The organism is Methylocaldum sp. MU1018, from assembly GCF_053646775.1.
Genome location: NZ_CM132195.1, coordinates 1 through 57671, shown reverse-complemented (window position 1 = coordinate 57671; position 57671 = coordinate 1). Strand labels below are relative to the sequence as shown.

At 61.7% G+C, this 57671-nt stretch carries 50 protein-coding genes and 1 riboswitch; of the genes, 30 read left to right on the top strand and 20 right to left on the bottom strand.

Annotated elements, in window-relative coordinates; genetic code table 11:
• Positions 1-99 precede the first annotated feature (99 nt).
• Both ACWJKU_RS00250 and ACWJKU_RS00245 read right to left on the bottom strand, forming a co-directional pair.
• On the bottom strand, positions 100-1059 hold the full coding sequence (locus ACWJKU_RS00250; protein ID WP_454144911.1) for a radical SAM protein: 960 nt from the start codon (positions 1057-1059) through the stop codon (positions 100-102).
• 281 nt (positions 1060-1340) lie between these two features.
• Positions 1341-1883: a hypothetical protein gene (locus ACWJKU_RS00245; protein WP_454144909.1), complete on the bottom strand. Its 543-nt coding sequence runs from the start codon at positions 1881-1883 to the stop codon at positions 1341-1343.
• A gap of 247 nt (positions 1884-2130) precedes the next feature.
• Here ACWJKU_RS00245 and ACWJKU_RS00240 point away from each other — a divergent pair, with 247 nt between their 5' ends.
• The 3 genes from ACWJKU_RS00240 to ACWJKU_RS00230 all read left to right on the top strand — a co-directional run bounded on the left by ACWJKU_RS00240 (position 2131) and on the right by ACWJKU_RS00230 (position 5740).
• Positions 2131-3153: a DUF3298 domain-containing protein gene (locus tag ACWJKU_RS00240; protein ID WP_454144907.1), complete on the top strand. Its 1023-nt coding sequence runs from the start codon at positions 2131-2133 to the stop codon at positions 3151-3153.
• Positions 3154-3379: 226 nt separating this feature from the next.
• On the top strand, positions 3380-4501 hold the full coding sequence (locus tag ACWJKU_RS00235) for a tellurite resistance/C4-dicarboxylate transporter family protein (RefSeq protein WP_454144905.1): 1122 nt from the start codon (positions 3380-3382) through the stop codon (positions 4499-4501).
• Positions 4502-4726: 225 nt separating this feature from the next.
• On the top strand, positions 4727-5740 hold the full coding sequence (locus tag ACWJKU_RS00230; protein ID WP_454144903.1) for an aldo/keto reductase: 1014 nt from the start codon (positions 4727-4729) through the stop codon (positions 5738-5740).
• A gap of 160 nt (positions 5741-5900) precedes the next feature.
• Here ACWJKU_RS00230 and ACWJKU_RS00225 read toward each other — a convergent pair whose 3' ends face one another.
• Together ACWJKU_RS00225 and ACWJKU_RS00220 are read right to left on the bottom strand one after the other, a co-directional pair.
• Entirely contained in the window at positions 5901-6740 is an 840-nt protein-coding gene (locus tag ACWJKU_RS00225) for an SWIM zinc finger family protein (RefSeq protein WP_454144901.1), read from the bottom strand.
• Positions 6741-6743: 3 nt separating this feature from the next.
• Positions 6744-9827, bottom strand: a complete 3084-nt coding sequence (locus ACWJKU_RS00220) for a DEAD/DEAH box helicase (protein ID WP_454144899.1) — start codon at positions 9825-9827, stop codon at positions 6744-6746.
• Positions 9828-10082: 255 nt separating this feature from the next.
• Here ACWJKU_RS00220 and hypF point away from each other — a divergent pair, with 255 nt between their 5' ends.
• The 4 genes from hypF (at position 10083) to hypE (ending at position 14837) form a co-directional block, all read left to right on the top strand.
• The gene (gene hypF, locus ACWJKU_RS00215; protein ID WP_454144897.1) at positions 10083-12371 is read left to right on the top strand and encodes a carbamoyltransferase HypF; all 2289 of its coding nucleotides are present in this window, start codon (positions 10083-10085) and stop codon (positions 12369-12371) included.
• A 61-nt stretch (positions 12372-12432) separates the two neighbouring features.
• Positions 12433-12672, top strand: a complete 240-nt coding sequence (locus tag ACWJKU_RS00210) for a HypC/HybG/HupF family hydrogenase formation chaperone (protein WP_454144895.1) — start codon at positions 12433-12435, stop codon at positions 12670-12672.
• Positions 12673-12682: 10 nt separating this feature from the next.
• The gene (gene hypD / locus ACWJKU_RS00205; protein WP_454144893.1) at positions 12683-13792 is read left to right on the top strand and encodes a hydrogenase formation protein HypD; all 1110 of its coding nucleotides are present in this window, start codon (positions 12683-12685) and stop codon (positions 13790-13792) included.
• Positions 13782-14837 (top strand): hydrogenase expression/formation protein HypE, encoded by a 1056-nt coding sequence (gene hypE / locus ACWJKU_RS00200; protein ID WP_454144891.1) that lies wholly within the window; start codon positions 13782-13784, stop codon positions 14835-14837. The genes hypD and hypE overlap by 11 nt, the downstream gene beginning before the upstream one ends.
• 61 nt (positions 14838-14898) lie before the next feature.
• On the opposite strand, the gene ACWJKU_RS00195 is transcribed toward hypE, so the two are convergent.
• Complete coding sequence (locus ACWJKU_RS00195; RefSeq protein WP_454144889.1) at positions 14899-15615, bottom strand: tetratricopeptide repeat protein; 717 nt, start codon at positions 15613-15615, stop codon at positions 14899-14901.
• A 117-nt stretch (positions 15616-15732) separates the two neighbouring features.
• Between ACWJKU_RS00195 and ACWJKU_RS00190 the strand changes: the two genes are divergently transcribed.
• The 9 genes from ACWJKU_RS00190 (at position 15733) to ACWJKU_RS00150 (ending at position 28289) form a co-directional block, all read left to right on the top strand.
• Positions 15733-16269, top strand: a complete 537-nt coding sequence (locus ACWJKU_RS00190; RefSeq protein ID WP_454144887.1) for a gluconokinase — start codon at positions 15733-15735, stop codon at positions 16267-16269.
• 184 nt (positions 16270-16453) lie between these two features.
• Entirely contained in the window at positions 16454-16789 is a 336-nt protein-coding gene (locus ACWJKU_RS00185; RefSeq protein ID WP_454144885.1) for a hypothetical protein, read from the top strand.
• A 93-nt stretch (positions 16790-16882) separates the two neighbouring features.
• Entirely contained in the window at positions 16883-18031 is a 1149-nt protein-coding gene (hemW, locus tag ACWJKU_RS00180) for a radical SAM family heme chaperone HemW (protein ID WP_454148192.1), read from the top strand.
• A 13-nt stretch (positions 18032-18044) separates the two neighbouring features.
• Complete coding sequence (locus ACWJKU_RS00175; RefSeq protein ID WP_454144883.1) at positions 18045-18989, top strand: DUF58 domain-containing protein; 945 nt, start codon at positions 18045-18047, stop codon at positions 18987-18989.
• Positions 18990-18991: 2 nt separating this feature from the next.
• The gene (locus ACWJKU_RS00170) at positions 18992-19501 is read left to right on the top strand and encodes a DUF4381 domain-containing protein (protein ID WP_454144881.1); all 510 of its coding nucleotides are present in this window, start codon (positions 18992-18994) and stop codon (positions 19499-19501) included.
• Positions 19498-20478, top strand: a complete 981-nt coding sequence (locus tag ACWJKU_RS00165) for a vWA domain-containing protein (protein WP_454144879.1) — start codon at positions 19498-19500, stop codon at positions 20476-20478. The genes ACWJKU_RS00170 and ACWJKU_RS00165 overlap by 4 nt, the downstream gene beginning before the upstream one ends.
• Positions 20479-20527: 49 nt before the next feature.
• Positions 20528-22393 carry a VWA domain-containing protein gene (locus tag ACWJKU_RS00160; protein WP_454144877.1) on the top strand — a complete coding sequence of 622 codons (1866 nt, stop codon included), beginning with the start codon at positions 20528-20530 and terminating at the stop codon, positions 22391-22393.
• Positions 22390-24150: a BatD family protein gene (locus tag ACWJKU_RS00155; RefSeq protein WP_454144875.1), complete on the top strand. Its 1761-nt coding sequence runs from the start codon at positions 22390-22392 to the stop codon at positions 24148-24150. Before ACWJKU_RS00160 ends, ACWJKU_RS00155 begins: the two co-directional genes overlap by 4 nt.
• Positions 24151-24197: 47 nt before the next feature.
• A complete protein-coding gene (locus ACWJKU_RS00150) occupies positions 24198-28289 on the top strand; it encodes a chemotaxis protein CheB (protein ID WP_454144873.1) in 4092 nt (1363 codons plus the stop codon).
• A 17-nt stretch (positions 28290-28306) separates the two neighbouring features.
• Here ACWJKU_RS00150 and ACWJKU_RS00145 read toward each other — a convergent pair whose 3' ends face one another.
• Positions 28307-28759, bottom strand: coding sequence for a hypothetical protein (locus tag ACWJKU_RS00145; protein WP_454144871.1), 453 nt, complete (start codon positions 28757-28759; stop codon positions 28307-28309).
• A gap of 222 nt (positions 28760-28981) precedes the next feature.
• Here ACWJKU_RS00145 and ACWJKU_RS00140 point away from each other — a divergent pair, with 222 nt between their 5' ends.
• From ACWJKU_RS00140 to hypB, 3 genes are read left to right on the top strand one after another with little or no spacing between them, the layout of a single operon-like run.
• Positions 28982-30208 (top strand): PilT/PilU family type 4a pilus ATPase, encoded by a 1227-nt coding sequence (locus ACWJKU_RS00140; protein WP_454144869.1) that lies wholly within the window; start codon positions 28982-28984, stop codon positions 30206-30208.
• A 32-nt stretch (positions 30209-30240) separates the two neighbouring features.
• The gene (gene hypA, locus ACWJKU_RS00135; protein WP_454144867.1) at positions 30241-30582 is read left to right on the top strand and encodes a hydrogenase maturation nickel metallochaperone HypA; all 342 of its coding nucleotides are present in this window, start codon (positions 30241-30243) and stop codon (positions 30580-30582) included.
• A 30-nt stretch (positions 30583-30612) separates the two neighbouring features.
• Positions 30613-31377, top strand: coding sequence for a hydrogenase nickel incorporation protein HypB (gene hypB, locus ACWJKU_RS00130; protein ID WP_454144865.1), 765 nt, complete (start codon positions 30613-30615; stop codon positions 31375-31377).
• Between the two features lie 22 nt (positions 31378-31399).
• Here hypB and ACWJKU_RS00125 read toward each other — a convergent pair whose 3' ends face one another.
• Together ACWJKU_RS00125 and ppa are read right to left on the bottom strand one after the other, a co-directional pair.
• Positions 31400-32242, bottom strand: a complete 843-nt coding sequence (locus tag ACWJKU_RS00125) for a 23S rRNA (adenine(2030)-N(6))-methyltransferase RlmJ (RefSeq protein ID WP_454144863.1) — start codon at positions 32240-32242, stop codon at positions 31400-31402.
• A 41-nt stretch (positions 32243-32283) separates the two neighbouring features.
• Positions 32284-32832 carry an inorganic diphosphatase gene (gene ppa, locus ACWJKU_RS00120; RefSeq protein ID WP_454144861.1) on the bottom strand — a complete coding sequence of 183 codons (549 nt, stop codon included), beginning with the start codon at positions 32830-32832 and terminating at the stop codon, positions 32284-32286.
• Between the two features lie 165 nt (positions 32833-32997).
• Between ppa and ACWJKU_RS00115 the strand changes: the two genes are divergently transcribed.
• The 4 genes from ACWJKU_RS00115 (at position 32998) to metF (ending at position 37523) form a co-directional block, all read left to right on the top strand.
• Positions 32998-33483 carry a hypothetical protein gene (locus tag ACWJKU_RS00115; protein WP_454144859.1) on the top strand — a complete coding sequence of 162 codons (486 nt, stop codon included), beginning with the start codon at positions 32998-33000 and terminating at the stop codon, positions 33481-33483.
• A 119-nt stretch (positions 33484-33602) separates the two neighbouring features.
• Positions 33603-34772: a methionine adenosyltransferase gene (metK, locus tag ACWJKU_RS00110; protein WP_454144857.1), complete on the top strand. Its 1170-nt coding sequence runs from the start codon at positions 33603-33605 to the stop codon at positions 34770-34772.
• A gap of 36 nt (positions 34773-34808) precedes the next feature.
• A riboswitch (S-adenosyl-L-homocysteine riboswitch) is annotated at positions 34809-34898 on the top strand.
• Between the two features lie 235 nt (positions 34899-35133).
• On the top strand, positions 35134-36552 hold the full coding sequence (gene ahcY / locus ACWJKU_RS00105; RefSeq protein ID WP_454144855.1) for an adenosylhomocysteinase: 1419 nt from the start codon (positions 35134-35136) through the stop codon (positions 36550-36552).
• 113 nt (positions 36553-36665) lie between these two features.
• The gene (gene metF / locus ACWJKU_RS00100; RefSeq protein WP_454144853.1) at positions 36666-37523 is read left to right on the top strand and encodes a methylenetetrahydrofolate reductase [NAD(P)H]; all 858 of its coding nucleotides are present in this window, start codon (positions 36666-36668) and stop codon (positions 37521-37523) included.
• A 3-nt stretch (positions 37524-37526) separates the two neighbouring features.
• On the opposite strand, the gene ACWJKU_RS00095 is transcribed toward metF, so the two are convergent.
• On the bottom strand, positions 37527-38075 hold the full coding sequence (locus ACWJKU_RS00095) for a Uma2 family endonuclease (protein WP_454148190.1): 549 nt from the start codon (positions 38073-38075) through the stop codon (positions 37527-37529).
• 75 nt (positions 38076-38150) lie between these two features.
• Between ACWJKU_RS00095 and ACWJKU_RS00090 the strand changes: the two genes are divergently transcribed.
• Positions 38151-39497, top strand: a complete 1347-nt coding sequence (locus ACWJKU_RS00090; RefSeq protein ID WP_454144851.1) for an adenosylmethionine--8-amino-7-oxononanoate transaminase — start codon at positions 38151-38153, stop codon at positions 39495-39497.
• A 2-nt stretch (positions 39498-39499) separates the two neighbouring features.
• The gene (locus ACWJKU_RS00085) at positions 39500-40228 is read left to right on the top strand and encodes a 16S rRNA (uracil(1498)-N(3))-methyltransferase (RefSeq protein WP_454144849.1); all 729 of its coding nucleotides are present in this window, start codon (positions 39500-39502) and stop codon (positions 40226-40228) included.
• Between the two features lie 63 nt (positions 40229-40291).
• On the opposite strand, the gene ACWJKU_RS00080 is transcribed toward ACWJKU_RS00085, so the two are convergent.
• Positions 40292-40774, bottom strand: a complete 483-nt coding sequence (locus ACWJKU_RS00080) for a YajQ family cyclic di-GMP-binding protein (protein ID WP_454144847.1) — start codon at positions 40772-40774, stop codon at positions 40292-40294.
• Positions 40775-40816: 42 nt separating this feature from the next.
• Complete coding sequence (gene djlA / locus ACWJKU_RS00075; RefSeq protein WP_454144845.1) at positions 40817-41641, bottom strand: co-chaperone DjlA; 825 nt, start codon at positions 41639-41641, stop codon at positions 40817-40819.
• 168 nt (positions 41642-41809) lie between these two features.
• Here djlA and ACWJKU_RS00070 point away from each other — a divergent pair, with 168 nt between their 5' ends.
• Together ACWJKU_RS00070 and ACWJKU_RS00065 are read left to right on the top strand one after the other, a co-directional pair.
• Positions 41810-42703, top strand: a complete 894-nt coding sequence (locus tag ACWJKU_RS00070; protein WP_454144844.1) for a phosphoribosylaminoimidazolesuccinocarboxamide synthase — start codon at positions 41810-41812, stop codon at positions 42701-42703.
• 75 nt (positions 42704-42778) lie between these two features.
• On the top strand, positions 42779-43495 hold the full coding sequence (locus ACWJKU_RS00065; protein WP_454144842.1) for a DUF2490 domain-containing protein: 717 nt from the start codon (positions 42779-42781) through the stop codon (positions 43493-43495).
• 30 nt (positions 43496-43525) lie between these two features.
• Here the strand turns inward: ACWJKU_RS00065 and ACWJKU_RS00060 are convergent, their stop codons facing one another.
• Complete coding sequence (locus ACWJKU_RS00060; RefSeq protein ID WP_454144840.1) at positions 43526-44032, bottom strand: flavin reductase family protein; 507 nt, start codon at positions 44030-44032, stop codon at positions 43526-43528.
• Positions 44033-44110: 78 nt separating this feature from the next.
• Between ACWJKU_RS00060 and moaC the strand changes: the two genes are divergently transcribed.
• Positions 44111-44593: a cyclic pyranopterin monophosphate synthase MoaC gene (moaC, locus tag ACWJKU_RS00055; RefSeq protein WP_454144838.1), complete on the top strand. Its 483-nt coding sequence runs from the start codon at positions 44111-44113 to the stop codon at positions 44591-44593.
• A gap of 94 nt (positions 44594-44687) precedes the next feature.
• Here moaC and ACWJKU_RS00050 read toward each other — a convergent pair whose 3' ends face one another.
• Together ACWJKU_RS00050 and ACWJKU_RS00045 are read right to left on the bottom strand one after the other, a co-directional pair.
• Entirely contained in the window at positions 44688-45200 is a 513-nt protein-coding gene (locus ACWJKU_RS00050) for a dihydrofolate reductase (RefSeq protein WP_454144836.1), read from the bottom strand.
• An 8-nt stretch (positions 45201-45208) separates the two neighbouring features.
• Positions 45209-46372 (bottom strand): alkene reductase, encoded by a 1164-nt coding sequence (locus ACWJKU_RS00045; RefSeq protein WP_454144835.1) that lies wholly within the window; start codon positions 46370-46372, stop codon positions 45209-45211.
• Between the two features lie 213 nt (positions 46373-46585).
• Between ACWJKU_RS00045 and ACWJKU_RS00040 the strand changes: the two genes are divergently transcribed.
• Positions 46586-47221 (top strand): MEDS domain-containing protein, encoded by a 636-nt coding sequence (locus tag ACWJKU_RS00040; protein WP_454144833.1) that lies wholly within the window; start codon positions 46586-46588, stop codon positions 47219-47221.
• 82 nt (positions 47222-47303) lie between these two features.
• On the top strand, positions 47304-49451 hold the full coding sequence (locus tag ACWJKU_RS00035; RefSeq protein ID WP_454144832.1) for a PAS domain S-box protein: 2148 nt from the start codon (positions 47304-47306) through the stop codon (positions 49449-49451).
• Positions 49452-49528: 77 nt separating this feature from the next.
• Here the strand turns inward: ACWJKU_RS00035 and thyA are convergent, their stop codons facing one another.
• The 6 genes from thyA to dnaA all read right to left on the bottom strand — a co-directional run bounded on the left by thyA (position 49529) and on the right by dnaA (position 57671).
• A complete protein-coding gene (thyA, locus tag ACWJKU_RS00030) occupies positions 49529-50509 on the bottom strand; it encodes a thymidylate synthase (RefSeq protein ID WP_454144830.1) in 981 nt (326 codons plus the stop codon).
• Positions 50487-51302 (bottom strand): prolipoprotein diacylglyceryl transferase, encoded by an 816-nt coding sequence (gene lgt / locus ACWJKU_RS00025; RefSeq protein ID WP_454144828.1) that lies wholly within the window; start codon positions 51300-51302, stop codon positions 50487-50489. Before lgt ends, thyA begins: the two co-directional genes overlap by 23 nt.
• A gap of 283 nt (positions 51303-51585) precedes the next feature.
• A complete protein-coding gene (gene gyrB / locus ACWJKU_RS00020; protein ID WP_454144826.1) occupies positions 51586-54003 on the bottom strand; it encodes a DNA topoisomerase (ATP-hydrolyzing) subunit B in 2418 nt (805 codons plus the stop codon).
• A gap of 13 nt (positions 54004-54016) precedes the next feature.
• A complete protein-coding gene (gene recF, locus ACWJKU_RS00015) occupies positions 54017-55087 on the bottom strand; it encodes a DNA replication/repair protein RecF (RefSeq protein WP_454144824.1) in 1071 nt (356 codons plus the stop codon).
• A gap of 81 nt (positions 55088-55168) precedes the next feature.
• Positions 55169-56272 (bottom strand): DNA polymerase III subunit beta, encoded by a 1104-nt coding sequence (dnaN, locus tag ACWJKU_RS00010; protein WP_454144822.1) that lies wholly within the window; start codon positions 56270-56272, stop codon positions 55169-55171.
• A gap of 73 nt (positions 56273-56345) precedes the next feature.
• Positions 56346-57671 (bottom strand): chromosomal replication initiator protein DnaA, encoded by a 1326-nt coding sequence (gene dnaA / locus ACWJKU_RS00005; RefSeq protein WP_454144820.1) that lies wholly within the window; start codon positions 57669-57671, stop codon positions 56346-56348.

Genomic DNA, 57671 nt, shown 5'->3' with positions numbered 1-57671 from the left:
GTCCTGATGGAACGCCGAAAAAAATACGGCGACAAATCGAGCGCCGCAGCGCGCTTTCGCCGGGCTCTCCGAAATCGCCGAAGCCGGCGGGCATAGCGCTCAGAGCAGGTCGCGCCTGCGCGAGGATCGGTCCTGCCGGGTCAAACCCAGACGCCGGGCGATGTCCAGCGCTTCTCGATATTCCGCCGCGGTGATGGGACGGGCCAGCTCCGGCCGCTCGCTCGCCCGGTAGCAGGGATAGTACTGCCCCATCAGATTGAGATAAGTCTCCGTCGAAATCTCGCGGGCGATGAATTCCAGAACCTTTGCCGTCCCGGCCAGTCCGGCCGGAAGAACCAGATGGCGAACCAGCAGCCCTCGATAGGCCAAGCCATTTTCATCCAACCGCAGGTCGCCCACCTGTCGGTGCATTTCCTTCACCGCCGCCCGGTTGACCTCCCAATAATTCCGCACATGGGAATAGCGGTGGGCGATAGCGGAATCGCCGTATTTCATGTCCGGCATGTAGATGTCGATGACGCCGTCCAGCAGAGCGAGCGCCTCGGGGCTGTCGTAGCCGCCGGTGTTGTAGACCAGGGGCAGCTTGAGCCCTCGTCGGGCGGCGATCAGCGTCGCTTCGAGGATCTGCGCCACCACATGGCTGGGCGTGACGAAATTGATGTTGTGGCAGCCTCGCGCCTGCAAGTCCAGCATCATCGCCGCCAGTTCGTCCGGCTCGACCTCGCGGCCCTCGCCCTTCTGGCTGATGTCCCAGTTCTGGCAGAACTCGCAGCGCAAGTTGCACCAACTGAAGAAAATCGTTCCCGAGCCGTTCCGTCCGCGCAGCACGTCTTCTTCGCCGTGATGGGGACCGTAGCTGTAGACGACGGCGCGCGCCCCGGTCCGGCACACCGCGCCCTGGATCGTCCGCCGCCGGTCGACCCGGCAATAGCGCGCGCAGAGATCGCAGGATTCAAGGTGCGCGCGGGCGATGCGGGCCCGCTGCTCCAATTCGCCGCTTTCAAGCAGGGCGAGATAAGCGGCTCGAAAGTCTTTCGGGAGGTTTTTCGCTGAATTCATCCTAAAAACCGCCGTTGAATCGACGAAACGGCCGCTAGGCCACGCCGGCCCTCTCCCCAACCCCTCTCCCGGAGGGAGAGGGGTCAAACGCCCTTCGCCCTCCGGGAGAAGGACCGGGGATGAGGGCTTTTCAGGTTGTTTCCAGCGGCCGGATTCAGGTTCATGGCCGTACGGCTCAAAAAAGCGATCGGCGCCTCGCGCTCTCAACTGTTTGAGACAGGCATCCGGCGGCTTCGTGGCGCGAGGCGGTAAAAAAATTTGCCGCCCGCGGCGGGCTTTTCTCAGTTCAACCCCAGGAACGGATAAGTCCGCAGTTGCTCCCGCGTCCACAGCGAAAGTCCGCCGCGCTGACCGACCGTTTCGACGGCCAGTATGGCATCGGGATCCCGGAAATCGATCCAGCCCGACGTTCCGGTCTCATTCAGCTTGCCCAGCAGGAATTCGTCGAGAAAACGCTCCTCGTTCTGGCTGGACAGGCGCCCGGCGAATCCGCGGCGATGCATGCGCGCGTGGAATCGCGCGCCGGACAGTTCCGGCAGCCAGCGGACGGCGGCCTCCCGCGCTTTCGCCTCGAACTCCGCCGGGGTTTGAAAGCCGAACAGGACCGTCAGGGGAATCGCGCGGGAAATGCACTGCGTGAAAATTTCGGGCTCTTTGGCGGACCAGTCCTTCAGTATCCGCAGAAATCCTTCCGCATCGTCGACTTTCATCACCAGCACATTGAAATAATCGGTTTTCCGCACCGAAGCGATCGGCTCGAGCAGATCGCAGGCGCGCCTGAACCCATGCTCGAACACCGAAACGACGACGTTCCAGTCGTGCATACCGCCTCCTTCGACAGTGGCCCGAAATTCGGAATGGCCGGCCGGCGCGATTCGCCGCGCTTATTGTTCATGGCCGATTCAACCCCGAAAAGTTCCCGCGGAAACGGGGCGGTTCGAACATTCCGGCGTCTTCATCTACGCTTTGACGAGACCGGGCGGCATGAGCCGGGAAAGATGGCGGGCTGTTTCGGCGGTGTTCGGCCGCTTGTTACACTTTGAGGAAGGACTCGGTTCATCGGGAACAAGAATGAAAAAAAGAGTGCTGGCTTTAGGATTTATCCTTTCGACTTCGGCGGTTTACGGAGACTCCGCCGTTTATCGGTCGACGATCGACGGACGCATCGGCCTTCTGATCTCGGTGGAAGCGGACCACGATCGGTTTCGCGGCCGGATCCGGTACGACGGCGGCGGCGCGGAAAGCCTGAGATTGGAGGGAACCGCCGGCCAGGAAGGCGGTTTCGAGTGGAACGAAATATTGCAATCCCGCCACGAAACCGAAGATAAACGCACCGGCACGTTCCTCGGACGCTTCACGGAAAACGGCAAAACGGGCGAGGGAATCTGGAACGGCCCCGACGGCCGGAAACAACGGCCGTTCACGCTGGAGAGGATCGCAACGATTCGGGCCCTGCGCGACGAAGACGTCGATGCCGAGACAGAATACCCGGTGTTCGACGAACCCCGGTTCGCCCGATTGAATGAGCGGCTGGAAGCCGAGGCGCGGCAAACCCTTGCCGAAAACGCCCAGTCGGTGCGTAGCTGGCGCGAGGAGATGCAGGATGTTTCGGAACCGGAAAGGCTCGACCACTTAACGGCACAAACGTCCTGCGATATCCAAATCGCCGGCCCCGATCTGGTCAGCATGCTGTGGACTCATTACGAATACTCCGGCGGCGCTCACGGCAATACGAATTTCGACACCGGCAATTACGTCCTCGGCGCGGAGGGATCGGTTCGGAAGATCGGACTGTGGGACTTGCTGGAAAAATCGCCGAAGACGTTGAAGAAGCTCTCGGCGATGCTGACCGCCGATCTCGAGCGGCAGAAAGCGTCGTGGGTGATCCAGGGACAGATCAAGAACTTCGTCCAAGACTTGGGCAAGGCGTCGATTCCCGTAACGGTGATCCCGGCCGGACTCGTTTTTCATTTTTCACCTTATGCGGTCGGTCCTTACGTCGAAGGGAGTTTCCGGGTAGTCATTCCCAAGCGTTCGCTCGCCGAGTTCCGCCGCCGGAATGGGCCGCTCGCCGCCCACGGGCCGGACTTTTAGATTTTCCTCGAAATGAAGCCGCTGCGTTCCGAAATGCCGCACGGCCCGGAACGTTAGCCGGCGCGGCCGAAGCCCGGCGCCAACCGAGTTCTCCAGCAAGACATCTTGCGTGAATGGCGTTATCTTTTCGAATTCCCGTCTTTTTGCACGAGAATGCACATGCACACTTTCGAATCGGATGGACAAGACGACGGCGCGTCGATCCGCCCCCCGGCCCGGACGCGCGATGCGTAACCTCTGGCGCGCGGACGCCGGTCCGCGAACGATGACGATCGCGCGCCGCGCGCCGGCCCGGAATGCGCCGCCGGACAGACGGACACCGTCGGACCTGGCCGATCTGTCGCCCGCCTATTTCGGCATGGTCATGGCGACGGGCATCGTGTCTCTCGCCGCGCATCTGCTGTCCATGCCGGGCGTCGCGCAAATCCTGTTCCGGCTCAACATGGCCGTCTACGGCATACTGTGGCTGTTGACGCTCGCGCGCCTGATCCGCTATCCGCGCCGTTTCTTCGACGACATGGCCGATCATCTCCGCGCGCCCGGATTTTTCACGACGGTGGCGGGTTCCTGCATCCTCGGGAGCCAGTTCGTGATTCTCGCCGACAGCGTTCGGACGGGGATGGCGTTCTGGTTCTTGGCGATCGCACTCTGGGCCGGGCTCACTTACACGATCTTCACCGCCCTTACGGTCAAGGAACACAAGCCTGCGCTGGATCAGGGCATCAGCGGCGGCTGGCTGCTCGCGGTGGTCGCGACCCAGTCGGTCGCCGTGCTCGGCGCCTTGATCGCCGCCCGCCTCGACGCAGCCTACCGGCAGGAACTGAATTTCGTCGCGCTCTCGATGTGGTTATGGGGCGGCATGCTGTACATCTGGATCATGTCGCTGATTTTCTATCGCTGTACTTTCTTCCGTTTTTCCCCCGGCGATCTCTCGCCGCCCTACTGGATCAACATGGGCGCGATGGCCATCTCCACCCTGGCGGGATCGCTGCTGATCCGCAACGCGTCCGATGCGCCCTTCCTGCTTTCGCTGCTTCCGTTTCTCAAGGGCTTTACCGTTTTTTACTGGGCGACGGGCACGTGGTGGATACCCATGTTGCTGATTCTCGGCGTATGGCGCCACATCTACAGGCGCTTCCCTCTACGATACGACCCGCTTTACTGGGGCGCGGTCTTTCCGCTCGGCATGTATACCGTCAGCACGCACGAAATGAGCCGGGCGATGACGCTCGATTTCCTCGGATTCCTGCCGGCGGTTTTTTTGTACGCGGCGCTGATTGCGTGGGGAACCGCATTCGGCGGCCTCGCTTTCAGCCTGTTGCGCCGGCTTGCCGCGTTCCGGACTTAGCGCAGCATCGGCGAATCCGGCGGTGCCGGCCCCCCGCTCGAGGGACCGGCCGGCCAAAACTGGGGTAAGATGGCCCCGTACCACGGGAGCGAAGCCGTTTTCACCCGGCCGCCGCGCACGGCGCTCGCGGGCGAGGCGGGAAGCCATGCCGGGCATCCTTTGAATCGGTCGAGTTTTCCGTTCCATCGAATCATTCTGGCGAAACCCAGGGGAGGAATCCAAACCATGGAATACAGATCCTTCGGCGGCTCCGGACTGAAAGTCCCGGTTCTCAGTTTCGGCACCGCGACCTTCGGCGGCGGAAACGACTATTTCCGCGCCTTCGGAAGCAGCGATGTCCGGGAGGCCACCCGCTTGGTGGATATTTGTCTGGACGCCGGCGTCAATCTTTTCGACACCGCGGACACCTACTCTCACGGCTTGTCGGAAGAAATCCTCGGCCAGGCCATCGAGGGGCGCCGGGATAAGGTTCTGATTTCGACGAAAGCGACCTATCCGATGAGCGACGACCCCAACGACCGCGGCACTTCGCGCCATCACCTGATACGCTCCTGCGAAGCCAGCCTGCGCCGGCTGAATACCGACTACATCGACATCTACACCATGCACGGCTTCGACGAACTGACGCCGGTCGACGAAACCCTGCGGACGCTCGACGATTTGGTGCGGAGCGGCAAGATCCGCTATCTCGCCTGTTCCAATTTTTCCGGCTGGCACCTGATGAAGTCGCTGTCCCTCTCGGAAAGGCACGGCTGGTCCCGCTACGTGGCCCATCAAGCCTATTACTCGCTGATCGGACGCGATTATGAATGGGAGCTGATGCCGCTGGCGCTCGATCAGAAGGTCGGAACCGCCGTCTGGAGTCCGCTCGGCTGGGGAAGGCTCACCGGAAAGATTCGGCGCAACCAGCCTCTCCCGGCGCAAAGCCGGCTCCACAAGACGGCGGAAATAGGACCGCCGGTACCCGACGAACAGGTGTACCGGGTCGTCGACGCTCTGGACGAAATCGCGGCGGAAACGGGCAAGACCATCCCGCAGATCGCGATGAACTGGCTCTTGCAGCGCCCGACGGTGTGTACGGTGATCATCGGCGCCCGCGACGAGGCGCAGCTCAGGGACAACCTCGGCGCCGCGGGATGGAACCTGACCCCGGAACAGATGGCGAAGCTGGATGCCGCGAGCGAAGTGACGCCGGTTTATCCCTATTGGCATCAGCGGCACTTCCTCGTCAATCCCTGACCCGCGTCCGTGTACGGCGGTCGATGCCGCTCCTCGGGGGAGGCATCGACCCGACCCCGGCAACCGCCGACGATCATCCGGGGAGTGCGGCTTTACTTCGAAACGAGCGAAGCCGTCGCCTCGGAAGGCGGCGGGCAAGGCCGGCATTTCCGCATCCCGGTCACATCCAATCCTTCGCTTTTTTTCGGACCTGGTCGTAAAAAGCGTCCATGACATCGACGAAAGAGACGTCCTTGAGCCAGAACGGCGGAAAATCGCCGCCCTTCTTGACCAGAATGCCCGAGACCGGGGCGGATTCCGGCGGTTCCACCCCGGAGGGCAGTTTCTTGGCGCCGCGCCAATAGTCCCTGGGAACGACGGTCTCCGGCACGGCGACCGGCTGCGGGCGGTTGAAATAGGATTCCGCCGAGCACAGATCTCCCCCGTTCTCGGTCAAGGCCAGGGCCAGCGCCGCGCCCAGGGGCGTCTCCTGGAGCCGCCGGGCGAGTTCGGCGCGGGGCAGCCCGCGCAGCTCGAACAGCAGAAAGGGGTCGTGATCCAGCCGCGAGGCGAGCAGGTAATACAGCGCGGCGATATGCTTGCACGGATTTTCCGGATCGGGACAGGAGCACTGCGCCTTGATGACCTTGCGGCTCCGCGGCAGAAGATCGACCCCCAGCTCGTCGAACGGTTTCTCGATCTCGTCGGGCATTTCATTGAGCAGCAGCCGGGCGAGAAACCCCGCCCGGCTGCCGATCAGCCGGACCGCATTGTCCCAGGCGGATTCCGGCAGGGGCTGAAATTCGATGTGGATTTCGTAGACGGGCTCCTCGTAGAACCCGAGGTAAGGGCTCACCCGCCCCCGCACCCGCGCCCGGAGGCTGTTCCGCTCCACCCGCCATCCGAGAATGCGGTGGGTGCTGAGATACTGGCGCCCGCGCGTCAGCCGTTTCGGATCGACGAACGTCTCCATCGCCTCGATGAAACGCTGGCCCCACCAGGTTTTGCCGAAAGTGCTCACGGTCTACTCCTCCATCACCGCCTGGCGGTTCAGGGCGATCAGCTCCTTGAACGCCTCGTTGTCCAACCGGGTCAGCCAGGATTCGTCGTTTCCGACGATCAGCGAAGCCACCTGTTTCTTGTCCTCGATCATGCGGTCGATGCGCTCTTCCAGCGTGCCGATGGTGATGAACTTGTGGACGAAGACATTCTTGCGCTGTCCGATGCGAAAGGCGCGGTCGGTGGCCTGGTCCTCGACCGCCGGGTTCCACCAGCGGTCGAAGTGAAAGACGTGATTGGCCTTGGTGAGCGTGATGCCCACCCCGCCGGCCTTGAGCGACAGGATGAACACGCCGGGCTCGATATCCGGGTCCTGAAATTCGGAAATCATCCGCTCGCGCTTCGCCGGCGGCGTTCCGCCGTGCAGGTAATACACCGGGCAGCCCAGGGCGTCGCGCAGATATTTGTCCAGACTCGCGCCGACTTCGGCGAACTGGGTGAAGACCAGGGCGCTTTCGGCCTCGGCGATCACGTCGGTCAGCATGTCGTGGAGCCGCTCGAGCTTAGGAGAGCGCTCGGGCGTGAATTCGCTGCCGTCGCGCAGAAACTGGGCGGGATGGTTGCACACCTGCTTGAGCCGCATCAGCGCCGACAGCATCAACCCTTGCCGCCCGATGCCCTCGGTCGTCGTCAGGCGCTGCTCGACGTCCCGCACCACCGCCTCGTAGAGCGAGGCCTGCTCCTTGCAGAGATGGCAGAATTGCTTGTTTTCGACCTTTTCCGGCAAGTCCTTGATGATATTGGGATCGGTCTTGACCCGCCGGAGAATGAACGGTTCGATCAGTTGCTTCAGGGTCTCGGTCTGAACCGGATCGTTGTCGCGCTGAATCGGAAGCTCGTAGCGCTGGCGGAACTGCGCCTGCTTGCCGAGATAACCGGGATTCAGGAAATTGAAAATCGACCAGAGGTCGAGCAGGCGGTTTTCCACCGGGGTTCCGGTCAGGGCCAGGCGGTGCTCGGCATTGAGCCGCAGCACCGCCTTGGTCTGCGCGGACAGGGGATTCTTGATGTTCTGGGCTTCGTCGAGCACGATCCGCGCCCACCGGATTTGGGAAAAGAGCTTTTCGTCCCGCCGGACCAGCGCGTAAGAGGTGATGACCGCGTCGTGTTCCAGGCAAATCTGGCGAAACTTCGCAACGTCCCGAAAACGGCCGCCGCCGTGATGGACCACGGCGCGCAGACCCGGCGCGAAACGCTCGAGCTCTTTCTTCCAGTTGCCGATCACCGAGGTGGGCACCACCAGCAGGGTGGGATCTTGCCGCTTCGGTTCGACCCGCTCGTGGACCAGGCGCGCGATCACCTGCACCGTCTTTCCCAAGCCCATGTCGTCCGCCAGGCAGCCGTTCAGCCCCAGGCTTTCGAGATAGCACAGCCAGGCGAGCCCGCGCCGCTGATAATCCCGAAGCCGCGCGACCAGGCCCGGCGGGTCGTCCACCGGCTGCAAGCGGCTGTGATCGCGGAGTTTGCCCAACATCTCCAGCAACGCCCCCTGGGGATCGATCTCGAACAGATCGGACTCCTCCGCCGACTTCCGCATCAGTTCCGGCAGGCTCATGCCGCCGTCCTCGCTCCGGTGCTTGCGCCAGAACTCCAGCATCGTGCGCATCTTCTCCCGATCCAGCGTGAGCCATTGGCCGCGATAGCGGACCAGCGGCGTCTTGCTTTCGACCAGGCGCTCCCATTCGGCCTCTTCCAGGGTCTCGTTTCCGAGTGCCAATTCGTAGCGGTAGGCGATCAGGTTTTGCAGCCCCAGCGCATGCCGGGTGCCCGAATCCGAGGGCGAACGGCGGCCGGCATAGAGGCGGACTCTGGCGCGCCGGCGGCCTTGCGGGGTCCACCAAGTGGGCACCATCACGGTAAATCCGGCATCCTCCAAAACCCAGGCATCTTCCTGAAGAAACGCGAAAGCCTCTTCCAACGTCAGATCGACGCCGGTGGGGCGCGCCTCGTCCAAGCCTTCCCACAGCTTGGGATAGATCCGGGCCGCCTGCCCCAGTCCGAGCAGCAGATTCTTCTCGAAATCCGGACCGACCGGCTCGGCGAACGCCTGCTTCCCTTCGGCGCTCAGCGCCCAGTATTCGGTCAGCGGCAAGCGCAAGGCCGGATCGCGGCGCGGCGAGAGCAGGATTTCCAAGCGCCAGGCTTCGTCTTCGGAAGACGCTTCCTGCAACCGGAACACCAATTGAAGATCCGCTTCTTCGCGCCGTCCCGCCAGATTGCGCCGCCAGCCGAGCCATTGCCGGTAAAGCTCGACGTTCTCGTCGACTTTCCACGGATGGCCCGCCGGCGCGCCGTTGCGGCAAGCATTCAGCAGCGTGCCCTCGATCTTCCGGCCCAGCTTGGTGGTCGACGCCGCCTGAACGACGGTGCGGTGCACCAGGACATCGGCGCAATGCCTGAGCAGGCTGGTCTTTTCGTAGGCGAGACCGCCGGCCGTCGCGCACACCGGCGGCATCCTTTCGGCCGCCTCCCGGATCAGGCGCTCGTAACTGTCGGAAACGATTTCCCAGCCGGCATAGATTTCATAGCTTTCCGGCTGCACGGCGCGATAGAACAGCGCCGGTATGTAACGATCCTTCACGATCACCGATTTCAGCGACTGCGCAAAGTAATGCCAAAACAGCAGGTCGACGCCCGCCTTTCCCTGCGAGGTCCGGTAAACCGACACGAAACGCAGTTCGCCGAGCTGTTTGAAAGGATGGGCCAGGCGGTAGCCGTCCACTTCCCAGCGCTGTAGCGCCGCCTCGCCGGGCTCTTCGTCCGCGCCGCCCTCGAACTCCGAGGCCGTCAGCGGCAGGCCGCCGACCGTCGGCAGGAGAACCGTCTGCGGCGCGAAGTGGAACCGGCGCTCGTAGGGCGAGATGTCCAGCCCCAGTTCGCCTTCGAGAAAAGCCACCAGCTCCGCCTTGGCGAGACTCCGGGGATGACGGTTCGCGGCTCCCGAGCCCCCGGCCGGTTCGCCGTGATGCTCTACCCACAGCCAGAAATCGCCCGGCTGGACGAATTCGTCGGTACACTCGGGAATCCATGTGCAGTGCAGGACTTTCATGTCGCGTATTTCAGAAGCCCAAAATCGGCTATTTTACCCGGCAAGCGCCGGTTTGCGCCGATCCGTGAATTATTTCTCAGAATCCGTTTAAAGCCGTGACGAAGGACCTCGACCGAGATGGCCGGCGCGAAGGATCCGACGGGCACACGGCATACCGGAGAAAGCCGCCTCATGACGACACGCTCGCAACGGTTCATGAACAGCCCCGGCATCCGCGGCCAACCCGCTTCAGCCCATCCCAAACAATAAAGCATCATGCACGATCCGCCGCAACGCTTATTCATCAGATTGACCGGCTCGTTGCAAGGCGTCGGCTTCCGGCCCTTCGTCTATCGGCTGGCGCTGGCCTCGGCGCTGTGCGGCCGGGTCGCCAACACGCGAGAAGGCGTCGTGATTGAAGTCGAGGGACCCGGCGACGCAGTGCAGCGATTTCTCGCCCGGCTGACCAGCGAATTGCCGCCGCACGCCGAGATCGAGACGCTCGACGCGACTCCCATGGCGCCGGCCGGCTATCGGCGGTTCACCCTGGAACCGAGCGAAACCCGGGGCCGCCCTCCCGTCTTCGTGCTTCCGGACATCGCCGCGTGCCCGGACTGCCTGGCCGAAACGTTCGACCCGGCGAACCGGCGCTACCGCTATCCTTTCACCAGTTGCGCCCACTGCGGTCCGCGCTGGAGCATCGTGGAAGCCCTGCCGTTCGACCGCGAGCGCACCGCGATGAAAAATTTCGGGCTCTGCCCGGCGTGCCGCGCCGAATACGAAAATCCCGACGACCGCCGCTTTCACGCCCAGACCACCAGTTGTCCCGCCTGCGGTCCGCGGCTGGCGCTATGGGACAGCGACGGCCGCGAGCGCGCGGTTCGAGACGAGGCGCTGCGCCAGACGGTTTCGGCCTTGCGCGCCGGGGCCATCGTCGCCTTGAAAGGCATCGGCGGCTTTCAGCTTCTGGCCGATGCCCGAGACGAAGCGGCCGTGGCCCGCTTGCGCATCCGGAAGGCGCGGCCCTCCAAGCCGTTGGCGGTGATGGTCGCGTCGCTGGAGCGGGTCCGGGCGCTCTGTCGAACCTCGCCGATCGAAGAAAACGCGCTAATGGCTCCAGCCGCCCCGATCGTGCTGCTGCGGCGACGGGTGACGGAACAAAGCGCCGTCGCACCGAGTGTCGCGCCGGACAATCCTTATCTCGGCGTGATGCTGGCCTGCTCGCCGCTTCATCATCTTTTGCTGGCGGATTTCGGAGCGCCCCTGGTCGCCACCAGCGGCAATCTGAGCGGCGAACCGATCTGCACCGACGAGCGGGAGGCTTTGTCGCGGCTGGCGAACGTCGCCGACATCTTCCTGGTGCACGACCGGCCGATTCTCCGCGCCCTGGACGATTCGGTGCTGCGCGAGGTGGGCGGCCGGGAATTGCTGCTGCGTCGGGCGCGCGGGTACGCTCCGGTGGTGAAGCTTCGCCGGCCGCTGCCGTCGGTTCTGGCCGCAGGCGGGCATCTCAAGAACGCGATCGCGGCCGGCCTGGGCGACCGGGCTTTCGTCAGCCAGCATCTCGGCGACCTCGACACCGCCGAAGCCCGCGCGAATTTCGCCAGGACGGTCGCCGAAGCCGAAGCCGTTTTCGGAGCGCGGCCCGAGCGAGTGGCCTGCGACCTGCACCCGGACTATGCCTCCGGCCGGTACGCCGAGAGCTGCGGAAAACCGCTCGTCCGGATTCAGCACCACTATGCCCATGTATTGTCCTGCATGGCCGAAAACGACTTAGAGCCGCCGGTCCTCGGCATCGCCTGGGACGGACTCGGGCTGGGCGGCGACGGGACGCTTTGGGGCGGCGAATTCCTGCTGGCGGGAACGAAAGGCTTCCGGCGCGCGGCCCATTTCCGCTCGTTCCCGCTGCCCGGCGGCGAACGGGCGGCGCGGGAACCGCGCCGGGCGGCGCTCGGTCTTTTATACGAATGGATGGGCGAAGCGGCGTTCGAGCGGACGGATTTGGCGCCGGTCTCGGGGTTCGCGCCGCAGGAACTGAAAACCCTGGCGCAAATGCTGAAGCGCGGACTGAACGCGCCGCGCTGCTCCAGCGTGGGGCGGCTGTTCGACGCTGTCGCCAGCCTGCTCGGTCTTCGCCAGATCAACGGTTTCGAGGGCGAGGCCGCGATGGCGGTCGAATTCGCCGCCGAGCAGGCCGAAACGATCGAAAGCTATCCTTTCGCACTGGTCGAACCGCCGGCCGGTTCGTCATCGCGCCGGATCGTCGACTGGGAACCGGCGATGGCGGCCCTGCTGGACGATATGAAACGCCTGCCGCCGGCCGTAGCCGCGGCGAAATTTCACCGAACGCTGGCCGCCGCGGCGGTGGCGGTGGCGGAGGACATCGGAATCGGGCGCATCGCGCTGAGCGGCGGCGCGTTCCAGAATCGCGTGCTGACCGAGCTGATCGTGTCGGCTCTCGAATCCGCCGGTTTCGACGTTTTCCGCCACGGCCGGATTCCGCCGAACGACGGCGGCCTGGCGCTCGGGCAGCTCATGGCGGCCGCCCGGCTTGACAGTCCGTAGCCGGACACCATACTGTCGAACCACGTCGGCCTTCGCCGACCCAAGCCATTCGGATTGAACCATGTGCCTAGCCGTGCCCGGTCAGATCGTCAGCCTGTCGGAAGCGCCGCCGCTCGAACGCACCGGGCGGGTCAGCTTCGGCGGCGTGGTCAAGGAAATCAGCCTGGCGTTCACGCCGGACGCCGCCGTCGGCGATTACGTCATCGTCCACGCCGGCTTTGCCATCTCGCGGCTGGACGAAGCGGAAGCGGAGGCCGCGCTGGCGGCGTGCGCCGCTCTCGCCTCGATCGAGAACGGCTGAGCTCCGGCGCATGAAATATCTCGACGAATACCGCGCGCCGGAAACCGCCCACACGCTGGCCGAAGCCATCGCGGCGACGGCCACCCGGCCGTGGACCCTCATGGAAATCTGCGGCGGGCAAACCCACAGCATCCTGAAATACGGCATCGACCGGCTGCTTCCCGAACGCATCGAACTGATCCACGGCCCCGGCTGCCCGGTGTGCGTCACCCCGCTGGAAAGCATCGACAAGGCCATCGCCATCGCCGGCCGCGCCGAAGTCGTCTTTTGCTCCTTCGGCGACATGCTGCGCGTGCCCGGTTCGCGGCAGGATCTGCTTTCGGTGAAAGCGGCGGGCGGCGACGTGCGCGCCGTCTATTCGCCGCTGGACGCGCTCGACATCGCCCGCCGGAACCCGGACCGGCAGGTGGTGTTTTTCGCGGTGGGCTTCGAAACCACGGCGCCCGCCACGGCCATGGCGGCGTTTCAAGCCGCCCAAACCGGGCTGGACAACTTTTCCCTGCTGGTCTCCCACGTGCGGGTACCGCCGGCGATGGAAACCATTCTCGCCGCCCCGGGTTGCCAGATTCAGGGCTTTCTCGCGGCGGGCCACGTCTGCACGGTCATGGGTCATGCCGAATACGAGCCGATCGCCGATCGCTTCCGGGTCCCCATCGTCGTCACCGGGTTCGAGCCGGTCGATGTCCTGAGCGGCATCTATCGCTGCGTGAGACAACTGGAGGAAGGACGCTTCGAGGTCGAGAACGAATACCGGCGCTCGGTACGGAAGGAAGGCAATCCGGCGGCTCGGGATTTGATGCGCCGGATATTCCGGACAGTCGACCGGCCGTGGCGCGGGCTCGAATGGATTCCGCAGAGCGGACTGGCGCTGAACGACGAATACGCCTTTCTCGATGCGGAAAACCGTTTCGCGGTTCAGACCATCCGGGTGACCGAGCCCGCCGAATGCTCGAGCGGCTCGGTGCTGCAAGGCGTCCTCAAGCCCACCGCGTGTCCCGCGTTCGGCACCCGCTGCACGCCGGAGCATCCCCTGGGCGCGACCATGGTGTCCTCGGAAGGCGCCTGCGCGGCGTATTACCGCTACCGTTCCTCGTCGCCGGCGGAAACCGATGAGCGATAAACTGAAGCCCGAACTCGCCTGCCCCGCGCCGATCGGCCAGTACGATCGCATCGTCATGGCTCACGGCGGAGGCGGACGGCTGATGCAGCAGCTCCTGGAAAAGCTGGTGCAGCCCGCGTTCGCCAACCCTTATCTCGCCGAACGCCACGATAGCGCGGTCTTCGAACTGGGCGGCAGCCGCTTCGCCTTCACCACCGACGCCTACGTGGTCAAACCCTTGTTCTTCCCCGGCGGCGACATCGGCAAGCTGGCGGTCTGCGGCACCCTCAACGATCTGGCGATGGCCGGGGCGAAGCCTTTGTTTCTCAGCGTTTCGCTGATCGTCGAGGAGGGACTGCCCATCGCCGATTTGCAGCGCGTGCTGCACGCCTTGGCCGAAACGGCCGGGGCGGCGGGCGTCCTGATCGTGACCGGCGACACCAAGGTGGTGGACCGGGGCAAGGGCGACGGGCTTTACGTGAACACGGCGGGCATCGGCTCGATCGAGCATCGGCTGCGTATCGCGCCCGCTTCCGTACGGTCCGGCGATGCCGTGCTGCTCAGCGGCGACATCGGACGGCACGGCATCGCCATCATGGCGGAGCGCGAGGGACTGGCCTTCGAAAGCGCCATCGAAAGCGATTGCGCCGATCTGTCGGGACTGGTGCGCGATTTGCTGGCCGCCGGCATCGAGCCTCGCTGCCTCCGCGACCTTACCCGCGGCGGGCTGGCCGGCGCGCTGGTCGAGATCGCGCAGACGGCGAAGATCGCCCTCGAAATTTCGGAAACCGCGATCCCGGTGCGGGAGGACGTGCGCGGCGCCTGCGAGATGCTCGGCTTCGATCCGCTCTATGTCGCCAACGAGGGCCGCTTCATTGCCTTCGTGCCCCAACAGCAAACCGCCCGCGCCATCGAGACCCTGAAACGCCATCCGCTCGGCGAAAACGCGGCCCTGATCGGACGGGTTGGAGAGCCTTCGAACGGCATCGTTACCCTAACCACAGCCTTGGGCACCCGGCGCGTGCTCGATCTTCCGAGCGGCGAGCAGTTGCCGAGGATTTGTTAGGTTTCGAACCGCGACCGGGATCGCCAACGATGCGGTTCCTTCGTCACCGCATCCTACGGCTCTACGACACTTCCCGCTTGGCGATATCTACCCATTCCTTGTTGAGCCGGTAGCTGTGTCTCGATGCGCCTCTGGCGTCCTTGAGAATCTCTTCGAACAAGGCCCGCGCCTCCGCCGTTTGTCCGGTGCGCTTCAGCAGCAGGGCATGGCGGCATTTGACCTCGGCGCCCGCGGAATATCCGGCCAGCGCCCGGTATTCGTCCAGGGCGCGGGCCGTTTCGCCGAGCGCTTCGAGGGCGCGGGCGTAAAGCAGGTGCGCGTCCTGGTTTTCGAAATCCGGATTGGCCTCGAACAGGGTTTCGAGCGTTTCCCGCGCCCGTTCGAAATTTTTCGCCTCGACCAGCGCCGTGGCCAGGCCGAGCAGGAGATTGGGATCGGTGCGGTACATCCCGCTGAGGGAGCGCTCGTAAAGCGCGATGGCATCCTCGATCATGCCGTGTCTGAGGTATTCCTGCGCCAGCGCGCTCCGGTTGCCGATGGTGTCCGACATTTCCAGCGCTTCGCGACGCTTTCGCAGTTCCTTTTGGGGATCGAGCGCCTTCAGCAAGGTCTTCGAACCGCGCCGGGCGGCGCGGCTCTGGATGACTTCCGGGAGCAGCACCATCACCGAATAGAGAATGCAGCCGAGCAACGGCAGAAAGATGATCAGGAACACCCAGAAGAGCGACTGGCCGCGGCGGATCGCATGGACGGCGAATCCGATCTGGATGAACAACATGAAAATTCCGGCAAATTCCATCATTAAAAACAAACGGCAAAAATCTGATCGTATCATGTATGAGGTATGCCGAATCGGCGGCGTCCGCACGCGGACGATTTACGGAGTGACCCGATCGTGAAATCCGCGCAACGGCCGGGCGCCATCGTGGTCCTCCTCGGAGTCTCGGGCTCCGGAAAATCGACCGTCGGAAAACGGTTGGCCGAACGCCTCCGCTGGCCGTTCTTCGACGGGGACGACTTCCACCCCGAGACGAACATCGCGAAAATGGCGCGCCGTCAGCCTTTGACCGATGCAGATCGGGAACCCTGGCTCGACCGGCTCGCCGAGCTGATCGAAACGTCGATAGCCGCGGGACAATCCGCCGTCATCGCCTGCTCCGCGCTCCGGCAGACATATCGGAAGCGCCTTGCGCGCGGACACCGCGAAGTGGTTTTCGTGTATCTGAAAGGTTCGTTCGGGCTGATTCGCGACCGGCTCGCGCGCCGGCGCGGGCATTTCATGACGGCGGACCTGCTTCCCAGCCAATTCGCGGCGATCGAGGAACCCGCCGACGCCATCGCGGTCGATATCCGCGAATCGCCGGATGCCATCGCGGAGACCCTCGTCCGTCGTCTCGAAGACCGGCTCGGCGGCCTTCCGCGAAATACTTAGGGGAAGCTCCGAACAAGCTGATTCCGTTCGTCCTGAGTCCTTCGACCCGGCTCAGGATAGGCCTGTCGACGGACTTCATCGCAGCGTCCCTAAGTATTTTCAACGGCCGGCGCAGGTTGCCGTTCATACCGCCTCTACCTACAATCGGAGCCTTGTCCATCATCTGATTATCAGGGAGAAGATTATGCTGATGTTGTCCGTTGCGATTTTTACCTTGGTGGCGGTCATGGGGGCAGGTATGGGCATCGACGCCTTCAAGGGGCGCGGCAGCGCCCGGTCGTTCGCGTTGACGCACGGCGGCCTGGCGCTGCTGGGGTCGACTCTGGTGATCATGGCCGCATTGCAAGGCAACGCCCATCTCTACCTCGTCGTCGGCCTGGCGCTCGTCATCATCGCCGCCGGACTGTACATCTCGTTTAAACGGGCCAAGGGCATTCAACCCAGAGCCTTGATTCTGCTGCACGGCGGAATCGCGGCGACGTGCTACGGAATTCTGGCCTATTACGCGCTGTACCCTTGATTTCGGACGGTCGGCACTCCAAATTCGGGATGCCGACCGTCGTCGCTTTCACAACCGATCATTCGTATCCCGGGGTAAAATACCCGCTTGACCATGCTCATCCCTCCCCCGCTCAGCCTTTACATCCACCTGCCCTGGTGCGTGCGAAAATGCCCGTATTGCGACTTCAACTCGCATGCGGCGGACGATGCGCTGCCCGAGCGCGAATACGTGGCGGCGCTGCTCGCCGATCTCGAACGGCAGGCAACGTCGGTCGCGGGACGCCGGGTAGAGACGATATTCATCGGCGGCGGCACCCCGAGTCTGTTCGGCCCGGCCGCGATTCAAGCGCTTTTACAGGGGATTCGGTCGCGGATCGACGTGGCGGCCGATGCCGAAATCACGATGGAAGCCAATCCCGGGACCGTCGAAATCGGCAAGTTCGAGGGCTTTCGCGAGGCCGGCGTAAACCGCCTGTCGATCGGCGTCCAGAGCTTTCACGACGCGCATCTGAAAAAACTGGGCCGCATCCACGGCAGCCGCGAGGCGCGGCGCGCCGCCGAAGCCGCCCGCGCGGCGGGGTTCGGGAACTTCAACCTGGACCTGATGTTCGGCCTGCCGGACCAGACGGTCGACGACGCGCTGACCGACGTTCGAACCGCGATCGGCCTGAACCCGACCCATATCTCGTTCTATCAGCTCACCCTGGAACCCAACACCGTGTTCCACAAATATCCGCCGCGCCTGCCGGAAGACGACCGCATCTGGACCATCCAGCAAAGCTGCCAGGCGCTCCTGGCGGAGCACGGCTATCGCCAGTACGAGGTGTCCGCCTACGCCCGCGAGGATTTCCGCTGTCGGCACAACCTCAATTACTGGCGCTTCGGGGATTATCTGGGGATAGGCGCAGGCGCTCACGGCAAGATCACCGACGCGGCCGAACGAACCGTAACCCGGACCTGGAAAATCAAGCACCCGCAGCATTATCTCGAGTTCGCCGGCCGACCGGACCGGCAGGGCGGACAAGCCGTGGTCCCGCGGGACGATTTGCCGTTCGAATTCCTGATGAACCATCTGCGCCTCCGCGAAGGCTTCGCCGAAGCGGTGTTCGGCGAACGCACCGGATCATCCCTGGATGCGCTCGAACCGGAACTGTCCGGCTGCATCGCCGCCGAACTGCTGGAGCGGCGCGACGGCGCCGTTCGCTGCACCGACGCCGGCTGGAACTTTCTGGACAATGTGTTGCAGCGTTTTCTGAAATAACCCGATCAGCCTTATGCCCGCTTCATTTTCCCCAACGCCCGCCGCCGACCCGAACGCCTCGCTGGTCCGGCCGACGCTCGAAGATCTGATCCGCCTCAGCCAGCCCGCGGCCGGACTCGCGCTGGCCCGGCCGACCGCGCGCGCCTTGCAGAGCGGCCAATATCTCTCGGCCTTCAAGGGGCGCGGCATGGAATTCGACGAAACGCGGCCCTACACCCAGGGCGACGATGCGCGCAATCTGGATTGGCGCGTCACGGCGCGCACCGGCAAGCCGCATACCAAGCTTTTCCGCGAAGAGCGGGAACGCCCGGTATTCCTGACGGTGGATTACCGCTCCTCGATGTTTTTCGCGACCCGGGGCATGTTCAAATCGGTCATGGCCGCCCGGCTCGCCGCGCTCATCGCCTGGAGCGCCCGCCGCCACGGCGATCGCATCGGCGGACAAATTTTCTCCGAGGCCGAAAGCGTCGAACTCAAGCCGGAGCACGGCCACCGCTCGGTGTTGAGACTGCTCAAAACGCTGGTCGACCAGGCGAATCCCCAAACCGCGGGCGCACCGGACGCCGCCCTGCAAGACGCCCTGATGCGCTTGCCGCGCCACGCCCGTCCGGGCAGCCTAGTGTTCGTGTTCAGCGATTTCCGGCAGTTGACCGCGGCCGGCGAAGCCAGCCTAAGCCGGCTGTCCCGCCATTGCGACCTGGTGCTGGTGTTCATCTTCGATCCCTTGGAACAACGCCTGCCCACGGGTTCTCGCCGGTTCAGCGACGGCCGCCGCGATGTCGTGCTGAATGCCGATGCGCGAACCGTCGACGCCTACGAACGCTCTTTCCAAGCCCGGGAGGAACGCCTGCGCGAACTGGCCCGCCGGCACGGCGTGCGCCTCGTCCCCTGCCGGACCACGGACGAGCCTTTTCTCGTGCTGCAGCAAAGCCGCCGTCCAACCTTTCTTCGCGCCTGATCATGGAAACCCTGCCGTTACGCGACATTCATCTGCCCGACCCGATAGGCTGGTGGCCGCCCGCCATCGGCTGGTGGATCGTCCTGGCCGCAAGCCTTCTGCTGATCGCCGCCGCGGCATGGGCAATTCGCCGCTGGCGGCAAAGCACCGTGGCGAAGCTCGCCTTGCGGGAATTGAACGCGCTGCACGCGGACCCGACGCTGGCGACGACCGAAAAACTGAAAAGGCTGTCCGCTCTGCTGCGGCGGGCCAGCCTGAGCGCCTATCCCCGGGAAGACGTGGCGGGGCTTACCGGCGAAGCCTGGCTGGAATGGCTCGACCGGCCGCTCGGGCGTCCGCGCTTCTCGCAAGGCGCCGGCCGGGTGCTGCTCGACACGCCGTACCGACCGATGGGCGAAGCGGACATGGACAGCCTGGCGGCGCTGTGTCGCGACTGGCTGAAAGCCCTGCCCCGGACCGTCGTCCCGCCCCGAAAAAAAACCGCCGTTAGCGGAGCGCCGAAACAATCATGATCGAATTCGCCTGGATCTGGGTTTTTCTCGCTTTACCCTTGCCCTGGCTGATCCGCCGCTGGCTGCCGGCGGCGCCGGAGCCGGGCCGCGCGGCGCTGCGGACGCCGTTTCTCGAAGAATTCGAAGGTCTCCCGTCCGGCCAGGGCGCCGTCCGGGTCAAGCCTTACGCGCTCTGGATCGCCCTGACCGGCTGGACGTTGCTGGTCGCCGCCGCGGCCCGGCCGCAGTGGCTCGGCGAACCCCTCGAACAGTCCGTGAGCGGACGCGATCTGATGCTGGCGGTGGATCTTTCCGGCAGCATGGAAATCGAGGATTTCTTTCTCGAAGGCCGCGCCGTAGACCGCCTCACCGCGACGCAATGGGTAGCCGGCCAGTTCATCGAGCGGCGCGTGGGCGATCGCATCGGCCTGATCCTGTTCGGCGAAAAAGCCTATCTGCAAGCCCCGCTGACCTTCGACCGCACCACGGTGCACATTTTGCTGGACGAGGCCGCGATCGGCCTCGCCGGCGACAAGACCGCGATCGGCGACGCGATCGGCCTCGCCGCCAAGCGGCTGAGGGACAATCCCGCCGAACAGCGGGTGCTGATCCTGCTCAGCGACGGAGCCAACACCGCCGGCGCGGTCTCGCCCATGCAGGCGGCCGAATTGGCGGCGCGCGAGAAGCTCAAGATCTATACCATAGGCGTCGGCGCCGACCAGATGGTCGTCAGCGATATTTTCGGCACGCGCCGCGTGAATCCGTCCAAGGATCTCGACGAAGAAACCATGAACAGCATCGCCGAAAAGACCGGCGGCCGCTATTTCCGCGCACGGGACACCAACGAACTGGAACAGATCTACGCGCTGCTGGACGAGTTGGAGCCGGTGGAACGGGCCAAGCGCTTTTACCGCCCGCGGACCGAGCTCTATCCCTGGCCGCTGGCGGCCTCGCTGTTGCTGGCGGGCGTGCTGGCCATAGTCAGGCTGCGCGAATGAGAAGCCGTGACAACGTCCCCGAACCCTCGATCTGCGACAACCATTGCCCATGACCGATTTTCATTTCTTGAGACCCTGGTGGCTTATGGCGCTCGTTCCGCTCGCGGCGCTCCTCTGGGGGCTGTACCGGCGGCGCCGGAACGGCGCGGACTGGCAGGAGATTTGCGACGACGCGCTGCTGCCGCACGTGCTCGTCGGCGGGGACGGCCGCGCCGGCCGGCATCCGCTGCTCATCGCCGCCCTGGGCGGCGTCGTCGCCATCCTGGCCCTGGCCGGACCGGCATGGGAACGACTGCCGGCGCCGGCGTTCCGCAACATCGCCGCCCTGGTCATCGCGCTCGATCTCTCGTCGGCCATGAATGCCGCCGATCTCAAGCCGAACCGCCTGGAACGCGCCCGTTACAAGATTGCCGACATTCTGAGGGCGCGCAAGGACGGCCAGACCGCTCTGGTCGTCTACGCCGGCGATGCCTTTCCGGTCACGCCGCTGACCGACGATTCCGCCACCATCGCCGCACAGCTTTCTGCGCTCGACACCGGCTTGATGCCGGTGCAGGGAGCGCGCATCGATCTGGTCCTGGACTCCGCCGCCCGCCTCCTGAAGCAGGCCGGCGTGAAATCCGGCGACATCCTGCTGGTCACCGCCGGGGAGCGGGCGGCCGAGGCCGAGGACAAGGCGCGTCGGCTGAAGGCCGACGGCTACCGCATCTCGGTGCTGGGAGTCGGCACCGAGGAAGGCGCGCCGGTGCCCTTGCCCGAAGGCGGATTCCTGAAGGACGAAAAAGGCGGCATCGTGGTTCCGCGGCTCAATACCGGCGCGCTACGGAAGCTGGCCCAGACCGGAGGCGGCATTTACCGGCCGCTCACCGCCGCGCCGGACGATCTCGACGCGCTGCTGGGATTTTTCGAAAGCCATGCCGCGGCCGATACGCAGAACGACCAAACCCTGAACGTGGATCAGTGGCGGGAACACGGCGTATGGCTGCTGCTCGCCCTTCTGCCGCTGGCGGCCCTGTCGTTCCGGCGCGGCTGGCTGGGCGCCTGGCTGCTGATCCTGGCCGTCCCGGTTCCGAACGACGCTTGGGCGCTGGACTGGCAAAACCTGTGGCGGACGCCCGACCAGCAGGCCCGGCAAGCCTTTCAAGCCGAAAATTACGACGAAGCGGCGAAAAAGTTCGAAAACCCCGAGTGGAAAGCGGCCGCCGAATACAAGGCCGGGCACTACGAGGCGGCGGCCAAAATCCTGGAGACGCCGGTTTCGGCGGACGACCACTACAATCGCGGCAATGCCCTGGCGCGCCAAGGCCGTTACCGCGAAGCCATAGACGCTTACCGGAAGGCGCTGGAACTGGACCCCGAGCACGCGGACGCCCACTACAACAAGGAACTCGTTGAAAAGGCCCAGGAGCGGCAGAAGCAAGAACAGCAGGAAAAAGAACAGAAGAATTCGGGCTCGGAATCCGACTCCCCGCAATCGTCACAGGGGCAATCGGGCGACCGGGGCCGGAAAAACGAAGGCAGCGATTCGCGCGAGCAAGCGGGCCAGGAACGGAACGCCCAGCCGCAGAACGACGGCTCGGACGGCGAAACCAGCCAGCCCGAAAGCGCCGACGCCGCCTCCGGATCGGACGACGAGACGCAGGACCGGCCGGATGCGGAAGGCGAAAAAAAGCCCGAGAATGCCTCCGAACCGGAACCGGGCGAAGGCCAAGCGCAGGCTCGGCCGGCGGATCAAAACGGCCGGCGGGACGCGGCCGTCGCTGCCCCCGAAACCGGCAAGAGCGACGAAACCCGGCGAGCCGAGGAGCAATGGCTGCGGCGCATCCCCGACGATCCCGGCGGCCTGCTGAAACGCAAGTTTTATTATCAATACCGTCAGCGGCAACGAACTCAGGACGAGGAGTCGAACCCATGAACGAAACCTTTTTGTCGTACCCCTGTTCTCTTGGCCCGAGATTCGAGGCGCTGCTTCGGGCGTTTCGCCTGTGGCCGCCGATCCTGCTGCTTTATGCGGGGATCGCGTCGGCCGCAACGATCGAGGTGAGCGCCGACCGCAATCCGGTGCCGCTGAACGAATCCTTCACGCTGCTGTTCTCGGCGGAAAAAACGCCGGACGACGACCCGGATTTCACGCCGCTGGAACGAGATTTCAACGTCCTCGGCCAGGCGAAAAGCAGCCAGATCGCGATCGTCAACGGCCACCTCAGCAAACGGACTGAATGGCAGGTGACGGTCATGGCGAAACGGGAAGGCGCGCTGACCGTGCCGCCCATCGCCTTCGGTTCCGATCGCTCCGCCCCCCTGGTTCTCCAGGCGATCGGATCCGCGCCCTCGGCGCCGGCCGGCGCCGGCGAGGATCTCGTTCTCGAAGTCGAGGTCGAGCCCAAGAATCCCTATGTGCAGGCTCAGGCAATTTATACGGTCAGGGTACTGAGCCGCGTCCATTTCAGCGGCGCGGACCTGAGCGAGCCCTCGGCCGACAACGTCCTGATTCAGGACCTCGGCAAAAACCGCGAATTCAGAACCCAGCGCAACGGCCTCGAATACCGGGCGATAGAACGGAAATACGCGATTTTCCCGCAGAAGAGCGGCCCTCTCCGCCTGGAACCCCTGACGCTCGAAGCCCGGGTCGTGATGGGCGGCCGGTCCATCTTCAACTCGTTTTTCAATCAATCGACCCGCATCCTGCGGGTGCGCTCCGACCCGGTCGAACTGAACGTCCGGCCGATTCCGGCGGCCTTTTCCGGCAAACACTGGCTGCCGGCGGAACGCCTGGAAATCGAGGATTCGTGGTCGCAGAACGTCCCGCAAACCGGCGCGGGCGAACCCATCACCCGGACCCTCACGGTGCGGGCCGACGGTGCGACGGTGGGGCTGCTGCCCGAACTGGCGCCGCAGACATCGCCGCCCGCCGGGGACATCAAGCGCTACCCCGACCAGCCGCTGTTGAATGAAGAAAAACTGGCCAACGGCCTGGCCAGCGCCCGTCAGGAAAAAATCGCGCTGATTCCGGCACATTCGGGAACCTACCGGCTCCCGCCGGTGGAAATTCCCTGGTGGAACACCCGGACCGAGCGGATGGAGGTCGCCCGGCTGCCCGAGCGCACGCTGACCGTGCTGCCGGGCGCCGATGCGCCGGAAACCGCCCCGCCCGCACCCGGCCCGGAGCCGCGCGCCGCGGCGGCGCGGCCGGAATCCCCGCCGCCGCGCGATCCGCAATCCGCAGCCGGGATATGGTTCTGGCTGGCTCTCCTGTTCGGGCTGGGTTGGCTCGGAACGGCGGCGGCGTGGTGGTTCAGCCGGAACCGTCGGCAAGCGCCGGCGCCGGTCCCGCGGGCGTCGGACGATTCCGGGGCGAAACGCCGCGCTGCGGACGCGCTGAAAACGGCCTGCCTGAAGAACGACGCCGTCGGAGCGCGCCAGGCCCTGCTGGATTGGGCGGGCCGTCGTTGGCCGTCGGTCTGCCCGGCGGGATTGAACGAGTTGGAGCGCCGTTGCAGCGGCGAACTGGGGCGTGAAATCGAACGGCTCAACCGATCGCTTTATCGGAGTCCGGAGGCGGATTGGCAGGGTCAGGCCCTGTGGACGGCTTTTCGGTCTTACGCGGCGACGGACGACGAGGCGGGCGAACCCGCCGTAGCCGTCGGTTTGGAACCCCTATACAAGCTTTAGGCGAGAAATGGCACCGCCCCGCCCCATGACGCATGAACGATAATCGCATGAAGCCGACGACAACCATTCCTGTCATGGCGGGCATCGGCGCCTCGGCGGGGGGCCTCGATTCGCTGCTGGATCTTTTTCAGGCGGTCGAGCCCGGCGCCGGCTTTGCCTTTTTGGTCGCCCAGCATTTATCGCCCGATCATGACAGCAAGCTGGTGGAAATTCTCGCCAGGAACGTCAATCTGCCGGTCGTCGAAGCCGGCGAAGGGATGCGGGTGGAAGCGGACCGCATTTATGTCATTCCGCCGACGGCGGATATCAGCGTCTCGCTCGGCCGGCTGCGCCTGCAAAGCCGCGAGGGGCGTCCGCCGCCTCATTTCCCGGCCGACCATCTGTTTCTTTCCCTGGCCCGGGAATTGAGAAAAAAAGCCGTCGGCATCGTGCTGTCGGGAACCGGATCGGACGGGACGAAGGGGCTCCAGGCGATCAAAACCGGAGGCGGAATCACTTTCGCCGAGGATCCGTCCTCCGCCCGGTTCGACGGAATGCCGCGCAACGCCATCAGCGCCGGCGGCGTCGACTTCGTGCTGCCGCCGAAAGAGATCGCCCGGGAACTCGCAAACCTGGGCCGGCGGAGCGATGCAGCCGCCGCCCCGGAGTTCCCGCTGTACGACGAACAGGATTTGAGACAGATATTCCGCATCATTCTGGATATCTGCGGACTCGATTTCAGCCAATACAAGCGCAAAACCCTTTTACGGCGGCTCGCGCGCCGAATGACGCTCAAAAAAATCCGAAACGCCTCCGATTATCTCGTCCTGCTGCAGACCCAGCCCGCCGAAGTCGAGGCGCTGTGCCAGGATTTCCTGATCCGGGTCACGGCGTTCTTCCGCGACCCCGAGGCCTTCCGGGGCCTGAAAACGGAAGTCTTTCCGCGTCTGCTGCAAGACCGCTCCAACGGCGATCCGATCCGCATCTGGGTGCCCGGCTGCGCGACCGGAGAAGAAGCCTATTCCATCGCCATGGCGCTGCTCGAATTTCTGGACGAACACAAGGCCGACATTCCGATCCAGATTTTCGGCAGCGACATCAATCCTCGGGCCATCGGTCTGGCCAGGGCGGGACGCTATTCCGACGCGATCGAACGCCATATCTCCGAAACGCGGCTCAGGCGTTTCTTCATCCGAACCGACAGCCATTATCAAATCATCCCGGCCATCCGGGAATCGTGCGTCTTTGCCGAACACAACGTGGCGCAGGATCCGCCGTTCTCCAAACTGGATCTGATCAGCTGCTGCAATCTCCTGATTTATCTGGATCCTCTCTTGCAGAGGCAGGTCATGTCGACCTTTCATTATGCGCTCAATCCGGGTAAATTCCTGGCGCTCGGGCCGTCCGAAAACGTCGGCCCCCAAGGTTCGCATCTGTTCGAATCTTTAAATAAAAATTGGAGTATTTACGTGAGAAAGAATATTCCCGGACGAATGTTGCTGGACTTCGGCGGGAAAGAGCAGCGGATACTTCAGCCCGAGAAGACGTTGGCGGAAACGGCCGCGCCGCTCCAAAGCTCCGGATCGGCCCAGCGCCAGGCCGACAACATCCTGCTGGCGCGCTATGCGCCGGCCGGAGTACTGGTCGACGACGATCTGAACGTCCTTCAGTTTCGCGGCCATACCGGGCTTTTTCTCGAACACCGGCAAGGCGCGGCCAGCTTGAACCTGAAGAGCCTGACTCAAACCTATCTTTTTATCGAGCTGTCGGAAGCCGTGCAGGAGACGCGCTCGAACGGACAACCGGCCCGGCGGGAAAACATCCGCATCAGCAGCGACGGCGAAGAACGCTACATTCACCTCGAGGTGCTGCCGCTCAACGATGCCGAAGGCGGCACGTCTTTCTTCCTGATATTGTTCGAAAATTCGCCGGCCCGGTTCCGGATCGGCGGCCCGGGCGAATGGCTGCGGCGCATTTCCCGGACTCTGGCCCGACGCAGTGCTCCGTTCAAGCCGCAGCCCGGAGAGCGATCCGGATTATCGGAGCTGAGGCGAGAGCTCGACGCCACCCAGCGCCATCTGCAATCCGTCACCGAGGCCCACGCCGCCTGTCAGGAAAAGCTGCGATCGCTGGAAGAAGAGCTGTTGTCCGCCCATCAGGAATTCCAGAGCACGAACGAAGAGCTCGAAACCGCCAAGGAAGAATTACAGTCCGCCAACGAGGAATTGGCCACGGCGAACGAAGAACTGAGAGTGCGCAATCACGAATTGAGCCAGGTCAACCTCACGCTCAAAAACGCGCAGGATTTCAGCGACGCGATTCTGGGCACCATGCGCGACGCGCTGGTGGTGCTCGATCGCGAGCTCCGCGTACAACGCGCCAACCGGGCCTATTTCGACCTGTTCCGCACCAAGCCGGAAGCCGTCCAGAACAACCGACTCTACGACACCGGCCACGGCTTATGGGATCGGCGGGAAATCAGGGAGTCGCTCCAAATCGTGGCGCAAGGCGGGCGGACCATCGAGAACTACGAGGTAATCCTGGCCTGCCCCGAAACCGGCGAACGCATCCTGAACCTGAGCGCCTATAAACTGCTCGGAGAGGATCATCTGAACGATCTGATCCTGCTGACGATTCAGGACGTCACCGAGCGGCGCGGCATCGAGGCGGCCTTGCGACAGCGAAGCGAGATTCTCGACCAGGCCCACGAAGCCATTCTGATATGGGAACTCGGCGGCGGAATCCGGTATTGGAACCGGGGAGCGGAGGAACTGTACGGGTTTAAACGCTCCGAGGCGATAGGACAGATCAGTCACGCCTTGCTGAAAACCGAACGCGGCATCGATTCCGAAGAATTCGAGCGAATACTCGCCCGGGATCGGCAGTGGGTCGGCGAGGTCGTCCATACCACCCGCGCCGGAAAGCGGATCATCGTCGACAGCCGCAACACGGTCATGCTTCAGCGGAGCAAGCCGCCCCTCGTGCTCGAAACCAATCGCGACATCACCGGGCGCAAGGAAATCGAGGAATCGCTTCGCGAGGCCGACCGGCAGAAGGACGAATTTCTGGCCATGCTCGCGCACGAATTGCGCAATCCTCTCGCGCCGGTCCGCAACGGGCTTCACATCCTGCAGACGGCCAGCCCGGACAGAGTTCCGGTCAAGCAGATCCACGAGATGATGGACCGGCAGCTCACCAAGTTCACCCGGATCGTGGACGATCTGCTCGACGTGGCGCGCATCACGCGGGGCCAGATCGAGTTGCGCGAGGAAGTGATCGATCTCGTGCCGCTGATCGTCCACGTGCTGGAGATCGTGAGATATCAGATCGACTCCCGCCGCCACAAGCTCGCACTGGATCTGCCCGGCCATCCGCTGCTGATCCATGCGGACCCCACCCGCATGGAGCAGATCGTCGAGAACCTGCTCTCCAATGCCGCCAAGTACACGCCGCCGGGCGGCCACGTCGAAGTCACGCTCCAGGCCGTCGGAAACGAAGCCGTGCTGCGGGTCTGCGACGACGGCCGGGGCATCGGCCCCGAGGCGCTGCCGCGTATTTTCGATCTTTTCGTGCAGGCGAACAGAGGCCTGGACCGCATGGAGGGCGGGCTCGGCATCGGGCTCACCCTGGTGCGCCGGCTGGTCGAACTGCACCGCGGCCGGGTCGAAGCCAGAAGCAGTGGACTCGGCCTCGGAAGCGAGTTTTGGGTATATCTGCCGTTATGGCAGGAAGCCGAAACCGGACATGGCCCGCGCAAGACAAGCGCCCTGCGATCCGAGCCGATCGCGTCGCCGCGCCGAATCCTGATCGTCGACGATAATCACGATGCCGCCGAGAGTAGCGCGCTGATCGTCGGTGCCTCCGGACACACGGTCGAAGTCGCTTATGACGGACCCACGGCGCTGAATATCGCGGCAAGCTTCAAGCCCGAGGCGGTATTGCTGGATATCGGGCTGCCCGGCATGGACGGCTATGATCTGGCCAGGCGCCTGCGGAGCTTGCCCGGCATGGAAAAAACGCTGCTGGTGGCGATCAGCGGCTATGGCACGAAAGACGACCACCGCGCCTCGGAAGCGGCCGGCCTGGATTTCCATTTGGTCAAGCCGGTCGCCCCCGATGAGCTGGCGCGCATATTGGCCGCGCCGGCGGACATTCGCTGAACCGAACCCCGGGCCTCTCACCCCAGGTTCTCGACCAGGCGCCAATACGACCGCATCCGGCGATACGTGCAGCGTTCGTCGGGCGACGCTTTGAACCGAGGATGGGCGAGCAGCCCGTCCAGACAGGCGGCGATGCGCCCGGCCGTGGCCGGCGAAGGGCTTCTGGCATATCGCATCAAAAGAAAACGCAAGGTCTCCTGCAACGAATCGGGCGGCGCCGCATCGGCGCACAGGCGGCTCTCGGCAATCATGAATCTCTCCTCGGCGTTTTGACACGTGCGCTGTCCGGCGTTCAGACTGACCAACAAAAGGCGCTTGACGAGATCTTTCGAAGGCGGATCCAGGCAGCAAAAATCCTCGACGTGCAGATTTCCGTTCTCGAACAGTTCGATCAGCTTGACGGCGGACATTTGCAGTCGCACGCCACCGGCGGGTTGCTCTGAAAAAGATGTCGGAGTGACGAAATCCACGGTACGGCTCCTGCAAGCAAGCGTAATGAATACGCTTCAAATGATAATCGTTCTCATTTATATGTCAAATCGTTTCGGCGCGCCTCCGGACCGTCCGGCTTTCTCGCTCGGCAAGATTCGGTATCTATACTTGAAGGGATGACGGGCGCCGGACCGTGCGAAACGAAATTTCCGGGGGCGCGGCCGTCGTCGAATCACCCTTTCAGCCGAATAAGAATGTCGATGAAATTCAAGAATTACCTCAAACTTCTAGTGTACAAGGACGGCTCCGATCTCTATCTCACCGCCGGCGCCCCGCCCGCCGCCAAATTCCAGGGGAAGCTTACGCCGATCGATAGCGTCCAGCTGACCGACGAGATGATCAAGGAAATCGCCCATTCGGTCATGGACGAAAGCCAGCGCCGGGATTTCGAACAGCGCCCGGAGATGAACCTGGCGATCAGCGAAGAAGGCGTGGGGCGTTTCCGCGTGAACATCTTCAAACAGCGCAACGCCCATGCGATGGTGGTGCGGAACATCAAGGTCAATATTCCGAAGGCGGACGATCTGGGCCTGCCGGAGGTCCTGAAGAGCGTCATCATGGAAAAGCGCGGGCTGATCCTGTTCGTCGGCGCGACCGGTTCCGGCAAATCGACCTCGCTGGCGGCGCTGATCGACCATCGCAACAGCCACTCCGCCGGACATATCATCACCATCGAGGACCCGATCGAATTCATGCACCCCCACAAGAAATGCCTGGTGAATCAGCGCGAGGTGGGGGTCGATACCCAGACCTACGAGGACGCCCTCAAGAACACGCTCCGGCAGGCGCCCGACGTCATCCTGATCGGCGAGATCCGCTCCCAGGACACGATGGAATACGCCATCAATTTCGCGGAGACCGGCCATTTGTGCCTGTCGACCCTGCACGCCAACAACGCGAACCAGGCGCTCGACCGGATCATCAATTTCTTCCCCGAAGAACGCCGGAATCAACTGCTGCTGGATTTGTCCCTCAATCTGAGGGCGTTCGTTTCGCAGCGCCTGGTGCCCACGGTGGACGGAAAGCGCGCGGCGGCCATCGAAATCCTGCTCGGAACGCCCCTGGTCTGCGACCTGATCCGCAAGGGCGAAGTCCACGCGATCAAGGAAGTCATGGAGAAATCCGAAGGTTTAGGGATGCAGACCTTCGACAGCCATTTGGTGAAACTGTACCAGGCCGGACGGATCACCGCCGAAGAAGCCATCCGCAACGCCGATTCGGCCAACAACGTCAGACTGAAGATCAGCCTGAGCCAAAACAAACGGCGGGCTCCCGAAGAAACGTCGACGGAAGAGTCCGAGGCTTCGGAAAATCGAGGCAACGAAAGCGCTAACGGCGCTCAAACCGGCGAATCGCCATCCGGCTCGATGAATCTGAGTTTGGAGCCGGTCGGCGATGAAAGCGAAGCGGACGAGGAATCCCATTGAATCGGCTCGACCGGGAATAAGACGGACGGGTTATGCACGAACTCGCCTTGATGCACAATATACGGGACATCATCGAGGCCAGCCGCGCGCGGCAGGGTTTTCGCCGGGTTCGGACGGTGCGGATCGAGATCGGCAAGCTGTCCTGCGTGGAGCCGGACGCCCTGCGCTTCTGCTTCGACGTGGTGATGCAGGGCACGCCGGCGGAAGGCGCAAGCCTGGATATCGTCGAAACTCGAGGCCGCGGCGCATGCCGATCCTGCGGCGGAACGAGCGAACTGGAAACGCTTTACGACCCGTGCCGGCTCTGCGGCAGCCATCGGATGGACGTCGTCGCCGGCGGCGAACTGCGCGTCGAAGCGCTTGAAGTCGAGTGAATGTAGAGACCGGAAACCAGGAGAACGGCAATGTGTGCGATATGCGGCTGCGGCCAACCGGAACACGGGCATGCCCACGACCACCGCCACGATCATCACCACGAGCACGGGCTTCGCGCTCATGGCGCCGAGGCCCGCTGGCTGCGAATCGAGGAGGACATCCTCGGCAAGAACAACCGCTATGCGGCCGAAAATCGAGCCTATTTTCGGCAAAACGGCATTTTCGCCCTGAACTTCGTTTCCAGCCCCGGCGCCGGCAAGACCTCGCTGCTGGTGGCGACGATCCGAGCGCTCAAGGAGCGGATTCCGATCGCCGTCATAGAAGGCGATCAGCAAACCCATCGCGACGCCGACCGCATCCGCGCGGAAGGCGTTCCGGCCCTGCAAATCAACACCGGCAAGGCTTGCCACCTCGATGCTCACGGCGTCGGCCATGCCGTGGCGGACTTGCAGGCAAGGCCGAACAGCCTGCTCGCCATCGAGAACGTCGGCAATCTGGTGTGCCCCTCGTCGTTCGACCTGGGCGAAGCTCACAAGGTCGTCATCCTGTCGGTCACCGAGGGCGACGACAAGTCCCTCAAGTATCCGGACATGTTCCGCGCCGCCGACCTGATGGTCATCAACAAGATCGACCTGCTGCCGTATGTCGATTTCGACGTTTCGCGCTGTATCGATTACGCCCGCGAGGTGAATCCGGAGATCGGCGCGATCCGGCTGTCCGCCACCCGGGGCGACGGCCTGGACGAATGGGTCGGATGGATCGTTCGGGGCATCGGGCAAAGCCGAATCGAGTGAACCGCCGCCGGTCGACGTCGGCCTACTCCGGAGCCAGCCACTCCACCCGCCAGGCGCCCTGCTTTTCGATCGCGAGCCGGTCCCACAGCCACGGCAACAGATCGTTGAGATGCTGATCCAGGCGCCAGGGCGGATTGATGACGATCATGCCGCTGCCGTTCAGCCGCAAGGGCTCGTCGCCCGGCAATATCCCGAACTCCGCGACTAATATGTTGCGGATGCCGGACTTTTTGAACCGGCGCAAAAAATCGTCCGCCGCGGCCCGGTCCTGGATCGGATACCACACGGCGAAAATCCCCGTGGCCCAGCGCCGATGGGCGTCCTTCACGGCATCCAAAAGACGCCGCCGTTCGTCCTTGAGTTCGAAAGCCGGATCGATCAGCACCACGCCGCGCCGTTCGGGCGGCGGCAGCAGCGCCTTGAGCGCCTGATAGCCGTCGAGATGATGAATCTTGACTTGTTTGTCGCCGGCGAACTCCTCGCCGAGAATTTTCACTTCGTTGGGATGAAGCTCGGACAGCGCCATCCGATCGCCCGGACGCAAAAAGTGCCGGACGATGCGCGGCGAGCCGGGATAAAAGCGCAGCTTGCCGCCGCCGTTCAGGGCGCGCACGGCTTCGAGGTAATTCCGGACGGCCTCGGGCGCGTCTTCGACCTTCCACAAGGGCCCGATGCCGGTCTCGTACTCGCGATTCTTGCGTGCCATGGCCGAGCCGAGGTCGTAACGCCCGGCGGCGGCATGGGTGTCCAGGTAGAAAAACGGCTTTTCCTTGCGCAGCAGCGAACGGATCAGCAGAGTCAATACCAGATGCTTGAGAACATCGGCATGGTTGCCGGCGTGAAATCCGTGGCGGTAGCTCAGCATGGGCGACGAAGCCTTTTGCGGGAACGAATGGTCGGAACCGATCAAAAGTTCGGTTTTTTCTTGGCCGAATTGTAACGTTCGATGCTGTCGGCGATTTCCTGCTTCGCTTCCTCGCCGTCGTACCAGCCGTCGATCTTGACCCATTTGCCGGGTTCCAGATCCTTATAATGTTCGAAGAAGTGCGCGATTTGGGCGAGCTGGCTTTCCGGGATGTCGCGGAAGGAACTGACCTTGCTGTAGAGCGGCGTCAATTTGTCGTGCGGAACCGCGATGATCTTGCAGTCGCCGCCGGCTTCGTCGCTCATCTTGAGCAACCCGATCGGCCGGCAGCGAACCACCGATCCACTCAACAGTTTCCAGGGCGCGATCACCAAAACGTCCACCGGATCGCCGTCTTCCGACAAAGTGTGCGGCACGTAACCGTAATTGCAGGGATACTGCATCGCCGTACCCATGAAGCGGTCGACGAAAAGCGCCCCGGTTTCTTTATCGATTTCATATTTCACCGGATCGCTGTACGCCGGGATTTCGATGATCACGTTGATGTCGTTCGGAACGCTCTTGCCGGAACTGACTTTCATCAAAGACATGGGGTCGGATACTCCTTTGGCTGAGGTAAAACCGCGGGATTATAGCAATGTTTGCTCACGCGCCGGCTTGCAAAGAACCGCGGTCGGACAAGATGCGCGCGCCCGGCGAAATCGGCCGTCCGCCGCGCTGCGTCCTGACAATAGCAGATTTTCAGGTACGGAATCGTGAACCCTTTGCTTTTCAAAGCACATCCCTTGCTCTATCTCTCCGTGGATCTTCTCGTTTATCCGTCCGCGCACCCGGCAAACGATTTTTTCAGACTGATCCTGATTTACCTGACGATCAACCTTCTCTGGATGACGGCCTTGCGAATCGCGGTCCGAACAACCGCCGGAATCCGGCTGACGCCGTTCCGCGCTTACAGCCTGGCTTTACCGGGCACTTTCGCTTATGCGCCGGCGATGCTCACGGTCTTGAGCGACGTGCTGGCTCATGCGTTTCGTCTGGAGGAACGCTATATTCTGATTTTCGTCATAGGGGTAGCGGCGCAGATGCTTGCGGCTCTTTACGGCTTCGCCGTCCGTTCCGATCGGACCGGGCGGCCCGTAGGCGTGACGGCCGGTATCGCCGTCTCCTTGCTCCTCCTTTTGGCGTCGATTCCGTTCGGCTTGCTGCTGCTCGGTCTGAACGCGGTTCTCCGGATCGTTTGAGACGGCGTCGGTTCCCATTGACTTTCGCCGCAAAAGCTTTGGTCGGACTATCCCGTTATCCTATAATGGCGGGCTTTTAGCGCCCGCTCGTAATCACTGTCAATGAGGAAGGTCGTCCCGTGAGCAACAACTTTATTTTTACTTCCGAATCCGTTTCCGAAGGCCATCCGGACAAGATCGCCGATCAAGTCTCCGATGCAATTCTGGACGAAATGCTGAGACAAGATCCCACGGCCCGAGTAGCCGTGGAAACCTTGGTCAAAACCGGAATGGTGATTTTGGCGGGCGAAGTCACCACTTCCGCCTGGGTGGACACCGAAGCGCTGGTGCGCCAGGTCGTGCGCGAGATCGGCTACGACGACCCCGCGATCGGCTTCGACTGGGAAAGCTGCGCGGTGCTCACGGCCATCGGCAAGCAATCGCCCGACATCGCCATGGGCGTCGACGAATCCGAAAACCACGAACAGGGCGCCGGCGACCAGGGTCTGATGTTCGGCTACGCATCCAACGAAACCGATGTGCTGATGCCGGCTCCGATTACTTACGCCCACCGGCTGGTGCAACGCCAGGCGGAAGTGAGAAAGAAGAAATTCTTGCCGTGGCTGCGTCCCGACGCCAAGAGCCAAGTGACCTTCCGCTATGAGGACAACAAACCGGTCGCCATCGACGCGGTGGTTCTGTCCACCCAGCACTCGCCGGAGATCGATCCGAAAATCCTGCGCGAGGCGGTGATGGACGAAATCATCCTCCACGTGCTTCCGAAAGAGTGGCTGCACAAGGACACCCAATATTTCATCAACCCGACCGGCAAGTTCGTCATCGGCGGTCCGGTCGGCGACTGCGGATTGACCGGCCGCAAGATCATCGTCGATTCCTACGGCGGCATGGCGCGCCACGGCGGCGGCGCATTCAGCGGCAAGGACCCGTCCAAGGTGGACCGCTCGGCGGCGTACGTGGGCCGCTACGTGGCCAAGAACATCGTGGCCGCCGGACTCGCCGACCGCTGCGAGATCCAGGTGTCCTACGCCATCGGGGTGGCCGAACCCACCTCCATCAGCGTCAACACCTTCGGCACCGGCGTGATCGCCGAGGAACGCCTGGTGCAACTGGTGCGCGAATATTTCGATCTGCGGCCCAAGGGACTGATCCGCATGTTGGACCTTTTGCGGCCGATCTATCGTCCAACGTCGGCTTACGGTCACTTCGGCCGCACCGAAGACACCTTCACCTGGGAGAAGACCGACAAGGCCGGCGCGCTGCGCGAGGCGGCCGGTTTGTCCCCGCTGTAATGTTTTTACCCAGCCGCCGGGTAAGGCGGCGTTGCGCGGACTGAGGAGCGCTGCGACGGCGGCCCATGCACAGGCTGCCGCCAGGCTCAGTCGGCACAACCGGTTTTTCAACGGCGCTCGGTTCGTTTCCGCTGGTCGAAGCCTTTAGGCTGTCGAAACAAGACGCAAGCGTTTTGGCGGGTCGGACGGAGCACAGGAACCGGGAAAGGCGTACCGCATTTTCCCCGGCCCGAGGCGGATTTGCACCGCTCGCCGCTTCCGGCCGGACCTACCGAACCCTCGCCCGAGACGCTCTCGCCACGTTTTTGACAGCCTCCGGCTTTGTGATCCGCAGATATTCACACGATGAGGAGCATGAAACATGAACGCTGTCGTAAATCCTGATTCATCCAACGACTATCGCATCGCCGATATTGCCCTGGCCGACTGGGGGCGCAAGGAAATCGCCATCGCCGAGACCGAAATGCCGGGTCTGATGGCGGTGCGCGAGGAATATCGCGCGCAGCAACCGCTCAAGGGCGCCCGCGTCGCCGGCAGTCTGCACATGACCATTCAGACCGCGGTCTTGATCGAGACCTTGGCGGCCCTGGGCGCGGAAGTGCGCTGGGCGTCCTGCAACATCTTCTCCACCCAGGATCACGCCGCCGCGGGCATCGCCGCCGCCGGCATCCCGGTGTTCGCCTACAAGGGTGAATCCCTGGAAGAATACTGGGACTTCACTCACCGCATCTTCGAATGGCATGACGGCGGCACGCCGAACATGATTCTCGACGACGGCGGCGACGCGACGCTGCTGATCACGCTGGGTTCGCGCGCCGAAAAGGACCCGTCGCTCCTCGACAAGCCCACCTGCGAAGAGGAAGAGGTGCTGTTCGCCGCCATCAAGAAGCGCCTGGCTTCGCAGCCGGGCTGGTACTCGAAGGTGCAGGCCAACATCCAGGGCGTCACCGAGGAAACCACCACCGGCGTACACCGCCTGTACCTGATGGAACAGGAAGGCCGCCTGCCGTTCCCGGCGATCAACGTCAACGATTCGGTCACCAAGTCCAAGTTCGACAATCTGTACGGCTGCCGCGAATCGCTGGTGGACGGCATCAAGCGCGCCACCGACGTGATGATCGCCGGCAAGATCTGCGTCGTGCTCGGCTACGGCGACGTGGGCAAGGGCTGCGCGCAAGCCTTCCGCGGACTCGGCGCTACCGTGTGGGTGACCGAAATCGATCCGATCTGCGCCTTGCAGGCGGCGATGGAAGGCTACCGCGTGGTCACCATGGACGAAGCCTGCGGCAAGGGCGACATCTTCGTCACCGCCACCGGCAACGTCGGCGTCATCACCCATGATCACATGGCGAAGATGAAGAACAACGCCATCGTCTGCAACATCGGCCATTTCGATTCGGAAATCGAAGTCGCGAGCCTGAAGCAGTACACTTGGGAAAACATCAAGCCGCAAGTCGACCACGTGATTTTCCCGGACGGCAAGCGCATCATCCTGCTGGCCGAAGGACGCCTGGTGAACCTCGGCTGCGCCACGGGCCATCCGAGTTTCGTCATGTCGAACTCGTTCACCAACCAGACCCTGGCCCAGATCGAGCTGTTCTGTCACGGCGACAAATACGAAAACAAGGTCTACGTGCTGCCCAAGCATCTGGACGAAAAAGTGGCGCGTCTGCATCTCAAGAAGATCGGCGCGCATCTGACCGAACTGACCCCGGAACAGGCGGCATACATCGGCGTGCCGGTGGACGGGCCGTACAAGCCGGATCATTACCGGTATTGATTCCGCGAGGCTACGGGTAGGGTAGTATTGGCTAACCTACGTTCAATGTTCGGACCCCACGAAGAAATCCTGCCTCGTGCAGGATTTCTTCTATCTGAGATACGATGACCCCCATGGAATCGCAAAAAAAATATCCGAGAATTTTCAGCCTGGAATTCTTTCCGCCCAAGAACCACGAGGCGGAAGACGCTTTCCGTACCACTCTGGCGAAACTGGCGGCGCTCAAGCCGAAATTCTGTTCGGTGACGTTCGGCGCGGGCGGAACCACGCGGGAGAAGACCTTCGAAACCGTGGTCGAAATCCAGCGGAATACCGGCATCGAGGCGGCTCCGCACATTTCCTGCATCGCCTCCACCCAGGCCAGCGTGCGGGAAGTTTTGGAGGCTTATAAGAATCAGGGCATTCGCCATATCGTCGCGCTGCGCGGGGACATGCCCTCGGGCATGCTGTCACCGGGAGAATTCCGTTATGCCAACGAGCTGGTGGAATTCATCCGGCGGGAAACGGGCGATCACTTCCACATCGAAGTGGCCGCCTATCCGGAAATGCACCCCCAGGCCGCCAACATGGAAGCCGATCTGCGCGCCTTCAAGCGCAAGGTCGAAGCCGGCGCCGATAGCGCCATCACCCAGTATTTTTACAATCCCGAAGCCTATTTCCGCTTTGTCGACGACTGCGAAAAGATGGGCATCGACATTCCCATCGTGCCCGGCATCATGCCCATATCCAACTACACGCAATTGGCCCGGTTTTCCGACGCCTGCGGAGCGGACATCCCGCGCTGGATACGAAAACGGCTGGAGGTATTCGGCGACGACCGCAAATCGATCCGCGCCTTCGGGCTGGACGTGGTGACCGACCTGTGCCGCCGGCTGCTGGAACAGGGCGCGCCCGGACTGCATTTCTACACGCTGAACCGGGCTGAAGCGGTGTTGGGGATTTGGCGGAATCTGGGGATTGCGGCGGATTGAGCCTCACGCCCACAGATCCGCCAGCGAGAAACTGATGGCGTCGAACGGCGGAACCTTGACCGGATCGTCGTCCTTGAGCGTTGCGATGAGCAACCAGCCTTCCTCGCGCAACGCGAAGGCTTCCAGGGTGTGTACCAGAGGATCGACGAGCCAGGTATAGGAGACGCCGTAACGGGCGTACAATGGCAGCTTTCGGGTGCGGTCTTTCTGCTCGGTCGAGGGCGAAAGAATTTCGCACACCCAGTCCGGTACCACTTCGAAACGGTGGTCTTCGGGCAGCGTCGGCATCCGTTCCCGCCGCCAGCCGGCGAGATCGGGCACGGCGACTTCGGTGTCACGAACGAAGTGGACTTCCGGTTCCACCAGAATCCACCAACCGCCGGGGCCGCCGTCGCCGTACCGAAAAGGCCCTCCGATTTTGCTCTGCAATCCGGACTCCGCCGCGGCGTGGCGCCCGGCGGGGCGGGGCTGGGTATACAGCTCGCCGTCGAGCACTTCACCCACCAGGTTTTCCGGCAGCGCGAGCAAGCGTTCGTAAGGATTCGGAGTCATCAGAGTATGAGGCCGGCTCACGAATATCTCTCCTATGCGATCACCGCGATTTTCACTTGATTCCTGTATTCGACCATGAACAACCACGACTGGTCCAGCCGCGACCTCACCGTCCTCTGGCACCCCTGCACTCAGATGAAGGACCACGAAGCCCTGCCGCCGATACCGATCAAGCGCGGGCAGGGCGTATGGCTGGAAGATTTCGACGGCAATCGTTATCTCGACGCCATCAGCTCCTGGTGGGTGAATCTATTCGGCCACGGCCACCCTTACATTAACGCCGCGCTCAGGGATCAGCTCGAATCGCTGGAGCACGTAATCCTGGCCGGATTTACGCACGAGCCGGCGGTGCGGCTGGCCGAGCGATTGACCCGCCTCGCGCCGAAAGGATTGTCCCGCTGTTTCTATGCCGACAACGGCTCGTCCGCCGTCGAGGTCGCGCTCAAAATGAGCTTCCATTTCTGGCGCAACGCCGGAAATCGCAAGAAAACCCGCTTCATCGCCCTGAGCAACAGCTATCACGGCGAAACCTTGGGTGCCTTGGCCGTCGGCGACGTAGCGCTTTACAAGAAAACCTACGAGCCGCTCTTGCTGAAACCCATCACGGTCGAGAGTCCCGACTGCTATCATCGGGAGCCGGGAGAAACCGCCGCGGATCATTCGCGGCGGAAATTCGCCGAGATGGAACGGGCGCTCGAGACACACGCGCAGGAAGCCTGCGCCGTCATCGTCGAGCCCCTGGTTCAATGCGCGGGCGGCATGCGCATGTACGACCCCGTTTATCTGAAGCTCCTGCGGGAGGCCTGCGACCGCCACAGCGTGCATCTGATCGCCGACGAGATCGCCGTGGGCTTCGGCCGTACCGGAACCTTGTTCGCCTGCGAGCAGGCCGCCATCCGGCCCGATTTCATGTGCCTTTCGAAGGGACTGACCGGCGGTTACCTGCCGCTGTCCTGCGTGCTGACCACCGAGGCGATCTACGCCGCTTTTTACGACGAATACATCAAGCTGAAAGCTTTCCTGCACTCCCATAGCTACACCGGAAACGCTCTCGCATGCCGGGCGGCACTGGCGACGCTGGATTTATTCGAGAAGGAGAACACATTGGCAGCGAACCGGCTGTTGGCCGATGTCATGGCCGAATCGGCGGCGTTCGAGGATCATCCGCACGTCGCCGAAGTCCGTCAGACCGGGATGATCCTCGCCATCGAGCTGGTCAAGAACAAGGCCGATCGCGAACCATACCCCTGGCAGGAACGGCGCGGGCTTCGCGTGTATCGCCACGGGCTGGCGCGGGGCGTGTTGCTGCGTCCTCTGGGCAACGTCGTTTATTTCATGCCGCCTTATCTCATCACTCCCGACGAAATCCGCTTCATGGCGAATGTCGCGGGCGAAGCCATCGATATCGCAACGGGAGATTAGAAATGCGAGTTTCCAGGCTTTATCTTCCGCAAACCCTCGAAGCGGGCTCGGTCCTTCGGCTGGATGACGAAAGCGCCCACTATCTCCGCACGGTACTTCGCCTCAAGAAAGGTGCGGATTTGACTGTGTTCAACGGCGACGGGCGCGAATATTCGGCGCGCGTCGCGACCATCGCGCGCGACGAGGTTCGCGTGGAAATCGGCGACGGCCGGAGCCGCGAAGTCGAATCCCCGCTCACCACTCACATCGGCCTCGGCATCTCGCGCGGTGAACGCATGGATCTCGCCATCCAGAAAGCGGTGGAGCTCGGCGTCAGCCGAATTACGCCCTTGTTTACCGAGCATTGCGTGGTTCGTCTCGACGACGCGCGGCGCGGAAACCGTCGCCAGCACTGGCAGAAAGTGGCGCGCAGCGCCTGCGAGCAATGCGGCCGGAATCGGGTGCCCGAAGTCGAAGAACCGGTCGAGCTGGAGGATTGGATTGCCGGACGCGAAGGTCTGCGGCTTTTCTTCGATCCGCAGGGCGCGGCCGGCTTGAAGGATCTGCTGCGGCCGGACGGATCGGTAAGCCTTCTCTCGGGGCCGGAAGGCGGCTTTGCCGAGACGGAGCGGGCCCTAGCGCGTGAGGCCGGTTTCACGCCGGTCCGACTTGGACCGCGCATCCTCCGAACGGAGACGGCCGTCCTCGCCGCCTTATCGGCGATTCAGGCTATCTGGGGGGATTTGGGCTGAAATTATGGCGGCCCCAGGCAGGGAGCGAGCGGCTGCAATCCTCGCCGGCAGCCGCCTCCAAGCTCAATCCCTGAAATTCACGTATTGCAGCGGCAATTCCAGCTTGGCTTCGCGCAGCAGGGCGATGGCGTCCTGCAGATCGTCCCTTTTCTTGCCCGTCACCCGGACCTGTTCCCCCTGAATCGCAGCCTGCACTTTGAGCTTGCTGTCCTTGATCAGCTTGACGATGGTCTTGGCGAGAGTCGAATCGATTCCCTGGCGCAAAGTCACGGTCTGGCGCGCCTCTCTGCCGGAAACCTGGGGCGGGTCGATCTTGAGACAGGCGATGTCGATGCCGCGCTTGGCCAGCTTGGTGTGCAGAATGTCCAGCATTTGCTGAAGCTGGAATTCGGTCTGCGCGCGCAGGGTAACGACGGCTTCGGCGAGACCGTAATGGGCGTCGGAGCCTTTGAAATCGAAGCGGGTGCCGACTTCGCGGTTGGCCTGGTCGACCGCATTGCTCACTTCGTGCAGATTGACTTCCGATACGATATCGAAGGATGGCATGGCATGTCCTCTCAGAATGGATGTTAAAAGCGCCGCGAGCGCTCAGAGCTTGCGGGCTTTGGCGATGACTTCATAGGCGTTGCGGATTTGTTGGGTTTTCTCGGTGGCCAGTCTGACCGTTTCCTCGGGCAAGCCCTCGGCGACCAGTTTGTCGGGATGGTGCCGGCTCATGAGTTTTCGATAGGCGCGCCTGACCTCTGCGTCGCTGGCCGAAGGCGCGATGCCCAGAATCGCATACGCATCGGCGGACGACGACGGACGCGCGGCGGCGCGTTGCCGGTTCCCTTGAGAGTTGCGGCTTCCGGCCCGGGCCGCCCGCCGTTCCGCATCCATGCGAGTTTTGATGTCATGAAACTCGAGGCGGGAGAACCTGAGCCGGTCGCAGATCCGGAGCAACAACCGTTCCGCGGCGATATCGAGCCCGCCGTCGGCATAAGCCGCTTCCAACTGGATCTCGATGAACGGACGCAACAGCGAAGACCGGTGGCGGGATTCGGTTCGAAATTGGTCTAAGGCACCATACAGCGGAAAATCCGGGCGTTTACCCTCGTTGAACAGGCGGATGGCGGTCTGGCGCATGTCGTCCGAAAGCGCCATCCGATCCATGACGGCCCGCGCGGCTTTGATTTCAGCTTCCGATACCCGTCCGTCCGCCTTGGCGACGTGCCCCATGACCGAAAACGTGGCGGTGAAAAAGGCCATCTGGACGCGGTTCTGCGCGCCGGGAATGAAACTCGCCTGCAGCAGGCCGGCGTTGCCCATGACCCGATCGAACTGGTGCCCCAAAGCGGCGCCCAGAACGGCGAATAGCGGTCCCCCCATGAAGAAGCCGAACGTCCCGCCGACGACCTTGCCGAGCCAAGTCATGATGGAAATGGTCTTTTATTCTTGCAGTAAAAGAGACAAAGTTACATGATTGACGATTATTCATAAAGCCCACGATTCTGGCTCGGTCCGTGCTTCGCGGCGCGCCAAGACGCCGCCGATTCGGCCCGAACCCCGACCCGTTTCAATCACGTTTACCGAAGAGGAACGATGAACGCTCCGGAAATCCTATATGAGAGCTCGCTGCGAAGCTTGCATCTTCGCGGTCGCGGCAAGGTCCGCGACATTTACGACATCGACGGCGATCACATGCTGATCGTCACGACCGATCGCCTGTCCGCATTCGATTGCATTCTGCCCGATCCCATTCCCGGCAAAGGCCGGGTGCTGACGTCGGTTTCCAATTTCTGGTTCGGAAAGCTCGGGCACATCATTCCCAACCATTTGTCCGGCCTGCCGCTGGACCGGGCGCTCTCCGACCCCGCCGAGCGCGCTCAAGTCGAGGGCCGAGGAATCATCGTCAAAAAGCTCAAGCCGCTCCCGGTGGAAGCCGTGGTGCGCGGCTATCTGATCGGCTCGGGCTGGAAGGACTATCAGGCGACCGGCGCGGTTTGCGGGATTCCGCTGCCGCCGGGATTGCAACTCGCGGAGAAACTGCCGGAGGCCATTTTCACGCCGTCGACCAAGGCGGAATTCGGCCGCCACGACGAAAACATCAATTTCGAGAAAACCGTCGAGCTGATCGGAAAAGACCTGGCGGAACAAGTCAGGCGCATCAGCCTGAAACTCTACACGGAAGCCGCGATCTATGCCCTCGACCGGGGCATCATCATCGCCGATACCAAGTTCGAATTCGGCCAGGACGATTCCGGCCGGCTGTATTTGATCGACGAAGCGCTGACCCCGGATTCGTCCCGTTTCTGGCCGGTCGATCAGTACCGGGTCGGCATCAGCCCGCCCAGCTTCGACAAACAGTTCGTGCGGGATTACCTGGAAACCCTGACCTGGAACAAACAGCCTCCGGCGCCTCGTTTGCCGCCTGAAGTGATTGCCAGAACCGCCGAAAAATACCGGGAAGCGGAAGAGCGCCTGACCAAACCCTAGCACATCGACAAAACGGGTTTGAGCTAAATGGTTTTGACCCGATAATATATGGCTCGATTTTGAACAATAGGGTGCATGATGAAAAACCACTCGAGCCGACGCTTCGCCTGGCTGTTATCGACCATCGTCTCGGCCGCTCCGAATGTGGAGGCGGCCGAATCGCTCGAAGATTTTCAGACCTGGGGCAACATCACTGCGGTCGGCGGTTTCGGGTTCGTCGATCCGAAACTCAAGAACGTCCGTTACTGGCTGGAAGGCCAGGGCCGTTTCGGAGAAGAAACCACCCGCCTGTCGCAAAGCATGGTGAGACCCGCGCTGGGTTACGCGCTCAACGACAGGGCGAGCGTTTGGCTCGGATACGCCTGGATTTTCACCGATCGGCCTTTTACCCGGCGACGCTTCGACGAAAATCGTATCTGGCAGCAACTCCTATGGACGCAGCCGACGGCATTCGGGAGCTTCAGCAGCCGGACCCGATTCGAACAGCGCTTCATCGAAACCGGCAGCGACACAGGCTGGCGTTTTCGCCAGCTCGTGAAACTGTCCGTTCCGCTCTCTTTCGCGCCGGACTTCAGTCTGGTGGGCTGGGAAGAAGTGTTCGTCAATATCAACAAGACCGATTGGGGCGCGGACGACGGGCTCGACCAGAACAGGGTGTTTGTGGGCCTGGGCTATAACTTCGACAAACACATCAAAACCGAAATCGGCTACATGAATCAATATATTCGCCGAGCGGAGGCGGCGGACCGGATCAGCCACGTGTTGTCCGTCAGCCTTCTGTTGAACTACTGATCCATCGACCGGCGCCGGGCCGGTTCGCGGTCACGCTCCGCCGGAAAAACGGTCCGGAAAGATCGCCGCCGCGCCGTCCATATCGCCGGTCTCCCGGTAGGTCAGCGGTTCCGCGTCCGGCCGAGACAACACGCCGTTGACGACGCGGCCCAGCGCCAGCACATGATCTCCGGCCGGACATTCTCCGGCCAGAGAGCACTCGAACCAGGCCAGCGCGTTTGTCAGAAGGGGCGCGCCGCCGTATCCTTTTCGCCAGCTCGCGGAGGCCAGTTTGCCCGCACCGGCGGGACCGCCGAAATGCCTTGCCACATCCATCTGTTCCCGGCTCAGCACGTTGACCGAAAACCACCCGCCTTGCCGGAGCAAGCGGTAAGACGAATGGCGGGGATTGATGCTCAATGTCAGCAGCAAGGGGTCGAAAGACGCCGGCATGACCCAGGCCGCCGTAAAAGCGTTGTACCGGTCGCCGGCGGCGACGCCGATGACGTAGACGCCGCAGGTGATACGTTTGAATAAATCGGCTATGGCCTGGCTCATGCTCATCTCTCCGGGGACCCGTAAAATCGCTCGTCGCGGCTCTATAATAGCGCCATCTTGACTTTGGACCAGCGCAGCATGAGCAAGCTCACCCACTTCAACGCATCGGGCGCCGCCCATATGGTCGACGTCGGGGACAAACCGTCCACTCGGCGCGCGGCGGTCGCCGAAGGCTATATCGAGATGCATCCCGAGACCCTCGATTTGATCGTACAGGGCGGCCACAAGAAAGGCGATGTGCTGGGCATCGCCCGCATCGCCGGCATCATGGCCAGCAAGAAGACCGCGGAACTGATCCCGCTCTGTCATCCGATCACGATTACCAATGTGGATGTGATCCTCGAACCGGAACCTGAAAATCGACGGGTACGCTGCGAAGTCACGGTCAAGACGACCGGGCAAACCGGCGTCGAAATGGAGGCGCTCACTGCCGTGCAGGTGGCGCTTCTCACCATTTACGACATGTGCAAGGCGGTGGATCGCGGAATGACCATTCAGTCGGTTCGCCTTCTCGAAAAGGCGGGCGGAAAATCCGGACACTGGCAGCGGGAAGAATCCTAGCCGGCCCCGAGAAAGGCCGAAGTCCCAGCCCCGCGACGGGCGGGCCCGGATCTCTCGATTCCGCTTTCGGCGAATCGTGCCGGCACGAGACGACTCAAGCAGGCGGTCTCTCCCCGGGAATCCGAGCTTGCCGTTCGAGCGCCAAAAAGCTATAGCTCAGGCCGCTGTCCGGGTCCTCTCCCACATCCAGGCGGTCAACTTCGCGCCACTCGTTCCACTCAAATTCGGGAAAAAAAACATCGCCCGCAAACTCGCGGTGAATGAGCGTGAGATAAAGCCGATCGGCTTTCGGCAATAAGGCCTCGTATAAGGAGGCGCCGCCGATAATCATGACTTCGTCGGCGTCGGCCTCGCTCAGCGCGTCGGCCAGAGTATGCACCACCGCGCAGCCCGGAGCGGCATAGCGCCGCTCCGACGTCAGAACGATATTCTTCCGACCCGGCAAAGGACGGCCGATGGACTCGTGCGTCCTGCGCCCCATGATCAAGGGCTTGCCCATGGTGATCTGCCTGAATCGCTTGAGATCCGCGGATAAATGCCAAGGCATGCGGTTGTCCGCGCCGATCACCCGGTTCTCGCCCATCGCGACGATAAGAGAAATCTTCATAAATCTTTTCAGCTTTTTTTCGCCGCGTCGGACATGGCCATCGGTTCCTCGCCTCGCAACTGCTTGAGCGTCGGATAATCCACATACCCTTTGACGCCGCCGCCGTAGAAGGTCGATTCATCCGGTCGATTGAGCTCGGCATTCTGCCGAAAGCGCTCCGGAAGATCGGGGTTGGCGATAAACAAGCGCCCGAACGCCACCAGATCCGCCCGCTTGTCGTCAAGGCACGCCGTGGCTTTGGCAGCATCGTATCCGCCGCAGACGATCAACGTGCCTCGGTATTTTTCGCGGATCAGCTTCATGATCGCAGGTCCCCGCGGATCGAATGCCGGAGATCCGGGATCGCGGGCGACCTCCGGTTCGACGATATGAAGATAGGCGAGATTGAAACGGTTCAACTGCTCGGCGACATAGCCGAAAAGCTTTTCCGGATCGTCGTCGCCCATGTCGTTAAAGCTGCCGAGCGGCGACAACCTCACGCCGACGCGTTGCCCGCCCCAAACTTTGGATACGGCTTCCGCCACCTCCATCAGCAATCGGGCACGGTTTTCCACCGGGCCGCCGTAATCGTCGGTACGGCGGTTGGAACTCGTATTGAGAAATTGGTCCAACAGGTAGCCGTTGGCAGCGTGAATTTCGACGCCGTCGAAACCGGCTTCGAGGGCATTGCTCGCGCCATGCGCGTACTGCTTTACGATATAGGGCATTTCTTCGGTCGCCAGCGCCCGAGGAGTGACGAAGGGAACCATCTCGCCTTCGCCCCGCTCATTGGTGATGAAGGCCATGCCCGACGGCCGGATCGCCGAGGGCGCCACCGGGAGTTGCCCGTCCGGCTGCAAGACCGGGTGCGAAATCCGGCCCACGTGCCAGAGTTGCATAAAAATAAGGCCGCCGGCCCGATGGACCGCATCGGTGACCGAATGCCAGCCGGCGACCTGGTCGGGCGTGTGGATGCCCGGCGTCCAGGCGTATCCCTGACCTTGTTGCGAGACCTGCGAGGCCTCCGAAATGATGAGTCCGGCGGATGCGCGTTGCGCGTAGTAGCGGGCGTTGAGATCGGTGGGAACATTTCCCGGCTGGCCGGCACGCGAGCGCGTCAAGGGCGCCATCACTATGCGGTTTTTCAAGGTGTAAGGCCCTAAGGTATACGGTTCGAAAAGTAAGTTGCTCACGGTTTTTCCTCGATCGGGGTAGAGGTGGAATATGGCTACAAGCGCTGGTTTCGGTCTGGGGAATACGGGCGCCTTTGCGCGGCCGACAGCGGATTCCGTTCGGTGCTCCGCCTATTCGGGCGCCGGCACGCCGATCGGATCGCTGTCTTTTTCTGATGCAAGACTTGCGTTAGCATTGACTTTGAATCGAGTTTAACGTTCCTGGAACTATTTATGTGTTATGCGCAACCAAAGGGGGTAGCGCTCGGGCTCACCGATCGGCATCTCCCGCCAGGGGGTCACCTCTGCTACATCTACACCGATGAAGAAGAGCATTGCCGCACGATGGCGCAATTCGTCGAGAGCGGGCTGGCCTGCGGAGAAAAAGTCGCCTATTTGGCGGATGTGTCCTCCGGCGAAGAGCTTGAGCGCTATATTTCCGGCCTGGGCGTTAATTTACCCGAGCGGCTCCCGCCGGGCCAGCTCATTGTCAGCGAGGCGGAATCGACGTACTGCCCCGACGGAGCCTTTCTGCCCGAACGCATGATCGAGACCTGGCGTTCGATTTACTGTCGGGGTATCGAGGAAGGGTTTTCGGGAGTACGTGCTACCGGCGAGACCGGCTGGACTTGCAACGCTCACCCGGGGCTGGATCGGTGGTTCGAATACGAATCCATGCTCAACATCGTCGTAAACGACGTTCCTTTCAGCAGCATCATTTGCCAGTACAACGCCAACCGGTTGGGCGGCGCCAACCTGTACGAGGTTCTCAGGGTGCATCCCTTGATGATCGTTCGCGGGCAGGTTCTGCACAATCCCTATTACGAAGCTCCCGAACAATATCTGTCCCGGCTCAGAGCCTCGGCGTGACCGATCCCGGCGCGTTGCACGCCTCTTCGCCTCTTTGAAGCCGAGCGGCTTCCATAGTCCGCCCGAGGATGGAGACGATACCATGACGAATTCCGGAACGGTCGCCTTTCAGCCGCAACCTCACATCTTGGGAAAACTCCTGATCGTGCAACAGACGCTCGGGATCTTGGCGGCCAAGGAAGAGCAGGCCGCATTCCTGTGCCGCGCATTGCGAGACATTCCCGGGGTCGTCGACGTCCATTTCTGCTTTCTCGGCATGTTCGTTTCCGAGCGGCCGGGACCTGCCGTCCCGAGTACTTGTCCTCAGTGCGCACAGACCGCAACTTCGGGCATGATCGAGCGCTGCGGAGCCGTTTGCGACTCCGGAGCCGAATGTATCCCCTTGCGCACGGCCACGAGACTATACGGCTTTCTGATTCTGGCGGTCGAAGATGCGCGGGCGTTCGCGCCATACGCGCCGTACGTCGTCAATACCGCAAACTTCGTGGCTACCTTGCTCGAAACACGAGAGACCAAAGAGCGGCTCGAGCATGTACTCAACGATCTGGAGAACGAAGTTGCGGCGCGCACCGCCGACCTGGTGGAGAAAAATGCCCACCTCGAAGCGGAGGTCGCCCGGCGGGAATCGGCCGAGGCGGCTCTGTACGAAGCCTACGAAAAGCTGGAGCGCAGAGTCGAGGAGCGGACTGCCGCCCTGAAGTCCAGCGAAGAGCGTCTCCAGAGCATTATTACCACCGCCGTCGACGGGATCATCACCACGGATGCCGCGGGCTACATCGAGCTTTTCAATGCCGCCGCCGAACGGCTGTTCGGTTACGACGCCGGCGAAGTGATCGGGAAGAATATCCGCATTCTGATGCCGTCCTCAGACCGCAAGCGCCATGATAGTTTCGTAGAAGGTTATGCCGCTGCCGGCCGCAAGGCCCTGATATGCATCCGCCGAGATGTCGAAGTGCTGCACAAAAACGGCACTGTTTTCTCGGCCGAGCTTACGGTCAGCGAGATGCTGATCGGCGGACAGCGGAAGTTCACCGGAATCATACGGGACATTACCGAACGCAAATGGGCCGAAACGGCGCTGCGGGAGAGCGAAGCCCGATTCCGCGCCATGGCCGAAACGGTGCCGGATATTCTGTTCACGAGCGATTCCGCGGGCGTCATCGAATACATCAGCCCGCGATTTTACGAACATACGGGCCTACCGCCGAATTCAAGCTGCTCGGATTGGAGGGCGGCCATACATCCGGATGACGGTGAACCCACCCGGATGCGATGGCGGCACGCGGTCAGAAACGGAGAAATCTTCCAAGCCAGATGTCGTCTTCGCTCAGCCGAAGGAGCTTATCAATGGTTCCAGATTCGAGCCCGCCTCATTCGCTGCGAGGGGGGACGGGGGGCCAAGTGGTTCGGGACGTATTCCGACATTGATGAACTGGTCCGGATTCAGGATGCGCTGAAGGAAGCGGATAGGCACAAGAATGAATTTCTGGCCATGCTTTCCCACGAGTTGCGGAATCCCTTGGCGCCCATTCGCAATGCGGTCCAGGTGATGGGGCTGCTCGATCTGACCGATCCTCGGCTGCGATGGGTCAAGGATATGATCGACCGCCAAGTCAAACATATGGTCCATTTAGTCGACGATCTCCTGGATGTATCCCGCATCACCCGCGGCAAGATCACGCTCAAAAACGAATCGATCGAACTGTCCCGACTCATCGAACGCGGAGTCGAAGCCAGCGCCACCATCATCGAAGCCCACCAGCATCGATTGGAAATCTCGTGTCCGCGGGAACCGTTGCTGCTGAAGGGGGATACGGTCAGGCTGGTTCAAATCGTCACCAATCTTTTGAACAATGCAGCCAAATACACGCCTCATGGAGGCCGCATTCAACTGACGGCCATTGCAGATGAACGGGAAGCCGTCATATCGGTGAAGGACAACGGCATCGGCATTTCGCCGGAACTTCTGCCGCACGTGTTCGATCTTTTCACGCAAGCCGAACGCTCGCTGGACCGGTCGCAGGGCGGCCTTGGCATCGGCCTGACCCTGGTACGGAAACTGGTCGAAATGCACGGCGGCAGTATAGCGGCCTCGAGCGCCGGCCTAGGTCAGGGAAGCGAGTTTGTGGTCAGGCTGCCGCTATCGGACGGCACCCGGCTGGCGAGAATCCGAAAGGCAAACGCGGAACCGTCCGAGGATAGAAAGGATGGAGCGGCTCCCGGCGGCTGAACCTCTTGGCACGCCGGCTCGGTGCGCCGACTTTATCGTTTCCTTCCGTAGCGGCGTTTTCCGCGGCTCCGGTACATTTAAACTGCCACTTCGGCCGGTATGTGCGGGTGAGGATCGTAGTCTTCCAGTTCGAAATCTTCGATTCGATAACCGAATAGATCCTCGGCCTTGCGCTTGATATGCAATCGGGGAAACGGCTTCGGTTGCCGTTCGATCTGAATCTGCGCCTGCGGAATATGATTCAGATATAAGTGCACGTCGCAGCCGAACCAGACGATCTCGCCCGGCGCGTAGCCGCAATGATCGGCGAGAAGATGCGTCAGCAAAGCGAGATTGGCGATATTCCAGCTCAGCCCCAGATACGCGTCGGCCGAACGCTGCATCAAAGCCCCGGACAGGGTGTTGGTGGTCCGGTTGACGAAGAATTGATAGGTTTTGTGACAAGGAGGAAGCGCCATCTCGTCCAACTGGGCCACATTCCACCCCTCGAAGAGCAGTCGGCGCGACGTGGGATCGATCTTCAACCCGTCGATCAATTGTTGTATCTGATCGATCTCTTTTCCGTCGTACCCTCTCCAACGGCGCCATTGATACCCGTACACCGGTCCCAAATCGCCCCAGCGCGAGGCGAACTCGTCATCCTCCATGATGCGTTGCTCGAAGTCGTCCTGACTGATCGATTCTCCGGTCGCATCCCGGTATCTTTTCAAAGGCCAATCGGTCCAGATGCGCACGTTCTGAGCCAGTAACTCGCGAATGTTCCGGCCGCCCGACAGCATCCACAAGAGTTCCTTGAAGGCAGTTTTCCAAAAGATCCGCTTGGTAGTGAATAGCGGAAAACCTTCTGCCAGGTCGAATCGCATCGTATATCCGAACAGCGCGCGCGTTCCGACTCCGGTTCGGTCGATGCGTTCATCGCCTTCAATGAGGAGTGTGCGGAGTAAAGTAAGATATTGCTCTTCGGGATGGGACATCATGGTCGGTGTTTTGGTCGTGTAGGCCGCTTTGGGACTGCGAAACAGGGTTCTCAGGCTCTCAGCACCGGTCCGTCCCCACACCGGCCGCAACCGGGCGGCGATGATGATAGGCCAAAACGAGCAGCAGGACGCCCAGGATGATCATGGGGAAACTCAATACCTGCCCCATGGTCAGCCATCCGAAGGCCAAATATCCGATATGCGCATCCGGCAAGCGCACGAACTCGACCACGAAACGGAAGATGCCGTAGAGCAGAAGAAACAAGCCGCTTACCGCCATTTTCGGGGACGAGCGCCGGCTGAACAATTGCAAAACGGCGAAGAGAACCACGCCTTCCAGAAACGCTTCGTACAATTGCGAGGGGTGGCGCGGTTCCGGGCCGGCTCCGGGAAATACCATTGCCCAAGGCAGATCCGAAGGCTTACCCCAAAGTTCGGCATTGATGAAATTGCCGATACGGCCGGTAAATAGACCGATAGGCACGTAAGGCGCTACGAAATCGGTCACAGCGAAAAACGAACTTTTTTGCTTTCGCGCAAACGCCCACATCCCCGCGATGGCCCCCAACAGTCCGCCATGAAAGGCCATACCGCCCTCCCACACTCGAAACAACATCAACGGGTCATGAAGAAATGCGGAAAAATTGTAGAACGCCACATAGCCGACTCGGCCTCCGACCACCAATCCGAGTGCGGTATAAAAGATCAAATCTTCCACCTGGTTGGCATTCCAGGGAAAACCCGGTTCTTTCGTTCTTCGGCGAGCCAGCCACCACGTGCCGCCGATACCGATGATGTACATCAGCCCGTACCAGTGGATCTTCAATGGGCCGATACTGATGGCCACGGGATCGATTGAAGGATATGGCAGCATGAGGCTATCTCTCCGTAGGTGAGGGTTCGGGTTTATTGGCATCCGGGATTCAAAAAGGGCGATCGCGCGCAACCGGAAAGATCAGAATCGAAAGTATACCTTGATCGCGATTCGGAAGGGCGAGAAAACCCATTGCAATGTTCCACGTGGAACAACGGCATAACCAACACCCCGAGAACCGATTCACGCCGCGGAGTCCTTGCTCGGGAAACAAAAAAGGCTCCCGTTCAGGAGCCTTTTCGGAACCCCTGCCGGGGTTTCAGTGGTTCAGGCCGCGTGCGCGTCAAACATCCAGATTTGCGACTTCCAGCGCATTTCTCTCGATGAAATCACGTCTCGGCTCGACCTGGTCGCCCATCAGCGTAGAGAATATTTCGTCGGCCGCGATCGCATCCTCGATCTTGACTTGCAGCAGGCGGCGCGTGTTTGAATCCAAGGTAGTTTCCCAAAGCTGCTCCGGATTCATCTCGCCGAGCCCCTTATAGCGCTGGATATGCTGGCCTTTTTTCGCCTCGCCCATCATCCACTGGAACGCTTCCTTAAAGTTCCGCACCCGCTCGCGTTTATCGTCGCTGGCGATGAATGAGTGATCGCCGAAAAGTCCTTCGATTTTCTGGCCGAACGCGGTCAGGCGCTTGTAATCTCCCGCGCCGAAGAATCCCGACCCGATATCGAAGGTCTTGTGTACGCCGTGCAGCCGCTTGCTCACGTGTGCACGGAATTCGTCCGTCTGTTTCGAGAATTCCAGACTGATGACGAAGTTTGCACTGCGGCTGTCAGCGTTCAATCTTTCCGTTAAAGTTGCGAACCACGCTTCGCACTTCGGACGGTCGGCGATCGTAGCCGGATCCAGAACCGGATGGTCGACCAGAAGATCGAGCAGAGTCTCGTCGTAGCGATGAGCGAGCCGCTCGATAAGAGACTGGACACTCAGGTATTCCCTTGCCAACTGCTCCAGCCCTTGCCCCTGTATCGGCGGCGTGGTTTCGTCGATGTGCAGACGGGTTTTTTCGAGCGTCAACTGCAACAAGTAATTGTCGAGCTCGGTATCGTCCTTTACATACTGCTCCTGTTTGCCTTTCTTGACCTTATACAGCGGCGGCTGTGCGATGTAGATATGGCCCCGCTCGATCAATTCCGGCATCTGGCGATAGAAAAACGTCAGTAACAGCGTCCGGATGTGCGACCCGTCGATATCGGCATCGGTCATGATGATGATGCGGTGATAACGCAGCTTGTTCGGGTCGTACTCTTCACGTCCGATGCCGCAGCCCAGCGCGGTGATCAGTGTGCCGACCTCCTCGGAAGAAAGCATCTTGTCGAACCGGGCCCGCTCCACATTGAGAATTTTGCCTTTGAGCGGAAGGATCGCCTGCGTGCGGCGGTCGCGGCCCTGCTTGGCGGAGCCGCCGGCCGAGTCACCTTCGACAATGAACAGTTCGGACAGAGTCGGATCACGTTCCTGGCAGTCGGCCAGCTTGCCGGGAAGTCCGGCGATATCCAGCGCCGTCTTTCGGCGGGTCATCTCCCGAGCTTTGCGAGCCGCCTCGCGAGCACGCGCGGCGTCGATCATCTTGTTGGCGATCAGACGCGCGACCGGGGGATTCTCCAGCAGAAATTCCTGAAATTTCTCGCTCATGGCCGATTCCACCACCGGCTTGACCTCGGACGAAACCAGCTTGTCCTTGGTCTGGGACGAGAACTTGGGATCCGGCACCTTTACCGACAGCACCGCCGTCAATCCTTCGCGCGCGTCGTCGCCCGAGGTGGCGATTTTCTGCTTTTTCAGCAAACCCTGATCTTCGATGTATTGATTGAGCGTGCGCGTCAGCGCTGCGCGGAAACCGGCCAGATGGGTGCCGCCATCCCGCTGCGGAATATTGTTGGTGAAGCAAAAAATGTTTTCCAGATACGAATCGTTCCACTGCAAGGCCACTTCAACGCCGGTGCCGTCCTTTTCCGTCTGGAAATAGAACACTCTATCGAACAAGGGCGTCTTGTTCTTGTTGAGATGCTCGACAAAGGCGCGTATGCCGCCCTCGAACTCGAATACATCGCTCTTTCCCGTTCGTTCGTCTTCCAGAGAAATCCGGACACCGGAATTCAGGAACGACAATTCGCGGAGACGCTTGGCCAGAACTTCGTAATGGAACTCGATGTTGCTGAAAACGGCGGGACTCGGCTTAAAGTGGATGGTCGTGCCGGTAGCGCTCGCATCGCCCACTTCGGCCAGCGGGGCCACCGGTTCTCCATCGCGATACTCCTGGCAATAACGCTTGCCGCCGCGCTGGATTTCCAGCGTCAGATGCTCGGACAGCGCATTCACCACGGAGACGCCGACGCCGTGAAGCCCGCCGGAAACCTTATAGGCATTGTCGTCGAATTTTCCGCCGGCATGCAGAACGGTCATGATGACCTCGGCGGCGGAGCGTCCCTCTTCTTCGTGAATGTCGACGGGAATTCCGCGACCATCGTCCGCTACCGTCACGGACTCATCGCTGTGGACGATGACCCGGACCGTCTTGCAGTGTCCGGCCAAAGCTTCATCGATCGAGTTATCCACGACCTCGAACACCATATGGTGAAGCCCGGAGCCGTCGTCGGTGTCGCCGATATACATACCCGGACGCTTGCGGACGGCATCAAGCCCCTTGAGGACCTTAATGGCGGAGCTGTCATAATCTTTAGCGAGTTTGGTCATGCTCATTTTTACTTCACGCTTGCATTACTTGCCCATGTTCCACGTGGAACACAGCGGCGTCATCGTTAACGGCCTCTTCAATGATCTGCTCGGCGGTAGCCGTGATGAAAAACTGGGCGCGCCGCTCCCGCAAAAAACCGAGAAGCCTGTTTTTATTGTCTTCGTCCAACTCGGACGCCACATCGTCGATCAGCACGCACGCGCTCGTCCCGGCGCTCTCTTCCATAAGCAGGGATTGAGCCAGCAAAAGCGCGTAAACCAAAAGCTTCATTTGGCCGCGGGAGAGATAAGCCTTTGCCGGACGACCGTCCAGCATAATCGAGAAGTCGGCTTTGTGAGGCCCCGATTGAGTATGCCCAAGGCGAATGTCCGATACGACATCGTCCTGCAACGCCGCCTCCAGGGTTTTGCTCTTGTTCCACCCCGATTGCACGTGCAGATCAAGCTTAAAGCCGGCAAAAAATTGCGCGGCGCTTTGCAAAAAAAATGGTTTGAGCCTCTCCGCATAACGTTCGCGCGCACCGTTTATTATTGTACCGTATCGCGCCACCTCCCGGTTCCATAGCTCGATATCGCGAAGACGTTTTTCCCTGAGCAAGGTGTTGCGCTGGCTCAATGCCTTGGCGTAACGCCGCCAGCAGTCAAGATATGATTCTTCGATGTGAAATGCCCCCCAGTCCAAAAACTGGCGGCGATGTTTCGGAGCACCTTCGAGCAAAGCGCCGCTCGAAGGCTGGATGACGAGGACCGGAAATGCGCGGATCAGCTCGGCGCTGGAATGGATTTTCCTGCCCGCAAGATGGATCTCTCGCTCATGGCGTGCGATACGAACTCCGATGGGGATAGCGACGCCATCGCTTTCCACCTTTCCGGTCACCATTAGTCCGCTCTGACCGAACCGGATCGCCTGATTGACCTGCGCCGTACGAAACGACCGTGCCCGCCCCAACAGATAGACCGCCTCCAGCAAGGAGGTTTTTCCGCTGGCATTGGGTCCGATGACGAAATTGAGACGCGGAGACGGCTTTAGCGCAGCGAATTCGATGTTGCGTATATCATGCGCCTCGATTTTGGCCAGACTCATGCACGATCTCGCTCATCCATAACGTCAAGCACGGATCAGCCCATAATCGCGCCGCATCTGGCTGGCGGGGAATGCCGCACGCTACAGACGCATGGGCATGACGATGAATTTGAACGCGCTGTCGTCGTAATCCTCGATCAGGCAACTGTTGGCACTCTCGGTAAACGACAATCTAACGCGCTCCGAATCCACGTTGTTGACGGCATCCAAAAGATAAGACGCATTGAACCCGACGGACACATCCTTTCCTTCAAATTCCACGGCAAACTTTTCCTCGGCCTCCTCGTGCTCGGGATTCTGAGCCTTGAGACACATGGAGCCTTCTCCGCTCACCTCCATGCTAATCCCCTTGTACTTCTCGTTGGACAGCACGGAAACGCGCGTCAAAGCTCCCTTAAACGCGGCCTTGTCGGTCAAGACCACTCGCGTCAGCTCGCGCGGCATCACGCGCTGATAATCGGGAAACCGTCCTTCGATCAGCTTGGCGGCAAAACTGACCGCCCCCAAATCCACACGCAGATTATTCGGCGCGATCTGAACGGTGACCGGATCCTCGCCGTCACCCAGCAATCGATTTAGTTCCAGAACGCCTTTCCGCGGAACGATGATTTGCCGGCTTTCTCCTGAATCGCCCTCGAGCGGTTGCTCGAAAAAAGCGAGCCTATGCCCGTCCGAAGAAACCGCCCTGAGCATTTGACCGCTCAAATCCAGCAACAATCCGTTCAGATAATAACGAACGTCCTGCTGCGCCATCGCAAAAACGGTTTTTTCGAGTGCGCGCCGCAAGTAATTGCGGGGAACGGCGACTTCGACTTCCGGCGTTCCCGCATCGAATTCCGGATAACTGTCTGCGGGCAGGGTGCTCAAATTGAAACGGCTGGACCCGCACTGGATCACGAATTTTTCCTGCCGCCAATCGACATTCACCACGCTTCTTTCCGGCAACAGGCGGCAAATGTCCAGAAACTTGCGCGCCGGCACCGTCACCGCTCCCGGATCGCCGCCTTCCACCTCGGTCTTGGTAATCAACTGGACTTCCAAATCCGTGCCGGTGAATTCCAAAGTGCCATCGGATAATTTCAGAAGGACGTTGGACAAGATGGGCAAGGTCTGGCGCCGCTCGATGACGCCGACGACCTGCTGCAACGGCGTCAGCAAACTCTCCCGGGTTATCGCGAATTTCATAGTAAGGTCATGTGTTGATACGGAATTCGTTGAACAAAAAGAGCCGGTTTATCGAGCCGCCAATCCGTCCGGCTCAGTTGGATAATGTGCGCATGAGATTCGAATAATCCTCAGCGAACTTGCTGTCGCTTTCCTTCAGCTCCTGGACCTTGCGGCACGCATGCAAAACGGTCGTGTGATCCCGCCCACCGAACTGCTGACCGATTTCCGGCAAGCTATGGTTGGTCAGCTCTTTGGCAAGCGCCATGGCGATCTGGCGGGGCCGCGTCACCGAACGCGTGCGCTTGTTCGCCAACAGATCGGCCACCCGGATTTTGTAGTATTCCGCGACAGTCTTCTGGATATTTTCCACATTGATCATCCGGTCTTGAAGCGCAATCAAATCCCGCAGCGCCTCTTTCGCGAATTCCAGCGTGATCGGCTTGCCGGTGAAATGAGCATTGGCGATGACGCGCCGCAATGCTCCCTCAAGCTCGCGGATGTTCGAACGAATTCGCTTGCCGATGAAGAAAGCCACTTCCGGCGACAAATCGGCGCCGGCATGATGCGCCTTGCTCATCAGAATGGCCACGCGGGTTTCGAGATCCGGCGGCTCCACGGCGACCGGCAGCCCCCAGCCGAAGCGCGACTTCAGCCGCTCCTCCAAGCCCTTGATCTCCTTGGGATAGCGATCGCAGGTCAAAACGACCTGATGCTTGTTTTCCAGGAGACTGTTGAAGGTGTGAAAGAATTCTTCCTGAGAGCGCTCCTTGCCGGCAAAGAACTGTATGTCGTCGATCAACAGGGCATCGACCGTACGGTAATACTCCTTGAACGCGCCGATCGCGTTGTGCTGCAACGCTTTCACCATATCCGAAACGAACCGCTCGGAATGAAGATAAACGATGTTTGCCGACGGATTCGCCCGAAGAATTTCATTGCCGATGGCGTGCATCAGATGAGTCTTTCCCAAGCCGACGCCGCCATAGATGAACAGTGGGTTGTAGGCCCGACCGACATTCTGCGCCACCTGAATGGACGCCGCCTTGGCCAACTGGTTCGACTTACCCTCGACAAAATTGTCGAAGGTGAAAGCGGTGTTGAGATTATTCGGAAGTCCTTTCTTGCCGCTGGACGGCCTTTTGACCGCCGGCGCGGCGGGAGACGCCTCCTGCTGCTTTCTGGTGCCGATTTCCAGAACCACATGGGGGCGCGGCTGAATCTTTTGATCGGATAGAACTTCTTCGATCTTGCCGATAAAATGCTGCTTCACCCAATCGAGCACGAAGCGGTTGGGAGCCAGCAGCTTCAATTCCGAACCGTTTTCGACCGCCTGCAGGGGCCTGATCCAGGTATTGAACTGCTGCGGAGGCAACTCGCCCTCGAGCTTGCTCATGCACTGATTCCACAGCGCGCTCAT

Coding starts and splice junctions, on each gene's coding strand:
- ACWJKU_RS00230 (WP_454144903.1), top strand. CDS start 4,727: ATGGAATACAGATCCTTCGGCGGCTCCGGACTGAAAGTCCCGGTTCTC.
- djlA (WP_454144845.1), bottom strand. CDS start 41,641: ATGACTTGGCTCGGCAAGGTCGTCGGCGGGACGTTCGGCTTCTTCATG.
- dnaA (WP_454144820.1), bottom strand. CDS start 57,671: ATGAGCGCGCTGTGGAATCAGTGCATGAGCAAGCTCGAGGGCGAGTTG.
- ACWJKU_RS00195 (WP_454144889.1), bottom strand. CDS start 15,615: ATGTTGTTCATCCAGATCGGATTCGCCGTCCATGCGATCCGCCGCGGC.
- ACWJKU_RS00185 (WP_454144885.1), top strand. CDS start 16,454: ATGCTGATGTTGTCCGTTGCGATTTTTACCTTGGTGGCGGTCATGGGG.
- ACWJKU_RS00070 (WP_454144844.1), top strand. CDS start 41,810: ATGAACGCTCCGGAAATCCTATATGAGAGCTCGCTGCGAAGCTTGCAT.
- ACWJKU_RS00250 (WP_454144911.1), bottom strand. CDS start 1,059: ATGAATTCAGCGAAAAACCTCCCGAAAGACTTTCGAGCCGCTTATCTC.
- ACWJKU_RS00165 (WP_454144879.1), top strand. CDS start 19,498: ATGATCGAATTCGCCTGGATCTGGGTTTTTCTCGCTTTACCCTTGCCC.
- ACWJKU_RS00245 (WP_454144909.1), bottom strand. CDS start 1,883: ATGCACGACTGGAACGTCGTCGTTTCGGTGTTCGAGCATGGGTTCAGG.
- ACWJKU_RS00085 (WP_454144849.1), top strand. CDS start 39,500: ATGCGAGTTTCCAGGCTTTATCTTCCGCAAACCCTCGAAGCGGGCTCG.
- ACWJKU_RS00220 (WP_454144899.1), bottom strand. CDS start 9,827: ATGAAAGTCCTGCACTGCACATGGATTCCCGAGTGTACCGACGAATTC.
- hypA (WP_454144867.1), top strand. CDS start 30,241: ATGCACGAACTCGCCTTGATGCACAATATACGGGACATCATCGAGGCC.
- ACWJKU_RS00235 (WP_454144905.1), top strand. CDS start 3,380: ATGCGTAACCTCTGGCGCGCGGACGCCGGTCCGCGAACGATGACGATC.
- hemW (WP_454148192.1), top strand. CDS start 16,883: ATGCTCATCCCTCCCCCGCTCAGCCTTTACATCCACCTGCCCTGGTGC.
- ACWJKU_RS00090 (WP_454144851.1), top strand. CDS start 38,151: ATGAACAACCACGACTGGTCCAGCCGCGACCTCACCGTCCTCTGGCAC.
- ACWJKU_RS00080 (WP_454144847.1), bottom strand. CDS start 40,774: ATGCCATCCTTCGATATCGTATCGGAAGTCAATCTGCACGAAGTGAGC.
- ACWJKU_RS00140 (WP_454144869.1), top strand. CDS start 28,982: ATGAAATTCAAGAATTACCTCAAACTTCTAGTGTACAAGGACGGCTCC.
- dnaN (WP_454144822.1), bottom strand. CDS start 56,272: ATGAAATTCGCGATAACCCGGGAGAGTTTGCTGACGCCGTTGCAGCAG.
- ACWJKU_RS00065 (WP_454144842.1), top strand. CDS start 42,779: ATGATGAAAAACCACTCGAGCCGACGCTTCGCCTGGCTGTTATCGACC.
- ACWJKU_RS00155 (WP_454144875.1), top strand. CDS start 22,390: ATGAACGAAACCTTTTTGTCGTACCCCTGTTCTCTTGGCCCGAGATTC.
- ACWJKU_RS00050 (WP_454144836.1), bottom strand. CDS start 45,200: ATGAAGATTTCTCTTATCGTCGCGATGGGCGAGAACCGGGTGATCGGC.
- ppa (WP_454144861.1), bottom strand. CDS start 32,832: ATGTCTTTGATGAAAGTCAGTTCCGGCAAGAGCGTTCCGAACGACATC.
- ACWJKU_RS00125 (WP_454144863.1), bottom strand. CDS start 32,242: ATGCTGAGCTACCGCCACGGATTTCACGCCGGCAACCATGCCGATGTT.
- lgt (WP_454144828.1), bottom strand. CDS start 51,302: ATGCTGCCATATCCTTCAATCGATCCCGTGGCCATCAGTATCGGCCCA.
- gyrB (WP_454144826.1), bottom strand. CDS start 54,003: ATGACCAAACTCGCTAAAGATTATGACAGCTCCGCCATTAAGGTCCTC.
- hypD (WP_454144893.1), top strand. CDS start 12,683: ATGAAATATCTCGACGAATACCGCGCGCCGGAAACCGCCCACACGCTG.
- ACWJKU_RS00210 (WP_454144895.1), top strand. CDS start 12,433: ATGTGCCTAGCCGTGCCCGGTCAGATCGTCAGCCTGTCGGAAGCGCCG.
- ACWJKU_RS00170 (WP_454144881.1), top strand. CDS start 18,992: ATGGAAACCCTGCCGTTACGCGACATTCATCTGCCCGACCCGATAGGC.
- recF (WP_454144824.1), bottom strand. CDS start 55,087: ATGAGTCTGGCCAAAATCGAGGCGCATGATATACGCAACATCGAATTC.
- hypE (WP_454144891.1), top strand. CDS start 13,782: ATGAGCGATAAACTGAAGCCCGAACTCGCCTGCCCCGCGCCGATCGGC.
- moaC (WP_454144838.1), top strand. CDS start 44,111: ATGAGCAAGCTCACCCACTTCAACGCATCGGGCGCCGCCCATATGGTC.
- ACWJKU_RS00060 (WP_454144840.1), bottom strand. CDS start 44,032: ATGAGCCAGGCCATAGCCGATTTATTCAAACGTATCACCTGCGGCGTC.
- ACWJKU_RS00175 (WP_454144883.1), top strand. CDS start 18,045: ATGCCCGCTTCATTTTCCCCAACGCCCGCCGCCGACCCGAACGCCTCG.
- ACWJKU_RS00160 (WP_454144877.1), top strand. CDS start 20,528: ATGACCGATTTTCATTTCTTGAGACCCTGGTGGCTTATGGCGCTCGTT.
- ACWJKU_RS00040 (WP_454144833.1), top strand. CDS start 46,586: ATGTGTTATGCGCAACCAAAGGGGGTAGCGCTCGGGCTCACCGATCGG.
- ACWJKU_RS00035 (WP_454144832.1), top strand. CDS start 47,304: ATGACGAATTCCGGAACGGTCGCCTTTCAGCCGCAACCTCACATCTTG.
- ACWJKU_RS00150 (WP_454144873.1), top strand. CDS start 24,198: ATGAAGCCGACGACAACCATTCCTGTCATGGCGGGCATCGGCGCCTCG.
- ahcY (WP_454144855.1), top strand. CDS start 35,134: ATGAACGCTGTCGTAAATCCTGATTCATCCAACGACTATCGCATCGCC.
- ACWJKU_RS00240 (WP_454144907.1), top strand. CDS start 2,131: ATGAAAAAAAGAGTGCTGGCTTTAGGATTTATCCTTTCGACTTCGGCG.
- ACWJKU_RS00095 (WP_454148190.1), bottom strand. CDS start 38,075: ATGACTCCGAATCCTTACGAACGCTTGCTCGCGCTGCCGGAAAACCTG.
- hypB (WP_454144865.1), top strand. CDS start 30,613: ATGTGTGCGATATGCGGCTGCGGCCAACCGGAACACGGGCATGCCCAC.
- metF (WP_454144853.1), top strand. CDS start 36,666: ATGGAATCGCAAAAAAAATATCCGAGAATTTTCAGCCTGGAATTCTTT.
- hypF (WP_454144897.1), top strand. CDS start 10,083: ATGCACGATCCGCCGCAACGCTTATTCATCAGATTGACCGGCTCGTTG.